This is a genomic window from Kitasatospora sp. NPDC059327 (assembly GCF_042752535.1).
In the GTDB taxonomy this organism is placed as follows: domain Bacteria; phylum Actinomycetota; class Actinomycetes; order Streptomycetales; family Streptomycetaceae; genus Kitasatospora.
On the sequence record NZ_JBHYYB010000074.1, the window covers coordinates 1 to 45,073 of the forward strand.

Consider the following 45,073-nt stretch of genomic DNA (forward strand, 5'->3'; position numbering starts at 1 on the left):
GGGGCCGCCGCGCGGGCCGGGCGGCCCCGCGCGCCCCCCCCCCCGCCCGGGGGGGGGGGGGCGGCCCCCCGCCGCCGGGGCGCCCCCCCCCCGCCGCCGCGTCCGCTCAGCCGGCGGCCGGGTGGCCGCAACGGAACAGCGGGTCGCGGGTGTCGAAGGCGACGTCCTCGCGGGCCGCGTCGACGGCGGCGTCCGAGCGGGGCAGGTCGAACGGCAGCACCCCGGTCATCGGGGCGCGGCCGAGCACGGCGTCCAGGACGAGGTCGTCCTGGACGCCGAACTCGCCGACCAGCAGGGCGGCGTGGGGCGCGAGCGGGGTGAGGACGGCGGGCCGGTCGAGGTGCACCACGAAGGCGGTGGGCACGACGGCGGCCACGGCCCGCAGCCGTGCCACCTCCTGGGGCGGGTACTCCAACGAGCCGCTGTGGAAGAACCGCTCCAGGAACCCGTCACGCTCCTCGTGGGGCGCGGCGATGCGCAGCACGGCGAGATCGGCGTCCTCGGGCCGGTCGACGACGGTGCCGCGGCGGGCGGCGACGGCCGGGTCGACGCCCTCGACGTAGAGCCGGGTACCGGTCCGCGGCGTTCCGGCGATGGGCACCAGGGAGCGGGCCTGGACCCGGCGGCCGAGCTCGCGTCCGGCCGGGGCGCCGACCAGTTCGGCGGCGGCCTCCGGGTCGACGTAGGGGTCGTCGAACAAGCCGAGGCGGAACTTGTCGCGCAGGATCCGGCGGGCGGACTCGTCGATCCGGGCTTCGCTCACCGCGCCGGAGCGGACGGCGGTCAGGACCAGTTCGGGATCGGTCTCGCCGCCGAGCTGGTCGGCGCCGGCGTCCAGGGTGAGCGCCACCTGCTCGGCGACGGACAATTCCTCGACGCCCCAGTGCCGTGGCGGGAGGCAGGCCAGGCCGGGGACGTCCATACCGGTGATGGCGTTGAAGTCGGTGCAGACGACGCCGTCGAAGCCGTACCTCCCGCGCAGCAGACCGGTGATGACGTCACGGTTGAAGTTGGCGCCGACCTCGGCCAGTCCGGTGCCGGAGGGGATCGCGTAGGCGGGCATGATCTGGGCGGTGCCGGCCTCGAACGCGGCCTCGAAGGGGCGCAGGTGCTGCTCGAAGGCGCCGCCGGGGTAGACCAGCCGGCGTCCGGCCGCGAAGTGCGAGTCCTCGCCCTTGGACTGCGGTCCGCCGCCGGGGAAGTGCTTGGTCATGCAGGCGACGCTGTCCGGGCCGATCCGCTCGCCCTGGAGGCCGGCGATGTAGGCGGCGATCATGCGGGAGGCGCGGTCGGCGTCCTCGCCGAAGGTGCCGTTGATCCGGGCCCAGCGCGGTTCGGTGGCGAGGTCGGCCATCGGGTGGATGGCGAGCCGGATGCCGACGGCGCGCAGTTCGCGGCCGATCAGCGCGGCGTACTCCCGGACCAGGGCCGGGTCGTCGGTGGCGGCGAGGCCGATCGGCTCGGGGCCGAGGCTGAAGCCGCCGCCGGCGGCGGCGGTGAGCGGGTTGGCGGAGGTGCCGTGCCGGGGGTCCGAGGCGAGGGTGACCGGGATGCCGAGGCGTTCGGCGGCGGCGAGGTCCTGGACGTGGTTGTTCCAGAGCGCCATCGAGCGGGCGTCCGGTACGGCCATCACGGCGAAGGCGGTGAGGCCGTGTTCGGTGATGAGGTGGGCGCCGGTCGGGAAGGGGCCGGTCTGGCCGTCCGGGCCGCCGGGGAGCATCCGGCCGTGCAGCATCAGCGCGGCCTTCTCGGTGAGGGTCATCCGGCCGAGCAGGTCCTCGACCCGCTCCTCGACGGGCAGCCGCCGGTCCTCGTAGGGCTCCATGGTGCCGTTGTGGTTGAGGTCGCGGAACGGCGTGCCGTCGGTGTGGCGCAGCAGCGTCAGCATGCGACGGCCTCCGGGGCGGCCTTGGCGCGGAAGGCGTCCAGCGTGGCGTCGGTGACGCCGCAGGCGGCGAGGAAGGCGGCCGAGCCGCCGTGCCGGGTGCGGACCAGGTCGAGGAAGACGGCCATCGCCTCGGCCGGGGCGGCCAGCAGCGGGGCCGGGACGGCGTCGCGGGCGGCGGTGTCGTTGAGTGTGACCCGGTGGCGCACGGCGAGGCCGGCCCAGATCTGCGGGAGCGCCTCGGTGGTGCGGTGGTAGTCGGCGACGATCTCCTCGGTGGGCACGCCGAGGACGTCCAGCAGCAGGGCGGTGAGCAGGCCGGTGCGGTCCTTGCCGGCGGCGCAGTGCAGCAGGACGCCGCCGGGGCGGGCGACGGCCGCCACGGCGGTGGCGACGGCCTCGGGCGCGGCCTCGGCCATCCGCAGGTAGAAGGCGCCGAGGTCGGCGGAGGTCGTCATGGCCCGCATGGCCGCGGTGAGCGCGTCGGTGGTGGGGTCGATCCGGGCGGCGACGACGGTCACCCCGTCGGCCTCGACGGCCGCCCAGTCGGCCGGGTCGCACTCGGCGGCGCCGCGCAGGTCCACGATGGTGCGGATCTCGGCGGCGCGCAGCTGCTCGACGGTGGCCCCGTCGGCGGCGGGGAAGGGCTGGGCGGAGCGGAAGAGCAGACCGGAGCGGATCAGCCGGCCGTCCGGGTCGGTGAGCCGGGCGGGGTCGCGGAAGTTGACGAGGGACATGCGGGGGCCTTTCGGAGGTACGGAACAGCGACGTGTGAAGGGGGATCGGGGTACGGCGGGGCGGGGCCGGTCACCGTTCGGGCAGGGGGGACCGGCCGCGCACCCGGTGGGGCGCGGTGGGGAGGTCGGCGGGCGGGCCCGGTTCGGCGGCCGGTCAGCGGGTGGGGCGCAGGACGTCCTGGTAGGCGGCGGCCCAGGCGGCCATCCCACCGGTGTCGGAGCCGCTGAGGAGGTGGCGGCGGATCATGCCGGCGAGCACCGCGCCGAACGCGGCCGGCCGCAGGTCGGTGTCCGGATCGACGCCGAGGCGCTCGGCGGCGGACCCGGCGGCCCGCTCACCGAGGGTGTCGACCAGGACGAGGGCGAAGTCGCGGACCGACTTGATCTCCAGGGCCCGGCGGCGCAGCGCCCGGCGCCGGGTGGTGTGCTCGGCGGGCTCCTCCATCCGCCCGTCGGTCGCGGTGACGGCGTGTTCGAACGCCTCCCAGAGGCCGAGGTCGCCGGGGGCGGCCGCGAACGCGTCGAGGACGGTCTGGCCGAAGTCCCAGCCGAAGAGCAGGGCTTCCTTGGTGGCGTAGTAGCGGAAGAACGTGCGGTGGGCGACGTCGGCGCGGCGGCAGATCTGGTCCACCGTGGTGCGCTCGAAGCCCTGTTCCTCGAAGAGGTCCAGTGCGGCGGTGCGGATGCTCTCGCGGGTGCGGGCCTTCTTGCGGTCCCGCATGCCCAGCTCTGCCCCGGTGTCCGTCTCCTGCGCCCGCATCGGTGTCCCGCTCCTCGTCGTCCGCCCGTCGCCGGGTGTCGCTGTGACGGTGCTTCGCGCACTGCCGCCACCCGTACCGAATCACGACCGACGCGGCCCGCTCAAGGCGCGTGCCAACTCTTCGGTAGCTGGCCACACGAAGTTAACACAACTGCCTTTTGGCAGTACTGCCAGATCAGAAATGGTGTCGGCGGCGGCAGTCCCCGGTGCTGGCGCCACATCCCCCCGTGAACCGAGAAATCCGAGGAACCATGAAGCGGCACAAGCACGTTGTGGCATCGGCGGCCTGCGCACTGGCCATCACCCTCACCGCCGGCGCCTGCACGGCGTCCGACGACGCGGTGTCCGGCGAGGGCTCCGCGAAGGCCGCGGCGAACGACGGCGCGGCGGTCGACGGCGGCACCCTGAGGATCGGCCTGGACCGTCCGTTCGCCAAGCTCGACCCGGCCGACGGCGTCCTCACCTCGATGCCGATGATGATCCTGGCCAACGCGCTGTTCGACCCGCTGATGGTCAACGGCGACCACGGCGCCCTCCAGCCCTACCTGGCGAAGTCCTTCACCCCGAACGCCGACGCCACCGCCTGGACCCTCGACCTGCGCGAGGGCGTGGCCTTCGGCGACGGCAAGCCGCTCGACGGCCAGGCCGTGGTCGACCACGTCACCCGGCTCGCCAAGCCGGAGAGCAAGTGCTCCTGCGCCGCCGACGCCGCCGCGATCGGTGCCATGGCGGTCAACTCGCCGACCTCCGTCACCTTCACCCTCAAGGCGCCCGACGCCGCCTTCCCCGGCCTCTTCACCCGCGCGCTCGGCTACGTCTCCGAGCCGCCCGCCGGCGACGCCCCGGCCGTCGGCTCCGGCCCGTACACCGTGGAGAGCGTGCAGCCCGGAGTCTCCGTCACCCTCACCCGCAACCCCGCCTACTGGGGCACCAAGGGCCACGCCGACAAGCTGGTCTACCGGGTGCTGCCGGACTCCGACAGCCGCTACCAGTCGCTGCGCTCCGGCGACGCCGACCTGATCTGGACGGAGACCCCCGCCCAGTACAAGCAGGCCGGCGGCGACGGACTGCGCGCCGCCACCGGGCCCGGCTCCACCTCCACCGTCGTGATCAATACCCGGGTCGCGCCCTTCGACGACCCGCGGGTCCGCCGCGCCCTCCAGTACGCGATCGACCGCGAGGCCGTCGAGAAGGTGGTGCACCTCGGCCAGGGCCGGGTCTCGGACGGCCCGATCGGCTCCGCCTCCCCCTACCGGGGCACCGCGGCCCCGGCGTACCCCGCCCGCGACCCGGCCAAGGCGCGGGAACTGCTCGCCGAGGCCGGCCACCCGGACCTCTCCTTCGAGTACCTGGTCGACAACCGGCCCGAGGGCCAGCAGCGCGCCACCGTCCTCCAGCAGATGCTGGCCGAGGCGGGGGTGAGGCTGACCGTCAAGCCGATGGACGCGGCGAGCCTGGGCACCGCGATGTTCCAGCGCAAGTTCCAGGTGATGGACTTCGTCACCAGCATGTTCGGCGACACCGACACCGCGCTGTCCAGCCTCTACCTGCCCGACTCCCCGTTCAACTTCAGCGGCTGGAACAGCCCCGAGGCGGCCCGCGCGATCAGCGCCGGGCGGGCCTCGCTCGATCCCGCCCAGCGGGCCCGCTCCTACCAGGAGGCCGCGCGGGCCGTGGTCGCGGACGCCCCGATGCTCTTCCTCACCGAGAACCCGGTCGGCTTCCTCGCCGGCCCCCGGGTCGCCGGTCTGCCCGACGTGTCCGGGCGGACCGTCGTCAACGTCTCGCCCGCCCCGCTGTGGGTGAGGAAGTGACGGCCTCCGCCGCGCGGCCCGCGCGGACCGGCGCCGCGCGCCGTTCGGTCACCCGGCTGGCCGCCGTCGCCGGACCACTGGGCCGGGCGGGCGCCGTCCTCCTCCTGGTCACCCTCGGCGCGCTCCGGCTGCCCCGGCTGATGCCCGGCTCCCCGGCCGTCGCCGCGCTCGGCCCCACCGCCACCCCCGAGCAGGTCGCCGCCTTCGAGGCCGGCCTCGGACTGCACGACGACGTGCTCACCGCCGCCCGGCACTGGCTCGGCGCCGCCCTGCACGGCGACCTCGGCCACTCGCTCACCAGCGGAGCCGCCGTCACCGCCGAACTCGCCGACCGGATCCCCGTCACCCTCGAACTCTTCCTCGCCGGGCAGCTGGTGGCGCTGTGCGTCGCCCTGCCGGTCGCGCTGCTCTCCGCCTGGAAGCCGGGCGGCCCGCTGGACCGGGTCGCCACCGCCGGCGCGTTCGTCTGGCTCGCCGTGCCCGGCTTCGTGCTCGGCCTGCTGCTCATCTGGATCGCCGCCGTCCAGCTGAGGATCCTGCCCGCCACCGGGTGGACCCCGTTCACCGAGGACCCGGTCGAGAACCTGCGCCACCTCGTCCTGCCCGCGCTCACCCTCGGCCTCACCGAGGCCGCCGTCTTCACCCGGACCCTGCGCGGCCAACTGCTCGACACCCTCGACCAGACCTACATCGCCGCCGCCCGCAGCCGGGGCATGGGCACCGGCCGGCTCCTGCTGCGCCGCGCGCTGCGCCCCTCCTCGCTGCCGCTGGTCACCCTGATCGGCATCGGCATCGGCACCTCCCTCGGCGGCTCGGTGCTCGTCGAGACGCTCTTCGCCGTCCCGGGCGTCGGCAGCTTCGCCGCCGCCGCCATCAACACCCGCGACTTCCCGGTCATCCAGGCCGTCGTCGTCATCAGCGCCACCGCCGTCGTCGCGGCCACCTTCGCGGTCGACCTGCTCTACCGCACGCTCGACCCGAGGATCGCCCATGACCACCGCTGAGACCGTCCGGCCGACCGAGGCCGCGGCGGAGCCCGCCGCCCCCGCCCCCGGCCGGGCCCGGCGGCGGCCGTCCGCCGGGGTGCTCGCCGCCACCGCCTGGCTGGCCGTCGTCGCGCTCTGCGCCCTGCTGCTGCCGCTGCTGCCCGGCTTCGACCCGCTGCACGGCGACTTCGCCCACCCCTCCGCCCCACCCGGCCCCGGGCACTGGCTCGGCACCGACGCCTCCGGCCGTGACCTGCTCCAACGCACCGTCGCCGGCGCCCGCGCCTCCTTCGCCGTGGCCGCGCTGACCGTCGGCGTCGGCCTGCTCGGCGGCGGCGCGCTCGGCCTGGCCGCCGGCTGGTTCCGCGGCCCGGTCGACAAGGCCATCGGCTTCGCCACCGACCTGCTGATGTCCGTCCCCACCCTGATCCTGGTGATGATCGTCGTCTCCCTGCGCGGCCCGGGGCTGCCCGTGATCGGCGCGCTGATCGGCCTGTTCACCGTCCCCTCGTTCACCCGCGTGGTCCGGTCGGTCGTGCTGTCGCTCAGCGAGCGCGGCTTCGTCCAGGCCGCCCGGATGATCGGCACCGCCCCGCTGCGGATCCTGCGCCGCGAGATCGTCCCGCACGTCGCGCCGATCGCGCTGACCTTCGCCTTCACCGCGACCACGGTGGCCATCGTCGCCGAGGGCTCGCTCAGCTTCCTCGGCTTCGGGCTGCGGCCGCCGGAGCCGTCCTGGGGCGGCATCATCGCCGAGGGCCGCACCACGCTCGGCAGCGCGCCGTGGATCTCGCTCGCCCCGGCGGCGGTGCTCTGCCTGACCGTCCTCGCCCTCAACTACCTGGGCGAGCGGCTCCGTTCGAAGGGAAGCACCGCATGACCACCCCCGTCCTGGACGTCCGCTCGCTCGACACCACGATCCACACCCCCGACGGCCGGGCGCTGCGCGTCCTGCACGACGTCAGCCTCACCGTCGACGTGGGTGAATGCCTCGGCGTGGTCGGCGAATCCGGCTCCGGCAAGTCCGTCCTCGCCCGGACCGTCCTCGGCGTGCACCCCCGCACCGCCCGGGTCGAGTCCACCGGCACGGTGCTGCTGAACGGCGAGGAGCTGCTCACCGCCACCGCCGCCCGCCGCGGCGAACTGCTCGGCACCGGCGTCGCCATGGTCCACCAGGACCCGATGACCTCGCTCAACCCGGTGGTCCGGATCGCCGACCAGGTCACCGAGTCGCTCACCAACCGGCGCCGGCTCGGCCGCCGGGCCCGCCGAGAGCTGGCCGCCGAGCTGCTCGCCGCCGTCGACGTCCCCGACCCGGCGCGGCGCGCCCGCGCCTACCCGCACGAACTCTCCGGCGGCCTGCGCCAGCGCGTCGGCATCGCCGCCGCCCTCGCCGGACAGCCCGCCCTGCTGCTCGCCGACGAACCCACCACCGCCCTCGACGTCACCGTCCAGCGCACCGTCCTCGACCTGCTCGACCGCCACCGCGAGACCCGCGGCCTCGCCACCCTCCTGATCACCCACGACATCGGCCTGCTCTCCGGGCGGGCCCGGCGCACCGCCGTCATGTACGGGGGCCGGATCGTCGAGTCCGGCCCCACCGAGGAGGTCACCGCACGGCCCGCCCACCCGTACACCGCCGCGCTGCTGCGCTCGGTGCCGCGCGTCACCGGACCGCTGCGCCGCACCCTGCCGGCCGTCCCTGGCTCACCGCCGGACCTCTCCCGGCCGGCCGGGGGCTGCCCGTTCGCCCCGCGCTGCGAGCTCGTCCGGCCGCTCTGCCACACGGCCGCGCCGCCCGTCCGGCAGGTCGGTCCCGGGCAGACGGCCGCCTGCCACTTCCCCCTCACCACGACGGAGAACACCGTATGAGCGCCCTCGCGACCACCCACGTGCTGCGCGCCGAGGGCCTCTCGGTGGTCCACCGCACCCGGTCCGGGCCGCTGCACGCCGTCAGCGGTGTCACCCTGGAGCTGCGGGAACGCCGCACCCTCGCGCTGGTCGGCGAGTCCGGCTCCGGCAAGAGCAGCGTCGCCAAGGCGCTGCTGCGGCTGCCCCCGCCCACCGCCGGCACCGTCACCCTGGACGGCACCGACCTCGCTGCGCTCTCCCCGCGCGCGCTGCGGGCCCTGCGGCCCCGGATGCAGATGGTCTTCCAGGACCCGCTCTCCTCGCTCAACCCCCGCCGCACCGTCCGCGACCTCGTCGCCGAACCGCTCGACGCCCACCCCGATCCGGCGCGCGACCGGGCGGCCGTGGTCGAGCGGCAACTGGCCGCGGTGGGCCTGCCGCCCGCGCTGTTCGCCGACCGCCGCCCGGCCCAGCTCTCCGGCGGACAGGCCCAACGCGTCGCCATCGCCCGCGCGCTGGCGGCCGAACCGCGGGTGCTCATCGCCGACGAGGCGGTCTCCGCCCTCGACGTCTCCGCCCAGGCCACCGTCCTCAACCTGCTGCGCCGGCTGACCGAGGAGCGCGGTCTGGCGAGTCTGTTCATCTCGCACGACCTGGGCGTGGTGCGCGCGGTCAGTGACGACGTGGCCGTGCTCCAGCTGGGCCGGCTCTGTGAACAGGGCCCCACCGAGGAGGTGCTGGCCGCCCCCGCGCACCCGTACACCGCCGCCCTGCTCGCCGCCGTGCCCGAACCCGGCCGCCCGCTCGGCGACACCGGTCTGCTGCCGGCCGACCCGCCCTCCCCGCTCGCCCCGCCCTCCGGCTGCCGCTTCCGCACCCGGTGCCCGCTGGCCGACGCGCGCTGCGCGGACGAGACGCCCGCCCTGCGCGAGGTCGCCCCCGGCCGGACGGTGGCCTGCCACCGGCCGCTGTTCTCCTGAGGGGGCCCGCGGATCCGTGCGCACCGGCCTGCGGATCCGGCTCCGTCCGGGGGCGTACACCCGGGGGCTGACCCGGGGCCCGTGGATCACCCGGTGGTCGGATGCCGCCGGGCGCGCCGCGTGACAGCGTTGCGCCCAGTGACCGCACGGACAGCGGCCGGACGGGCCGTCAGAGATCCCTCCGGGCAGGGCCGCCGGCCCGACCGGGCCCGGGGCCGGTGCTGTCCGGACCATCGGGGGAGGACCCATGACCACCACACCGTTCGCGAGCCGCGCGGACCTGACCCGCCGTCGACTGCTGGGGGCCGCGCTGGCGGCCGGGGCGGCCGTGCCGCTCGCCGCCGCGGGCCCCGCGTGGGCGGCTCCGGTCGCCCCGGGCCCGGCTGAGCTGACCCTACCCGTGCCCACCGGGCCCTACCCGGTGGGCACCGTGCCGCTGCACCTCGTCGACGCCGCGCGCCCGGATCCGGCGGCCGGTCCGGGGCGTCGTCGCGAGCTGATGGTGGCCGTCTGGTACCCGGCCCGGGACGTCGAGCGCCATCCGCGGGCGCCGTGGATGGCCGCCGAGGTCCTGCCGACGTTCCTGGCCGCCGCCGGGTTCCCGGCCGGCGCGGCCACCGCCCCGGCCACGGCCGGCCACCAGGGCGCCCCGGTGCGGCGGACGGGCGCCCGGCTGCCCGTCGTGATCTTCTCGCACGGCGCGCACAGCCACCGCGGCGACCACACCGTGGTGGTGCAGGAACTCGCCAGCCACGGGTACGTGGTGGTCACGGTGGACCACACCTACGACGCGTTCACCGTGTTTCCGGACGGCCGGGTGCTCGCCCCCGACTTCGGGATCCCGATGGGGCCGGCGGACTTCGCCGCGGACCTCCGCTTCGTCGTCGACCGCGTCGAGGAGCTCGCCGCCGGGCGCAACCCCGACGCGGGGGGCAGGGAGCTGCCGGCCGGTCTGCTCGGCGCCCTCGATCCGCGGCGCATCGGCGCGTTCGGCTGGTCGAAGGGCGGCTCCGCGACCGCCCGGCTGATGATCGACGACCGGCGGGTGCGGGCCGGGCTGAGCCTGGACGGCCCGATGCTGCCGGTGATCACCGCCGACCTGGACCGGCCGTTCATGCTGATGACCGCCGCCTTCACCCGGGCCGAGGAGCCCGCCGTCGCCGCGTTCTGGTCGCGGCTGCGGGGGTGGCGGCTCGACCTCCGGGCCGCCGGCGCGGTGCACAGCTCGTACGGCGACAACCAGGTGCTGGTCCCGCAGTTGGCGAAGGTGATCGGCATGAGTGACGAGGACCTCCGGGGCTGGATCGGCACCCTGGACCCGGACCGCGCGGTGCGGATCCAGCAGGCCTACCCGCGGGCCTTCTTCGACCTGCACCTGCGCGGGCGCGGCGGGCACCTGCTCGACGGTCCGAGCCGGGCGTTCCCGGAGGTGGCGTTCCTGCCGTGAGGTGACGTGCCGTGCCGGGCGGCGGCGGGGAGCCCGCCCGGGACGCCCGGGGCGGGCTCCCCGCCCCGGGCCTGCGCCGGTCTCACGCCGGGTCGCCGCCCACGTTCCGGATCATGCGCCGCAGTACCCGCAGGGCGGTCGCGTAGTCCGCGTCGTCGACGCCCTCGTGGATCAGGTCGCGCCAGGCGGGCGCGTGCGTCTTGAGACCGGCGCGCGCCGTGTCACCGCGCTCGGTGATCCACAGCCGCCCGGCGTCGTCCCGGGTGACCCAGCCGCGTTCCAGCAGGGTCCCGGCCTCGTCGGCCACCCGGTCCTCCGGGCGCAGGTAGCTCCGCATGGCGTCGACCAGTTCGGGCACGGTCATCCCGTGCCCGTCCGGCGAGATGTCGTGCTTCGACAGGTGGCGCAGGATCCAGTACTGGGGCTGGGTGAAGCCGAGTTCGGCCTGCCGGCGCCGGATGAACCCGATGATCTCCTCGTAGGCGACGCCGGTCCAGTAGGCGACGGGCTGGGCCGCCAGTTCCTCCTGGGTGTACTCCGCGGTCTCCATGGTGGTGTGCTCCTTCGCGGTGGTCGAGGGTGTCCGGCCGGTGGGCCGGGGCGGTTGCGGTGCGGTGGTGCGCCACCGCCGGATCAGCGTCGAGACGCTCTTCGGTCCGACGGAGGGCGGAGTCCGACGATGCGTCAGGGCAGCGGTGCTCACGCGGTGACCCGGCGGGCGCGCCAGACCGTCAGCGCGGTCAGCAGGCCGATCGCGGCGCCCGTCCAGAGCGCGGCGCCGAGGGTGGCGGTGTTGACGACGAGGCCGCCGAACAGGGCGCCGAGCGCGATCGCCAGGTTGAACACGGAGGTGTTGAGGGCGGTCGCGGCCTCGGCCTCGCCGGGGGCGGAGCGCAGGATCCAGGTCTGGACGCTGACCGGCACACCGCCGAAGGCCAGCCCCCAGCCGATCAGCAGCACCGCCCCGCCGACGGGGCTGGTACCCAGCAGCGGGAAGAGCGCCAGGACCGTCATGAGCAGCAGGGCGATCGCGATGACGACGCTGCGGATGTCACGCCCGGCGGTCGCCCCGGCGAGGAAGTTCCCGACGATGCCGGCGACGCCGAAGGCGAGCAGCAGTGGTCCGACCAGGCCCGCGCCGATGCCGGAGACCTCCTGCAGGACGGGGCTGACGAAGGTGAAGGCGGCGAAGTGGCCGCCCACGAGCAGGAAGGTGGTCAGGACGCCGGTCCGCACGGCCCGGTTGCGCAGCTGCGCGGCGAGCGTGCCCAGGCGGACCGGTGCGGCGGCCGGCAGGGTCGGCAGCAGTGCGGCCAGGGCGACCACGACGAGCAGGCCGAGCCCGCCGACGGTGGCGAAGGCCGTCCGCCAGCCGCTGAACCCGCCGATCAGGGTCCCGGCCGGGACCCCCAGCACGTTGGCGGCGGTGGCGCCGCCGAAGGTGAGGGCGGTGGCCCGGCCGATGTGGGCCTCGGGCACCAGGCGCACCGCGATACCGGCGGCGAGGGCCCAGAACCCGCCGATGCCGATCCCGACCAGGAAGCGCGCGGCGAGCAGCACGGCGAAGTTCGGGGCCAGCACGGCCAGCAGGTTGGCCGCCGCCATCAGGGCCAGCAGGGCGACCAGGACGGTGCGGCGGTCCCGCCGCCCGATCGCCACGGGCAGCAGCGGGGCGGCGGCGGAGGCGACCAGGCCCGGCACGGTCACCATCAGGCCGGCCGTCCCCTCGGAGACGTCGAAGGCGCCGCCGAGGGGGGTCAGCAGCCCCATCGGCAGCTGCTCGGCGGTCACCATGGCGAACGTGCCGACGGCGACGGCCACCAGGGCCAGCCGGCTGCGCAGCGGTACGGCGGTGGGCCCGGGGTCGGGTGGCTGGGCGGGGGTGAAGGTGCTCGGCCGGACGGGTTCGACGGTGGTCATGAGTGACGCTCAGTCCTCGGGTGGTGGTGGGCGGGTGAAAGCGGCCGGTCGTCGGCCGCGAGAGGGGGCGTGTGGGAGTGGGCGTGCGGGAGCCCGGGGGCGGGGTCAGCGCAGTACCGGGGTGGTCTGCGCGCTGCTGATCAGCCAGGTCCCGCCGGACGTGGCTCCGCCGTCCCGGTGGCCGGCGCCCGGGGTGCCGTCCCCGGCTTCGGAGCGCTTGACCACGACGTAGGTCAGCCGCCCGGTCCGCGCGGGCAGCCGGCTGTCGGTGCCGTCGCGCAGGCCCGGGTCCCGGTCGTCGAACACGTGCTTCACACAGGCCACGATCGCGACGTCGGCACCGAGGAACCGGATGCCGTGGATCTCGGTCCTGGTGGCCACGCTCGCGAGCGGCGAGGCGAGGGCCTCCGCCATCGCCCGGGCCAGCGTCTCCCGGTCGCCGACGTACCGGCCGCCGAAGTTGACGACGGTCGCGTCGGGCGTGTGCAGCGGGATGAAGCGGTCCGGGTCGCTCTGGTGCTCCTCGGCCTGTTCGACGAGTCGCCGGATGGCCGCGAGGTCCTGCTCACGGCCGAGCTGAAGGTCGTTCATCGGTCCGGCTCCTGTTCTGTCGTCACTGTCGTCACTGTCGTCGGTGCTGTCGGTGCTGTCGGTGCTGTCGGTGTCGTCGGTGTCGTCGGTGCGGCACGTGTCGGCCCCGGGACCGGACCTGCGGGCCCCACCGGTCCAGGGCCGAGGCCGTGGCCGGTCTCCGCTGCCCGGTACGCCCGTCGGACCGGCCCGGGCAGCGGCGCCAGGACCGCCGTGACGGTCGCCTCGTCGGCGCCCTCCAGGAGCCAGGGCAGGAGCCGGTGCGTGTCCGCGCCGCCCGCGATCCGCCGGGCGTGCAGCTGCCGGAACCGCGCCCACTGCGGCGCCGTCAGCACGGCCTGGATCAGCGGGAACACGCGCTCCTCGGCATGGCGGAGGTGCCCGTTCACGCCGGTGACCAGCGCGTGGACGAGGTCGCCGAGCAGGTCCGGGTCGGTGTCGGGGGTGGCGAGCGCCTCGTCGACCGCCCCGATCAGCGAGGCGATCGCGGCGTGCTCGGCCGCCATCGCCTCCAGCAGCGCCAGGTCGTACGGCCGTCCGACGAGGGCGCGGCGCAGGACGGGCCGCAGCGCCTCGTTCTCGGCGCCGTGGTGGGTGCGCAGGGCCTGCCGCAGGAGCTCCCAGCGGGCGCCTCGGCGCAGGACGCGCCGGAGGGTGCCGTCACCACGGGGGGTGAGCGCGAGGTGCCGCAGCTCCCGGCGCAGCACCTCGTGCACCAGGTACAGCGTGTCCATCGGGAGGCGGTCGCTCACGGCCGTCGGACTCCTCGCCGCCGCTCGCGCCGCGCGCCGGTCGGGCGTCGGGCGGGGCAACCGCGGGGCGGTGGAGTGGTGGCCGGGGCGGGGTGTTCCAGGGGTGGGGGCACGATCGGTTCCTTCGATGGGTCGGCGGGGCCGACGAGTTCGGCCCCCGGCTCCGGCCGGCGCACTGTCCGGCGGATCCCGTACGCGGCTGCGGCGGGAGCAACTGGGGCTCACCACAAGAGATTCGGGTGAAATGCCGAGGCCCGGCCGGCCGTCGCCCGGAGGCCTTCCGGGTGCTTCCAGCTTCCACCGGCGCCGCTTCGCGATCAACGTAGAATTCGCGGGCTGATCGATAACCACGGGGTTATTGCGCGGGAGGGGCGGCCATGGAACTACGGGACATAGAGATCTTCCTGGCGCTCGCCGAGGAACTGCACTTCGGCCGGACCGCCGAACGGCTGCGCATCTCGCAGGCCCGGGTCAGCCAGGCGATCAAGAAGCAGGAACGACGGATCGGCGCCGCCCTGTTCGACCGCACCAGTCGCAGTGTGACCCTGACCCCGGTCGGCGAGGTCCTGCGGGTGGAACTCCAACAGGCGTACGACCTGATCCACGGCGGACTGGCCCGCGCGAGCGAGGCCGCGCTGGGGGTGCGCGGCACCCTCCGGCTGGGTGTCATGGGCGCGTTGGGCCATGAGATGCGGCCCCTGATCGACACCTTCCGGACCCGCTACCCGGACTGCGACATCGACATCGTGGAGGTCCACTTCAGCGACCCCTTCACCCTGCTGCGCACCGGCGGGACGGACCTGCAACTGCTCTGGCGGCCGGTGCACGAACCGGGCCTCACCGTCGGCCCCACCGTGCTGACCGAAGGGCGCGTCCTCGCCGTCGCGACGGGCTCCGACCTGGCCGGCCGGGCCTCCGTCTCGATGGAGGACCTGGCCGGCCGGACCGTCCTCGACCCGGGACCCCTGGTTCCCGACTACTGGTTCGAGGCCATGGTGCCCAAGGCCACCGGGAGCGGACACCCCGTCACGCGCGGCCGGCCGGCGCGGACCTTCCACGAACTCCTCGCGCTGCTGGCCGCCGGAGCGCTCGTCTGCCCGCTCAACGCCCATGTCCGCCGCTACTACACGCCGCCCGGTATCACCTTCGTGCCGATCCACGACGCGCCGGCCACCGAGTGGGCCCTGATCTGGCCCACCGCGGCCGACAACGCCCGGCTGCGCGCCTTCGTCCGGACCGCCACCGAGGTCGGCTCCCGTCCGATCGGCGACCGCACCGGCTGACCCGGGCGGCGGGCCGCCCGACGGCTCGCCGGCCAGCCGCCCAGGGCCGGGTCAGCCGCCGTCGCGGCGGCCGACGAGATCGGCGAAGTACGCGCGGTCCCGCAGGACCGGGGGCAGCGGGTGGCCGAGCAGGACGTGCAGATTGCACGCGGTCAGGGTGTACGCGTGGAAGAGCAGGTCCGTGGTGGTGTCGGCGCCCAGTTTGCGCAGGACCGTCCGGGTGCCGCTGCTGCGCAGCGCCCGCTCCTGCCAGGCGGCGCGGTGCGCCGGGTCGTCACCGAGCGCGTCGAGCACCTCCTTGGCGCGGGTGGCCCGCTCCGGCCACCGGTCCCCGGCGGCGGCGTACGCGTCGGCCACCCGGTACGGGGACTGCGCGATGTGGACCAGCGCGCTCACCGGCTCGCCGTCCGCGGTCCGGCGTTCGGACCACCGCACCAGGGTGTTGCGCCGGTGGCTGGTCGTGACGTCGTACATCACGCCCTTGATGCGCACCAGCGCGGCCAGTTCGCCGACCAGCGGGAGCCGGGAGGGGGGCAGCGGCCGCCAGGTCATCCCGGCCGAGGCGTTGACCACGACGATCTCGTCCACCTCGTAGTGCGCGGGCGGCCGGTCGGCGCGCCGGGCCCGGTCCGCCAGCGCGGTGAGCCACTGGTCGGCCATGTTGTCGTAGACCCCGCCGTCCGTCAGCACCAGCTGGGCGGCGGCCGGTGCCGGGTCGGCCACGGCCGTTCCGGGGGCCGTCCGGTGCGGGTCGGTGGGCAGGCGCCGGACGGCGAAGGCACCCGGCAGGCAGGCCGAGACCTGCACCGCGGTGGACAGCGGGAGCTCTCCCGGGGCTCCGGTGCCGAACCGGTACCCGTAGGTGAAGCCGGGCGAGAGGTAGAAGTGGTCACCGCTCTGCAGTTCGGTGGCGCAGAAGACGTGGTCGACGGAGCGCCGTACGTCACGCAGAGGGGTGGCGACCCCGTTCCGGTGGAAGAGCACGCGTGCCAGGGCCCGGTCCACGACGATGCTGCGCCGTTCGAAGAACGCCAGCGCGCCGGCGGCCAGCAGCAGGCCCGCCACCAGCAGGGCACCGGACAGGACGCGGACCCCGCCGACCGCGGTGGCGGCCACCCCGGCGAGCGTGACCGCGCAGGCCAGGGCGGCGAGCGCGAACAGCGAGCGGACGTAGCGGTTGGTGGCCGGCCCCCAGAAGAACAGGCCGGTGTGGGCGCAGTGCCGGATCAGCGGGCGGACACGCCCGGCGAACTCCGGCCCGGGGATGTCGCGGTAGTCGGTCTCCTGGGCGACCACGCCGTTCGCGACCGAGCCGCCGGACACCGAGGAGATCGCCACCACCTCCCGGTTCCGGCCGACGTCGGCCAGGTAGATCAGGGCTCCGATGCCCCACATGGTGGCGCGGTAACCGCCGCCGGACAGGGCTACACCGATCTTCGCCATGGTCAGACCTCCACGGTCGTGCCCGTACCTGCCGCGCCGGTCGCGTTCGTGCCCGCGCCTGCCGTGTCCGTCGGGGTCGTGCCCGTGGCGGGGGTGTCCGGGTAGACCGCGGTGTAGTCGAGCGTCCGTTGCTGCTCGGGGTCGGCCCACGGGGCGGTGGTGTCGCTGCGGTAGTTGAACACCAGCTCGGGCGGACCGGCGGTGCGGTCCGCCGCGCCGATCATGCGCAGGACGGCCGCCCGGTCGGGGTGCTTGAACTTGTCGCCGTTCGTCGACATCAGGAAGCGGCGGGTGGCGAGCAGGGCCAGCAGCTCGTCCGTGGTGTTGGCGGCGCTGCCGTGGTGGGGCACCTTGAGGGCGTCCAGCGTCAGCCGCGGCGCCGGTCGCTCCCGCAGGAGCCGGGTCAGGCCGCGCGCGAGGACGTCCCCGTGGCCGTCGCCGGTGAGCAGGAGGCGGTGGCCGCCGTGCTCCAGCAGGAACGCGATGCTCGATCCGTTCGGCACCGATCCGTCCACCCGTTCGCCGCCGAGCAGGTCGTCGGCGAGACCGCGCAGATCCCTGCGCCGGGCCAGCCGGTCGAGGGCCGCCTCGGGGTGCCCGGGTGTCACCCCGAGGCCCTTGAGGACCTTGGCCCACTCCCCGCGCAGGGCGTCCAGCTCCTTGCGGCCGGGGGAGAGAACGGTGGCGCGGGCGCCGCCCGGCAGTTCGGCCGAGCGCAGCGCGCCGCGGTCCGGGACCAGGACGGCGGGCGCGGCCTGCCGACCCGTGCGGAAGGCGGTGTTCCAGCCGAGGCGCTGGCTGCCGATCAGGGCTTCGAGCATCTCGCCCTGGTCCGCGCCGAGCAGGTCGGTGTCCTGGGCGAGCTGCGTCCAGCCGTTGAACCAGACGTCGCCGATGGACAGTTCGAGCGCGGCCCGGTCCTGGAGGAGCCGGACGACGCCTTCGATGTGGTCGGCGTCGACATGCGTCACCACCAGCACGTCCAGGTGCCGGTCCCGTTCCGGCAGCGACCGCACCCGGTCGAAGACGGCCTGGTAGGTGGTGCTCGGTCCGCCGTCGACGAGCATCCGGTGGACCTCGCCGCCCGGACCGGGCCACTCGATCCACAGCGCGTCGCCGTGTGCGGCGGGCAGCATCTCGACGGTGATCACGGCGCACCTCCGGCAGGGCCGACTCCGGTGGGGCTCGCGGTGGCGGGTCCGGTTCCGGTGGGGCTGTTCCCGGCGGGGCTGTCCCCGGCGGGGCTGTTTCCGGCGGGGCTGTCCCCGGTGGGTCCGGTTCCGGCGGGGTCCGGCGCCGCGGGGCCAGCGACGAGCCAGCGGGCGTCGCCGAAGGCCACGATCGACATGGCGAGCGTGAACCCCAGGGCGAGCAGCCGGCGGCGGATGTCACGCACCAGCTCGCCGACGCTCTTCCCGTCGTTCGCCCGGTCGGCCAGCATCGCCGCGGCGATCCCCGCCATCACGGCGGCCTGCCGGCCCAGGGTCGGCACGAGCGTCCCCACCACCACGGGCGCGTTCTCCTGGAGGAACTTCGCAGCGACGTTCTGCCAGCTGACATCGGCCTCCGCCATGGTGCAGCCGAGGAGCATCACGATCGGGCCGGTGCCGCCCTCGTGCAGGTCGGACAGGATGTCCTGGCGGCCGATCAGGACGGACGGCAGCCGGCTCGGCTTGAGCCTGTTGCCGATCTCCAGCACGACGGTGTTGCCATCGTCGCGGGCGTTGTGGGGCAGGGCCAGCAGCAGCGGCGGGCCCTGGGCCCGGACCACCTTCCGCCAGCCACGCCAACTGGTGGCCGTGTACAGTCCGTCCACCCCGAACGAGGTCCGCAGCGCCCGGGTCGCGGCCGTGCGGTCCGCCGCCCGGACGTTGTGGCTCACCGCGAACAGCACGCTGTCCACCGGACGCAGCGCCCGGCCCTGGTCGGCCGCGTCCGGTTCGACGACCGTCTCCGCGAGCCGGTCCCGCTGGACGCGTCGTTCGATCTCCAGGCGGATGCCCCAGAAGCCGAGCGGGCAGACGGTCCGGCGGCCGACGCCGGCCGTGCCGTCGGCGCGGGTGCAGGTACAGATGCCGGTGTCGAGGGCCTGCCGCCAGTTGACACAGAGCCTGGCGCCGTCGCGCGGGTAGCCGTAGTCGTAGACGAACTCCGCCGGCCACAGCTCCGCCGCCTCCGCCGAGACCACCTGGAGGTACGTGACGTCCTTCAGCGCGCCCAGACCCAGGGTCACCAACTGGTCGAACAGGGTGCTGCCCTGCTGGGCGAGGCCGCGCAGCAGCTCGTCCGGCGCGCGGTCACCGGGTTGCCGCGCATCGGCGTCCTGGGCGAGCACGCCGGTGAGGTGCTCCCGGATCATGGCCCGGAAGTCGTCCAGGCCGTCGAGGCGGACGGGGACGGTCCTCCCGCCCAGGTGGATGTCGGCCCGCTCGCCGTCCTCGACGCGGATCACCGCCCGGCGGTCGGCCCCGGGCCCGGGGGCGGCGCCGGGGGTCACGGTGAGGGAGCTGAACAGCTCGCCGCGGACGCTGATCTCCTGCCCGGCCACGGGCCCGTCCGCCTCGGCGACCGGGCCGACCAGCTCCAGCCGCTGCACCAGCCGGTCCGCGTGGTACACCCGGGCGCCGCACCGGATCTCCAGCTCGTCCGGCCCCACCGAAACCGGGAACACCGCCTCGCTGGAGGCACCGCGGTCCGGTAGGACGATCGTCTTGGACGGGTGGCGGCTCGCGCTGCTCCGGTCCTCGTAGAACTCGACCACGAGGCGCGCCCCGCTCTTTCGGAAGGTGAGGTCCTCGGTCCGGAACTCCTCCTCCACCGCGTGCCATTCGGGACTCCCCGCGCCGACCCGGACGTGGACGTCGTGGTCGGCCCCGGGGCGGAACGCCCGGCGCCGCTGCTCCCCGGTCGCCTGCAGGGTGACCATGGCCTGGAGGAAGCGGGCGTCGGGCCGGCCGGTCGCGGCGCCGGGCCGGGGGATCTCCCGCTGGGGAGCGGTGGCCTTGCGCCGGAGTCCTGTTCTGCTGTGCATGAAACGACCAGCACCCTTGGGACGCCTGCCCGCCCCGCCTGGAGCCGGTGCCGGTGCCGGTGCCTCCACCGGCATGGTCGGCGGTCCGGGGGGCCGGAGGTCGCCCATGCTTCCCCCCGCGTACCGGACCTCGTCGGACAGCGTCCGCCGTTCGACGAGTTCCGGGTGGGCCACCGTCAGCCGCGAGCCCGCTTCTGTCGCCGCCTCGTCCAGCGGGAGGCCGACGGACAGCTCACGCACCAGGCGGTGGAGCCGGCCGGCGGCGGCGTCCGCGTCGTCGTCGGCATCCGTCGCACCGTCCGCGGCGAGGTCGGCGACGATCCAGCCGGAGGCGCCCAGCGTGCGCGCCACCGCGTCGAGCCGGGCCGGTCCGTCCCTCCCGAGCGGCCGGCGGGCACACCAGAGCACACAGGTGGCGCCGGCGCCGTCGGCGAGCCCCTGCTCCAGCAGGGCGAACTCCTCCGGCCCGGACACCACCAGGAGGTCGCAGTCCCGGGCCCGCGTACCGAGGGTGTAGGCGTGGACGAGGGGGGCGATCCTCCGGTCGGACCGCAGACGGTCGAAGAGCTTCGCGGTCGTGTCGGCCGTCACGGCGCCGACCCGCAGGGGCCAGTCCCAGCAGGGCTCCGGGTCCAGGGTCCGGTCAGCGACGAACACCGCCCCGACGGCGGGCCGCAGGGTCCGTAACCGCGCCACCAGCGCGAGCCGCTGGGTGGGCGGCACGTCGTACAGGGCGAGCCGGACCGGGGCGGTGTGTGCGACGGCGTCGTCCCAGGCGAGGGTCAGTTCCTCCTGGAGCCGGGGGTCCGCGAGGACCCGGGCGCCGGTCTCCCGGGGCAGCCGCCAGGCCCAGGGCTGCCGCTGGTCCGGCGCGCGCAGGGGGCTGATCGGGCCGGTCTCCTCCCACCCCACCACACCTGCGGCGGCCAGGGCCGCCGGGGCGATGGAGAGGATCTGACGCGACTCGACCATGGGAGACCTCGTCCCCGGCTCCGACGGGAGATCGCCCGCGACTCAGGTCGGTCTCCCGACCCTTCCACTCTGCCACAGGTCGGGAGGCCGGTGGGCGGTGCGGCCGCGGGCAAGGACTGAGGCCTCAAACGTTGAACGGTCGAGCAGGTGGGGGCGCCGGCCGCTCCTCGCGGGCCGTGCCGTTCCTCGGGGCCCCGCCCGGCGCCCGGAGGGTGGAGCGGACGGCCGGTCAGGCCGAGCCGGCCCGGCTCAGCCTGGCCAGCCGTACCAGGGAGAGCGGGTACTGGGCGGCCTTGCGGGGGGAGGGGGAGATCCACACCGTGGCACCGGCCCGCGCCGGGCCGTACAGCGGGGCGGCGGGCTGGTTCGGCGCGTGGTGACGTGCACTCATGTCGTCGGATGCCTTCCTGGCTGGGGGAGCGGCGGCCATCTCGCCGGTACCACCAGGGAACCGGCCTTTGCCGGTCGGATCAATGCGGAGGACTACCTATCGACCGGGGTGAAGAGTGCGTGAACCGTCCACGAACGGCGCGAGCCGGGGCGGCGGAGTCACACCCGACTCCGCCACCTCCTCCGACCGCCCGTCCGTCTCCACCAGCGGACGGCAGCGCCGCCGGTCAGACCGGTGTCCCGTCCGCCGCGCCGTCTCCGGCCTCCTCCGCGTCGGCCCTGGCGAGCGCCCGCCCGGTCTCGGCCCGGCTGGTGGCCAGCTTGTGGAGCACGTTCGCGACGTGGTGCTCGACGGTCCGCGGGGAGAGGAACAGGGCCTGGGCGATGTCCTGGTTGCCGGCGCCCCGCGCGAGCAGCTCGGCCACCTGCCGCTCGCGCGGCGACAGGCGCTTGCCGTAGCCGCGGCGCCCCGGGGAGCCGGTGTTGCCGAGGTCCAGGTCGCGGCGGAGCTTCTGGCAGCGCGCGATGTCGGTGGTCGCCGCCACCGTGAGGTAGACGCGTTCCGCGGCGGCGATCCGCTCGGTGGCCCGGGCCCGGTCGTGCGGGGCCAGCGCGGCGGCGATCCGCTCGTCGGCGCGGGCCGCCTCGTACGGGCGGCCGATGTCCTGCCACTGCTCCCGGGCCCGGGTGAACGCCCGGTCGGCGCCGGGCTCCCCGGCCGCGGTCAGCAGCAGGCCCCGGGCGAGTTCGAGGGCCGCCGACACGGCGGGCGCGTCCCGGCCGGTGAGGGCGGCCTCGGCCTCCTCGGTGAGGGCGCCCGCCGAGGCCTGGTCGCCGGTGGCGATGAATGCCTCGACGGCGACCGGCAGCAGTTCGGCGGTACGGGCCCAGGCGTCGGCCTGGCGCGTGGTGGTGAGGGCGGGGCCGACCGTGGCGGCGGCCGCGGCGGCGTCGCCCTCCAGCAGTTGCAGACCCGCGAGCCCGGCCGCCGCGCGCAGCGCGGCGGTGACCTGGGACTCCCGTTGGCCGTACCGGCCGGCGATCTCGAACTCCTCGCGCGCCAGGGCAAGTTGGCCGTGAGCGGCGTACAGGCGTCCGAGCAGGAGGGAGCGTTCGGCCCCGGCCATCGCCAGGTTGTCGAACTCCGCGCCGAGGGTGTCGAAGCGCTCCTCCAGCCCCTGCCAGCGGCCGGCCAGCATGTCCAGCCGGATCAGCGCGAGGCGGCTGTAGCACTCCAGGTACGGGATCGCCGCCTGCCTGGCCAGCCGCCGGCTCTCCGCCAGCAGGTGGGAGGCCCGGCGGTCGTAGCCGAGTTCGATGGCGATCTCGCCCGTGTTGTACAGCGCCCGGGTGGTCTGCCGCATGACCTCGGGACGCTCGGGGGCCCGGGGCAGCCGGTCCAGCCGGTCCCAGACGGCCGGGTCGCCGTCCCGGGCCAGGAAGGTGAGGGAGGTGGCCTGGACCGCGGCGGCCACGTCCTCGTCCGGATGGGTCGCCAGAAGGTCGTCCGCCCGTGCCAGCCAGTCCGCCGCCTGCCGGCCGGCGCCGTCGCGTTCGTCCATGGCGATGGCCACCATGGCCCGGGCCGCCCGGGTCGGGCGCTCCTCCAGCTCGTCCAGCGCGTCGCGGATCCGGTCGAACCCGGCCCGGTTGCCGCTGTGGACGGCGGTGAGGAAACCGAGCGCGAGGCGGATCTCGCCGCGGTCGGCGACCGGCAGCCGCGGGTCCGCGATCATGCCGCTCAGGACCTGGATGCTGGCCGCCGGGTCGATGTCGTCGGCCGCGATCCGGGCCAGGGCCAGTGCGGCCCGGCCGCGCCGCCGCGGGTCGAGGCCCGGCTCGTCGAGGAGGCTGCGCAGCATCGTGCGGGCGCTGCCCGGGTCGCCGAGGGCCACCGCCTGGTCGGCGGCGGCCTGGGCGAGGTCCTGCCAGGCCCGGCGGTCGCCGGTGGCCAGCGTGTGGTGGGCGATCTGGACCAGCGGCCGGGGGACGCGCGTGTCCAGGGCCTCGACCGCCCTGCGGTGCAGGATCCGGCGGTGCGGCCCGGGAACGCGCTGGTAGGCGACCTGCTGGGCCAGGACGTGGCGGAAGGCGTAGCGGTCGGGGGCGTTCTCGTGCAGGACGGCCGCGTGCAGGGCTTCGGTGAGGCCGTGCGCACCGGCGGCCGCGTCCAGCCCGGCGACGGCGGCCAGCAGGTCCTCGTCCGCGGGGACGGCGAGGACGGCGGCGGCCGCCACGACGGCGTCGCCGTCGCCGCTGAGGCGGGCGAGCCGCTCGGTGACGGCGTCCCGCAGGCCCTGCGGCACCTCGCGCCGGGCCAGCTCGGCGGCCAGGTCCCCGCTCTGGTCGGGGTGGTGGCCGGTATTCTCGCCGGTGCTCAGGCCGGTACGGCCGGTGGTCCGGCCCTCCGCGCGGGGCCGTTCGGCGATGGCGAGCAGGTCCTCCTCGGCGGTCAGGGGCAGTCCCTGGCTGCGTTCGAAGAGCACCTGGGCGAGGTCGGCCGTGGCGCGCGGACCGAGCGCCGCCCGGGCCAGCTCGTGCACGTCCGGTCCGGTCAGCGGGCCCAGCCGGATCAGCGCACCGGCCACCCCGGGCGGGCGTCGGTAGGCCGCGCCGAACGCCGGGGCGTCGGGCGGCAGGTCCTCGGCGCGGTAGGTGACGGCCAGGGCGAGCCGCGGCGGCATGTCGCGGGCCAGCTGGAGCAGCAGGTCGCGCGTCGCGTCGTCGGCCCAGTGCAGGTCCTCGATCACCAGGATCGCGTCGTCGAGCGCGCCGAGCAGCGCGCGCAGACCCTGGACCAGCAGGTGACGTCCGGACAGCAGGCCCTCACCGGCGGACGGCGCCGGGGGCAGCGCGGGCGCGAGGTCGGGCAGCACCCAGCGGACCGCCCCGGCGCTGGGCGGGAGCCGCTCGGGCGGGGGCAGCAGGCCGGCGGCGTCCCGCAGCGCGTCGACCACCGGGCCGAAGGGCAGGGGTTCGCGCAGCGGGTGGCAGAGGCCGCCGAGTACCGGCCGCTCTGGGCCGCCCAGGGCCGCGACGGCCTCGGCGACCAGGCGTGACTTGCCGATGCCGGCCTCGCCCTCGACCACGAGCACGGCCGGCGGGTGGGACAGCGCGTCGCGGGCGCGGGCGAACTCGCGGTCGCGGCCGACGAGCGCGAAACCGGCGCCGTGGGCGGTCGGCGGCTGCGGCCGGCTCATCGCCGCGGTGCCGCGGGGCGGTCGGGGCGGACGGCGTATCCGGTCTGGGCGGGCATGCCCCTATGATGCCTCGGCCCCGTGCGGGCGGCCGGGGCCGGGTCGCCGGTGACCGGTGGCCGGTCCGGCGGGGTCGCGCCTCATCCGGACAGCGCGGCCGGTACGCCGCCCAGCGGCCGGTCCACGGGCCGCACGACGCGGCCCGGTGTCTCGACGACCTCGCAGCCCGCCCGTGCCAGCCGGGCGACGGTCGCCGCGGCGACGAGGTCGTCGAGCGAGAACACGAACGGTCCGGGCACCAGGACGACGTCCGTCCACCCCTGCTCGGCCGCCCTCACCAGGTTCTCCAGGGCAGGCAGCGGATCCCGGGCGGACCGGCCGTGGTCGGCGTACACCTCCGGGAAGGGCAGTCCCATCCGGACGGCCAGCATCTCCATGGCGGTGCGCACGTACTCCGCCTCTCGGGTGTCGTACGGGTTGCACCGCAGGTACATCGCGGGTCGTCGGACCGGTCTCGCCGGCGGGTGGGCGTCGTCCATGCCGTTCACCTGGCCTTGCCTGTGGTGGAGCCTTGTGCGGGGAGCCCGGCGGTCGCGACGGGCGGACTCGGCCGGGTGCCGGTCCGGGCGGGTTCGGCCGGACGTCCTGCCGTCGGTGCCCGGAGGCCGCCGCGGTGGCTCGCCCGGTGCTCCGGGCCGCCCATCAAGCGGACCTCCGGAACGGTTCGGGGAACAATGCGGGGGACTACCCATTTCTCGCTCCGTGCCTGTTCGCGGGCCCACCGGACCCCCGAGCACCGTCCTGCCCCTCCGGTGCCGGGGGCGGCCTCCGGAGCGGCCCGGTGCGCCGCGAATCGGCCGCCGAAGGCCTTGAACGCGGCGGCGTCGGGCCCGGGGAACCGGCCCGTTCGGGCCCGCCGGGCGGTGCGCGCGGGGTCGACGGGAGTACGGACCGGAACGGGCGGGTAGCCGGGAGCGTTGAGACGGCAGGAGGTTCGGATGGACGGTACGAGCGTGTTCTGGTGGGTGGCCGGCGGGAGCCTGGTGGCGGCCACCCTGGCGGTGGCGGTCGTCCTGGTGGTCAAGCTGGTCCGGGCCCGGCGGCTGCTGGGCGCGTCCGGCATCCCGATGTCGAAGAAGGTCCTGTTCTGGGCGTCGATCGTCTATCTGGTCAGCCCGGTGGACCTGCTGCCCGACCCGATCCTGCTGGACGACATCGCCTTCCTGCTGGTGGCGCTGCGCTCGCTGAGCAAGGCCGGGGCCGGGCTGCGGGTGGGCGGCTCCGGGGAGGTCCCGCAGCTCAAGCGGTGAGGCGGCGGCCGGGCGTGAGCGGCGACCGGGGCGGCCGCCGGTCCCCGCCGACCCCCGGGGCCGGGGGAGGCGGCGGCCGCCGGGGCCTGCCGCCTCCCCCGGGAGAGCGCCGGTCAGCCGGGGGTCGGCCACCGGCCCCTCCGGCCGGCGCGGCCGCCGGTCAGCGCCGCACGCCCCACGACAGGGCGTCCGTCAGGGAGGCGCGCAGTTCGGGGTCGATGACGGCGGTCGTCGGGTCGGTGGCGACGGCGGTGAGCCGGTGCCGCAGACCCTTCGGACCGACGAGGCGCAGGTCGGCGACGGCGACCGAGGTCCGGTCCCGCCAGCTCCACACCTCGTGGCCGTCGAGGTACCAGCGCAGCCGGGTGCCGGGGGCGGGCAGTTCGACGGTGAGCCGGTCGGCGGCGGTGAGCGGCGTGGTGCTCGGGGTCGCGCTGCTGAGGGTGGTGGCGTAGCGGTAGAAGCCGGCGATCATGGCCTCGCGGCCGGGCAGGTTGAACGCGCGGCCGAGCGATCGCATGATCGAGTTGTCGGTGGGCCGGTAGAGGCCGGTCGGGTAGTAGCCGCCGCCCTCGTACGCGCCGACCGTCCCGCCGTCGGGGGAGGTCCGGCCGAGCCAGCGGTACCACTTGGCGCGGGTGCGGCGGAGCTGGTCGGCGGTCAGGGCGGTGATGTTGGCCTCGGTGGGTTCGTCGCCCTGGTAGGTGCCCTGGCCGTCGTAGAAGTACTCGTCGGCGAGGAGGCCGAGGGAGTGGCCGGTCTCGTGCACGGCCACCTGCCCGGAGCGGTCGTTGCCGCCCGACACCGTGGCGATCCCCGAGTACCCGAGCGGGGAGACGACGTCGTTGTAGCCGGCGCCGCCGTACTTGGCGCTGTTGGCGACCACGAGGACGAGGTCTGCCTGGGGGGCCTTGGCCGCGTAGCGGTCGACGGCGGCGGTGTCGACGCAGAGCAGCCGTTCGACGTCCTCGCACCAGAAGTAGGAGCCGAGAGCGGTCTGTCGCACGGTGGCGCGGTCCGGGTCGCCCGAGACGCCGGACTGGGCGGAGACGGCCTGGACGGCCCAGACGTTGAAGAGCGCGCGGTAGGTCGTGTAGGGCTCGACGGCGGTGATCTCCTGCCACTTCGCGGCGGCGTCGGTGAGGAACTTCTCCTGCTCGGCCGCCGTGTAGCCGTCGCCGATCACCACCACGTCGAGCTTGCTGTCGGTGCCGCCGTTGCGGACGACCGGGGTGACGGTGCCGTCGCCGGCCGCGGGCCCGGCCAGCGGGCGCGGGGAGGTGAACGGGGAGGCCGCGGGCACCCGGGCCCGGCTGATGCCGCCGTCCTCGGCGAACACCTCCACCTGGTGGTCGGCGCCCGGCCGTGCGGCGCCGGCGGGAGCGGGGGCCGACACGGCCGCGGCCGGGCCGGGCGGTTCGCCCGCGGCGGCTGCCGCGACGGCGGGGACGGGCCAGGAGCAGAGGACGGCCAGGGCCGTGACGCCGGCCAGGGCGGTGGTGACGAGTCTGCCGTGACGCACGAGGGAACCTCCGGGACGGTGATGAGCCGACTGGGGCGGTCATGGGGCGGTGCTGTGCCCAACGGGGTGGTCATGGGGCGGGTGTGGCCAGGGCGGTTAAGTCTCTGGACAATCAGACTCAAGTGACGAGTTAATGTAGAACACTGTCGCGTCCACGACAATGGGTGCGACGAGAACGGCGGATACCCGACGGAAGGGGCGGTCATGACCTCGGAGCAGGATCCGGCCGGCATCGGGCAGCGCGTCCGACGGCTGCGCAGGGAACGCCACTTGACCCAGCGCATGCTCGCCGAACCGGCCTACACGCCGGCCTACGTCTCCACGGTCGAGGCGGGCCGGGTGCACCCCTCCGAGGCGGCGCTGCGCCACCTCGCCGAACGCCTCGGCGTCACCGTCGACGAACTCGCCACCGGCCGCCCGGCCCACCTGGCCACCGAACTGGGGCTCGCGCTGACCGAGGCCCAGGGCGCGCTCGCCGACGGCGACACCGCCGACGCGGCCCGTCGCTTCGCTGCCGTCCGGGAGCGCGCCGACCACTACGGCGTCGAATCCGTCCGCCCCGCCGCCCTGCTCGGCCTCGGCGACTGCGCGCTGGAGGCCGGCCGTCTGGACGAGGCCAGGGAGCACTTCGAGGAGGCGGAGCGCCTGCTGGCCGACGAGCCGTTGCCACGCCGCGCCGCCGCGATCCGGGGCCGGGCCGTGGCCCATCTGCTGGCGGGCGAACTGCGGTACGCCTGCTACCTGTTGGAGACCGCCATCGACCGGCTCAACGCCGGCGGACTGCACGACCCCGACGCGCTGCTGCTGCTCTACTCGGCCGCCATCGGCCCCTACACGGACATGGGCGCGCACGCCCGGGCCGCCCAGGCCGCCGAACTCGCCCTCGCCCTGGCCCCCGACGCCACCGATCCCGCGCTGGTCGCCGGCCTGCACCGCAGTGTCGCCCGCACCCTGATCGCCGACGGCCGGGCCGCCGAGGCCGACGCCTCCCTGGCCAAGGCCCAGGCGCTCTACCAGCGCCTACGCCTCACCACCGACCTCGCCAAATGCCACTGGATGCGCGGCTACGTCCTCGCCCAGGCCGGCGACCTCGCCCGGGCGGAGGACGAACTGCGCACCGCCCGCGCCATGCTGGCCTCCCGGCAGGCGGAGCTGTTCACCCACCAGGTGGACGTCGAGCTCGCCGACGTGCTGCGCCGCCGCGGCGACCACGCGCAGGCCGACGGCCTGCTCCGAAGCCTCCTCGACCGGATCGGCCCCGACCGCGGCGCCGTCCACGCCGCCGGGGCGCACCGGCTGCTCGGGCTCATCGCCGAGGACCGCGGCGAACCGGACACCGCCGAGGAGCATTACACCGCGGCCCTCGCCCTGCTCGAACGGGCCGGCGCGGCGGGCGACCTCGCGGACCTCTGCCGGCTGCTGGGCGACCTGCTGCGCCGCACCGGCCGGGTCGAGCGCGCCCTGGACGTCTACCGGACCGGCCTGGGCCACCGCGCCGCGCCCGGCACGACGACCCTGGGACCGGCCCCCGCCGCCCCGCCGATCCCGACGGCCGGCCGACTCGCGGCCGGGGCGTAGCCGTCGGCCGGCCACTGCGACCGGCCGGCCGCTCAGGCGCTCAGGCGCTCAGGCGCTCAGGCGTGGAAGCCGCTCAGGCGTGGAAGTCGCTCAGGCGTGGAAGCCGCTCAGGCGTGGAAGTCGCTCGGTCGGTCAGCCGTGGAAGTCGCTCGGCCGGACGCGGTAGACTTGTAGGTTGAGCCCGTAGTACTTGGCCGTCTCGCCCACCCACTCCATCCCGAGCCGCTTCGCCATCGCGATGGCACGGGTGTTGTTCGGCCGGGCGACCGCGAACAGCTCCTCGGTCTCGTGGGTGAACGCCCACGCGATCAGGGCCCGCCCGGCCTCGGTGGCGTATCCCTTCCCCCAGGCGTCGGGGGCCAGCTGCCAGCTCATCTCCAGGTCGTCCTCGAACGGCGGCAACAGCCGGATGCCCAGGCCGCCGACCACCGCCCCGTCCTCCTTGCGCTGCACGGCCCACCGGCCACGCGGGGGCGGCAGGTTCGGCTGGGCCTCCTGCCAGGCCTGCAGTACCGAACGCATCGCCGCCACGTCGACGACGCGATCCATCACCGGGGTCAGCCAGTGGGCGACATCCGGCGAACCGTAGATCGCCAGGGCGGCTTCGGCATCGTCGGGGGACCAGTCCCGGATGATCAGCCGATCGGTGGCCAGCGAGATGTCCATGGGCCGGAACCTCCTCGCGCTTCCTGAAGCACATCATCCCCCGGCCCGCCGGTCCGTGCGCGAGGAGCGCCCACCCGCCGGGGCGGAGCACCGGCGCGGGCGGCCTCAAGACGCCCTTCGCCACCTACGCCATGGCCACGACCACCGCCGGCGGGCCGCTGACCGCGGGCGCCGACGGCGTGCTGCGCCGCTGGCGCTCACCAGTGCGGCAGATCGAGGGGGCCGGGCAGCTCGGCGTCCTGGTCCTTCAGCCCGGACGGACGCCTGATGGCCGCGCCCCAGCAGGTCAGGGCAGCGCCGCCGACCCCGCGATCGCAGTCCGTCGGGCTCTGGGACCTCTTCGCCTCCCCGGGCCCCGCCCTCGTCACGACGCTCCCGGTCTCGGTGCGGAGCACCGCGTTCATCCGTCCCGGCGCGCTGCTCACCATCGGATGGGAGGGCGAGGTCCAGCTCTGGAACGTGAGCGATCCGCGCAACCCGGTCAAGCCGCCGGCCTGGGCACCGCGGACTTCCCCGCGACCCCGACCGGCGTGGGTGATGTGATCGTCACCTTCGGGGTGACCTGGGACGACGGTGGCCACCTCATGGCGGTGATCCGCGGCGGAGCGCTCCACCTGTGGCGGGTGACCGACACGCTCGACGCGAAGGAGATGGGGGCGATCCCCGCCCCCAAACGCCGGCGGCCACGACGCCGGTGTGCTGAACCACGGTCGCGCGGCCCACCTGGCGACCAGGAGCGGCTTCGACAGGTGGGACGTCGGCGACCCGGCGAAGCCGCGGCGCGCGGGCTCCTCGGAGATCAAGCCCCCGGACGGCTCCACCGGCTCCGGAGACGAGCTGAACATGGGCTCGGCGATCTCCCGGGGTACCCCGGACAGCGCCGTCCTGGCCGTCACCAGCACACCGGACACCACCTGCAAGTGCGCGGCCCTGGAACGGTTCCACTTCGCCGGCGGCGGCGAGCCGACGTCGCGGGTCACCGTGCCGGGATCCTTCGGCGACGCGCTGGGCCTGAGCAGCGACACCCGACTGCTCGCCGCCGGTGGGAACAGTGGGAACACGGTGGCCCTGTGGGACATCGGCGATCCGCGGCACCCCCGGCCCCGGTCGACCATCCGGACGGTGCAGGACGTCCAGGGCGTCGAATTCGCCCCGGACGGCACGCGCATGACCGTCTGGAACAAGTCCACCCCGGAACTCTGGGACCTCCGGAACTCTGGGACCTCCGCTACCCCACGGCCCCCGCCCGGGTGGCCGCCGTCGCCAATCCGAACAGCAACCAGATCCGGGCGGTCGCGCTCGGGGCCACCGGACCGACGCTCCTCGTCGCGTCCAGCCAGACCGTCGCACTGCTCGACGCCGACCCCGGCAACCTCGCCACCCGCCTGTGCACCTACAGCGCCGGAGCCGTCACCCCCGCGCAGTGGCAGCGGTACGCGCCCGACATCCCCTACCGGGAGCCGTGCCCGAAGCGCCAGCCCGGCCCGGTGACCGAGCGGAGTCACCCGGCCGGCATGGCCTCGACCAGTGGGAACACCGCGGGTCGAGGCCGCACCGCGCCCGGAGCTGACGGCCGGTCCGGGCGTGGGGTAAACCCCCCGAACCGGCCGGGTGACAGCGGGATGGGCGACCGGTGCGCCGGCCCGGCAGGCTGGGTACGAACCAGCACGGCACCGGAAGTCAGGGGAGATCGATGAGGACACGTACGGGGATCGCGGCACTGTGGGTGGGACTGTGCGCGGTGGCGGTGACGGGGTTCCTCCCGGCCTCGGCCTCGGCCTCGGCGTCGGCCGTCGCGGAGCGGGTGCCCGCGGCGCCGCCCGTCGGTCTCACGGAGGGCATCGACCAGGTGGTCGCGGACGGATTCCCGGGAGTCGTGGCGTACGCCAGGAACGGGGCGCGGGAGTCCCGGGTGGCCGCCGGGGTCGCGGACACCGCGACCGGCGAGCGCGCCCGGCCGGACCAGCGGTTCCGGATCGCCAGCAACACCAAGTCGTTCGTGTCCACGGTGCTCCTCCAGCTGGAGGGCGAAGGACGGCTCTCGCTGGACGACAGCGTGGAGAAGTGGCTGCCCGGTGTGGTCCAGGGCAACGGCAACGACGGCCGGACCATCACCGTCCGGCAGCTGCTCGACCACACCTCGGGCATCTACGACCCCACCACCGAACCGGAGTTCTTCGCCCCCTACCTGGAGCGCCACGACCGGGGCTACGTCTACACCCCGCGCGAGGTGGTGGCCCGCGCCGTGCGGCACGCGCCGGCGTTCACCGCACCCGACCACGGCTGGGAGTACTCCAACACCAACTACCTGCTCGCCGGTCTGGTGATCGAGGCGGTCACCGACCACAGCGCGTCCACCGAGATCCGCCGGCGGATCCTCGAACCGCTCGGCCTCAAGGACACCTCCTTCCCGCTGACCGACCCGGCCGTCCACGGCCCCCATCTGCACGGGTACGACCTCAAGGGACAGGACGTCACGCGCTTCAGCCCGTCGTACGACTGGACGGCCGGTGCCATGATCTCCACCGTCGACGACCTGGCCCGCTTCCACCGCGCCCTGTTCGGCGGCAAGCTGCTGCGGCCCGCCCAGCAGCGCGAACTCCTGACCACGGTGCGGCCCGCCGACACACCGGTGGCGTACGGACTCGGGGTGCAGCGGATGGACCTGCCGTGCGGCTCGGGGCCGGACGCCAAGCCGCCGGTCGCCGTCTGGCTGACCGACGGCGGCGGCCCCGGCTACACCAGCTACTCGCTCACCACCGTCGACGGGGAGCGACAGCTGGTCATCGCCGCCAACGTCTACGACCTCGGGGCCGACCTCAAGCACCAGGCGCCCTTCCCGCTGGGCAAGGGGATGGTGAAGGCGCAGACGGCAGCCCTGTGCGGCTGACGCGCTGAACCGGCCGTGCCGTGCCGCCTGACCAGGAGGCGCCCCGGCCGTAGCGCCACCGGGGACGGCGGCGGTCGGACGTCCTCAACCGCCGTCCGCCGCAGCACCGGTCGGCGCCTCGTCACACCTCGGCGGCCGACCGGTGTCGCGCCGGTGCCCGCCCCGATCCGTGCCGCCCCGCACGACAGCCGCCGCACCGGAAGTCGGCCCGCCCGACTTCCGGCGCGACGTCCGTGCCGCCACGCCCGCCGTCCAGCCGCCCCGCGCCGTCCCTCACTACCTTGAGTCGCATCGGCGGGGCCGCAGTGGGGCGGCTCCCGCGCCGGTCGAAGGGACGCAGACGCATGAAGCGACGCACCGCCACCGTTCTGGGGGCCTGGCTGGCGGCGGCCGCCCTGGCCGTCGCGGTACCGAACACCGCGTACGCGGCCCATGGCGTGCTGATCATCGACGGCGGCGCGCACCAGGACCCGAGCGGCTGCTACCCGTTGGGTGACTTCGTCCGCCCGGTGGTGACCAACCTGACGGACTCCGCGGTCCAGGTGCGGAGCGGGACGGACTGCTCCGGCCGGATCGAGGCCCTGGTCGTCCCCGGACAGACCTACGCGCCGATCGCCGGCCGGAGCGTCCTCGTCCCCTGACACCCGCGAGGGACCCTGCCGGTCGGACGCCGCATCGGGCTCCGGAGGTCGTCGCGGCCCTCGGCCGCCTCCCTGCCGGTGCCGCGCCGCTCCCGTCTCACTGGTCGCGTCCTGCTGTCGGCACCTCGTTGTCAGTGCCTCCGGCTAGCCTGCCGGCGACCGTCGACAAGCCGGGAAAGGGTCGTCCGCCATGCCGTCACTCCTGCGCCCACGCGCGCTCTCGCCGGGCGATGTCGTCGCGGTCGCCGCGCCCTCCGGTCCCCTCGACGGAGCGGACGCCCCGCTGCTGGCCCGCGGCGTCGGGACACTGCGGCGGCTGGGTTTCGAGGTGCGCGACTCGGCGGTGCTCGCCGCAGCCCGCCCCCGTTGGTGGGCGGCGGGCTCCCCGGCCGCCCAGGCCGAGGAGTTGAACGGCCTGCTGCGCGACCCGGGGGTGCGGGGCGTCATCGCCCACACCGGCGGGCAGGCCACCCTCGGCTACCTGGACCTGCTCGACCTCGACGCGATCCGCGCGGACCCCAAGCCGCTGCTGGGCTGCAGTGACATCTCCCTGCTGCTGCTCGCCCTGTACGGCCGGACCGGTCTGGCGGGCATTCACGCCGACATGGCGACCTACGGGCTCGGTCACTCCTGGCACACCCTCCCGGGCCGGTCCGAGGAGTTGGCCGCCCTCCACCGTCGGCTGCTCACCGTGCCCGAGCCGCTCGGTGCCCTGCCCGCGCTGTCGGGCTGGGAGTGCTGGCGGGCCGGGCAGGCGCAGGGACCGCTGGTCGGTGGGCTCCTCAACCGGCTGGTCTCCCTGCAGGCCACCCCGTACGCCCTGCCGGCCGAACTCTTCGACGGCGCGGTGCTGTTCTGGGAGGAGGTCGAGCGCCCGCTCGCCGCGGTCTGGAGCGATCTGCACGTCCTGCGGCTGTCCGGGGTGCTGGACCGGATCGCTGCGATGGTGGTCGGTGTCCCGCACCGGCTCACCGCCTCCGGGGGCGCGCAGGGGGCGCCGGCGCTGCGCGAGGTGGTCCTCGACGTTCTGGGCAGCCGCGACCTCCCCGTGCTCGGCCAGGTCGACATCGGCCACGCCGGTCCCAACCTCCCCCTGCCGCTGGGCATCCGCGCGGCGGTGGACGCCACCGCGCGGACCTTGACGCTCCTGGAGGCCGCCGTCACGGTCTGACCTCCGGGAACGCTCCGCACCCGGAACGGCCGTCTACGTGAACGCCGGTGCGGTCAAGGAGGGTGACGGCACCTACGTCAGAGGCCGTGGGCCGAGCCACGACGCTGGGGTCGCCCACTGGCCGTCAGCCGAGGCCGCGAGATGGCCGGTGAGCCAGTCGACATCCGTCGCGGCGTCCGAGCGATTGCCGTGCTGTGAACAGTTCGTCGCCGGGTGAGCCCGGGGCCGAACCGGGACTATTCGAGCGCCGCAGCAGCCAGGGTGAGTGCGTCCTCCAGTCGGTCTCGAACGGGGTCGGGCAGGGTGGCGGAGCCGAGTGCACAGGTGGCGAGAGCCCGATTGAGCTCCTCTGTTCGGCCGGGTCCGAGATGGCGGTGGGCGGCGGGGTGGGCGAGGAGGTCTCGCAATGCGTAGCCGTCGCCGGATTCGGTCGTTCGGTCGGCCAGGTGTCGAAGGAGGTCTCGGGCGGCGGGGGTGTCCGGGCCGGCTGCGTCGAGAGCGGTCAGGGCGAGGCGGGTGGTGAAGACGGCCAGGCCCCCGTCCGATTCGAGTGCGAGGCAGTGGTCGATCGCCGCCTCGGCAAAGTGCCGGTCGCCGGGGCGGCACAGCGCGGTGAGTGCCGCGGTGACGGCGTCCTCCCAGGGGCCGCCCGGCTGGGTTTCCTCCAGCAGTGCGAGGGCGCCGGCCAGGTCACGGGTGGTGGCGGCGGCGAGGACGGCGGTCTGGCGGCCGTCGAGGATGCGCAGGCCGATGCCGCGGTGCTCCTCGACATGACGAAGGGCGTCGCTCCAGCGGCCGGCGGCGGTGAGGGCGCGGGTGCCGTCGGCGATGACGACCCGCCAGAGCCACTGGAGGACCTCGCCGCGTTGCTGGTCGGTCTCGGTGAGGCGGGTGGGAACGGTGATGCCGTCGAGCGTCGCCTCGGTCGCGGTGGTGACGGCGCGGTAGAGGTCGAGGAGGAGCTGGTGGCCGTGTTGGTGGCGGCCGGCGCGGATGTGGAGGCGGGCGAGATTGACGATCGGCTCCAGGCCGCGGATGGCGCTCATCGCCGGGAGCGGGCCGCGGGTGAGGTAGCGGGTGGCGTGGCGCCGGCACAGCTCGCGGGCGTAGTCGGGCAGGGCGAGGTCGGAGGCCAGGAGGGCCGCCTGGTTGTAGACGGTGGAGGCCACGCTCGGGTCGGCCTGCCCGGCGGCCGTGTCAGCCAGCTCGGTGAGCCGGCCGACACGCACGTCGAGGGGCAGGCACGCGGGCCGGTGGCGGGCGACCAGCGGAAAGCGCTGGGCGACGGGACCGGTCGGGTGCACGTGGGTCACTCCCAGATGACGGTGATCGGGTGGTTGGGGCGGTCCAGGACGAACCGGCCGGTGGCCGGGGCCGCCGTGGTGGGGGTGTCGGGGAGTTCGAAGCGCAGGGCCCGGCCGCGGAAACCGGTGTTCCAGGTGCGGATCTGCTCGGTGACGAGGGCGGCGAGGGCGGCACCCGCGGGGTCGTGGCCGATCACGCCGGTCTCGTAGGTCTTGCGGCCGTCGGCATCGGGCTCGCCGGGGCGCAGGGTGAGGTAGGCGAGCGATCCCGCGTCGACGGTGGCCATGGCGCCCCATCCGAACATGGGGTTCACGCCGCGCTCGTGGGCGTTGCCGGTCACGCTCATCCGCATGATCGAGTGCGGGAGTGTGAGGGCCAGCCACAGGTCCTGGTACTCGTAGGTGGTGCCTGCCGGGATCGTCACGCCGGTCCAGGTCTCGTGGCGCCCGCTGTCGAGGACCCCGGCCAGCAGCTCGGCGTCGACGGCGTCGTGCTGGTCCTTGTGGACCTGGAGCGTGATGTCGCCCTCGCCGGTGAGGGCGACAGTGCGGCGGGCGTCGTCCATGCTCCCGCGCAGCGGCATGAATACGGCGAGCTGGTCGTCGACCGACACCCAGCCGTTCTCGCGGCGTTCGAAGGCGATCGTGCGCGAGGCGGTGCCGCGCAGCCGCAGCGGGAGCACGATCCGCCCACTGGGCTTGACCTGGCGGAGCCACGGGGTGGGCATCTCGCTGGTGCTCACCGTGGCGATCACCCGGTCGTACGGGGCGCCGTCCGGGTGGCCGAGCGCGCCGTCGCCGAGGACCGTCTCGACGTTGGTGATGCCGGCGTCGGCGAGGTGCTCGCGGGCACCGTCGACGATGTCCTTGTCCACGTCCATCGTCACCACGTGTCCGTCGGCGCCGACGATGTGACCCAGGTAGGCGGCGTTGACACCGGTTCCCGCTCCGGCTTCGAAGATCTTCTCGGCGGGCTGAGGGTCGAGTTGTTCGAGCATCAGAGCGACGATCGCGGGCTGGGAGGCGGCGCTGATCCGGGTGCCGGATCCGTCCGCCTTGGTGTAGGTGGGATTGTCGGCGTAGGCGGTGGCCAGCGGGAAGCCGGGGAGGAAGCGCTCGCGGGGCACGGTGCGGAAGGTGCCCTCCACCGTAGTGCGGTGGATGGCGCCCTGGACGAGAAGGCGGTCGGTGAGTGCGTCTCGCAGCTGTGCGGCGGACGGAGTGGCGGTTTCGTTGCTGAGTGTAGTCATGCTGGTGACCCTAGTGGTTGTGTGGATGATGGATTTCGAGGGCTCGGGGCTCTCGGCGGAGTGGAAGACGGCAGCCAACGCCCGTGCGGCCATGGCGGCTTGGTGGTTCACTGGTAAGCCGGAGCGGTTGGCGTGAAAGAGGAGATGGTGCGCGAGGACGGCCCGAAGCCCGCGGGTGAGGATGCCCTCGCGGGCGAGCCGGGCGAGGTCCTGCCCGGCTTGCTGGAAGGCGTCGACCCAGCCGCCGTTGTGGGCGAGCGGGGTGGTGTCGCGGGTGAGTGCCCGGGTGTCGAGGCGCATGAGGTGATGCATGGCGGCGGTCAGGGTGGCCGTTCGCTCGGGGGCCACGGGGGCGGGGGCATCGCGGTGCATCGCGAACTGGGCCCAGACGGCGCCCTGCTCGTACCAGTCGAGTCCAGCCGCGCGGAGCATGGCCGAGACGAGGACGACGACGGTCTCGGCCCGGCCGAGTGCGGGCGGTCCGGGCTCGGCGGTCCGGGCCAGCAGGTGTCGGCTGTCGGTGTGGAAGAGGCGGTGGGCGACATCCATGGCCTCCGGGCCGCCGAACGCCTCGGTCTCAGGCTCGTAGATCACGGTGGTCCAGCCTTCGACGGTGCCTTCCTTGGCGAGCGCGTCCAGGAGGGCGGTGACGGCGGGTGTGGCTTCGGCAGCGCGGTAGCGCAGCCGCAACCCGTCCTTGCGCATGTACCACCAGCCGTCCAGTGCGCCGGAGTGCTGGGCGGCGTTGAGGACGGGGGCGAGGCGGTCGGCGGCGAGGCGCTCGGTGGCGTCCCGGTCGGCGGGGCTGATGGTGTGTTGGATCCAGCCGGTGGTCATCGGATCGGTCCTCGGTCAGGGGTCAGAAGGTGAGCAGGCAGGCGTCCCAGCGGGTCGCGGGAGCGGTCCCGGTGGCGGGCGCGAGCAGGGCGAGGGCGGTACCGGCGGCGCCCTCCAGGAACGCCGGCCCCGCTGTCGCCAGGAGGTTCTGTGCCAGCCCGTCGGGGTCGGTGCGCGGCGGTTGGGTGGCGCCCAGGAGCAGGGCGGCGGCCGAGCGCAGCCGGGCGGCGTTGCGCGGGGAGGCGTCGGCGGCGGCGCGGTGGGCGATGTGGGCGAGCCCGGCGTAGCCGTGGCAGGCGGACAGGTCGGTGGTCGCGGCGAGGACCGTGGGGTCCACCAGCACGGTGGCCAGCGTGTTCTCGGCATCATGGCGAAGGTGCTGGTCCCCCAGAGCGAGAGCGGCGAGCTGTCGGGCGCGCGCGACCCCTGCGGTGCCGTAGCACCAGCTCGGCCGTTGTGGCACGAGCGGCCTGCGGTCCGGGCCGGCCAGGTCCGCCGCCGTGATCCAGTACGGCCAGGCGTGGCCGTCGCGCCAGCGCTTCAGCCAGGTGAGGACGGTACGGATCGCCGCACGCTGGCCGTCGACCTCGACACCACGCCGCAGCGCGAGAGCGAGCAGAGCGAGCGGTCCGGCGATCCCGTGTGCGAGCCCGGTGTTGGCGTGCCCGCCCGGGAATCGCTCGTCCCTTTCGCCGGACGGGCCGTCAAGGCTCCACCAACCGGGCAGGACCTCGCCGTCGTGCTTGACGTCGTAGGTCAGGTGGACCAGGCACGTGAGGACGCGCCGGATGGTCCTGCCGTCTGGAGCCCGGACTAGCAGGACGGCGCCGACGCCGGCCAGCCCGCGGATCGTGTCGAACTCGGCGAGCACCGGCAGGTCGCCGCGCTCGATCCGTGCCTCGGCCTGTTCGCAGCGGCGCACCGCGTCGGCTGCCACGACCTGGTCGAGGTGGTCGAGGGCGCGCCGGTACGAGCCGGGCCGGGCCTGGGCGGCGCAGGCGAGGGTGTGCGCGAGCGCCGGGGCACCGTAGTAAAGGTAGCTGTCCGCTCCACGGGTGACCGGGAGGCCGGCGGCGACCGCCAGCCAGGCGCGGGCGTTGGCCCACGGGCCGCGGCCGGTGGCGGCGCGCTCGATGTGGAGCAGCGCGATTCCGGGAGCGCCGTGGGCGAGGGACTGGCGCCACTGCGGGCGCGACGACCAGGCAGCGGGCACGGCCGCCGGGTCGGCGAGCAGCTCGGCGATCCGGTCGGACAGCCGGAGGGCGGGGTGTGGCTGCGGGGTCACAGGTCACGGTTCCTGGAGAGGCGGGCGAGGGCGGCGGTGCGGGCCAGGTGGAGGACCTGAGCCTCGTCGTCGAAGTCGATGCGGTGCGCGCGGACGTAGCCGCAGTGCAGGAGGGATCCGAGCACGTCATCCGGGGCCACCCCCTGCGTGCTGGGGCCGGGGAAGAGCCGGCGGTAGGCGTCGAGGGCCCGGTGGCGGTCGGCCCAGGCGTCGACGATCGCGGCGCCACCCGGTTCGGCGCGTAACGCGGCCCATCCGTCGGCGGGATCGGCCAGGCGGACGGCCGCGCGGAACACCGGCCGCGCGACGGCGGCCGGGGGTTTCGCAGGGACGTTGGCGACCAGCCAGCGCAGCCCGGCGGTGGCCGAGCCGGTGAAGCCGGCCGTGATGGCGACCGCGTGGGCGGCGAGGAGCGCCTGCCGGTCGGGTGGTGAGGGCTGGGACAGCTGGGTGAGCACGGTAGCGGAGTCGGTGCGGAACACCTCTTCGGCGGCGGCCCAGGCCTCTCCCTCGCCCCACCGGCCCGTCTCCGTGTAAGAGGTCGGGTAGACGACCTCCGCGAGCAGTCCGGCCCGGTGGAGCTCGGCGGTCCAGCTGCTGATCACGCTGGTGGCGGAGCCGAAGTCGTTCGGGTCGGGCAGGGCGATACGCAGGCGCAGGTGCTGGCGCGGATCGCGGAAGCGGACGAACCACCAGGCCGGCCGGCCCAGGCGTTCCAGGAGGTCGGGCAGGTGCTGGGCGAGAACGGTGTCCTGGCGCTCCGGGTCGCCGTAGAGGGAGGCGAGGAGAACCCGGGAGGTGCCGGGCGCGTCGCCGTGGCCACGAGCCAGGACGCGAGCGGTGGTCGGCTTGGGCAGACGCGGCCAGGCCGGGGGCCGGGTGGCGGTGACTGGGACGACGACCTCGTGCGCGCGGCCACAGGCCCAGCCGAGGTCGGCCGGGTCGGGGGCTTCGACGAGGACGGCGTGCGGGCCCGAGTCGAGGTGGTCACGCACAAGGGCGCGGTGACCGGGGTGGTGGAGGTCGAGCGGTAGGCCCTGGCTGTCGGCCGTCAGCACCACGTGCCGCGGTGCCCGGCGTCGCTCCACCCATACGGTGAGGGCGTCGTCCCACTGCTCCCACGGGGCGTTCCGGGGAGGGAGTTCGGCGGAGGTGAGCCGCCAGGCGGCGGGGGAGAGGACGACGCGGCCGTGCCGGAGCCGGGGCCGGAAGGGCAGCGAGCAGAGGGAACTCCAGGAGAAGCGGGTAACCTGCGCGGCCTGGGCGCGGGACAGTTCGGTGATGAGGCGGGCCAGGGGCGGGGTGTGGGTACGGAGGTTCAGGGCATGGGTGGCGGCGGCCTCGATCCGCACCCCGAGGGCCGGTGAGGCCAAGTACATCCGACGCCCGTCGCAGCCGACGGTCAGGTCCTCCGGGCGCAGGACTCCGTCCGAGCTCGGGCGGTGCTCGGCGAGGGCGATCACCAGCTGGCCGGACCGCACGCCGCGGGCCACGTGCCCGGTGACCGGGTCCAGCGGCGGGAAGGACAGCTGCGCGGTGACGGTTCGCTCGTCCATGGTCGGCAGGCTGGTCAGCACGTCGCTGAAGGCCGCTCGGTGCTCCGGGGCGAGGAGGTGGAGGAAGCGGCCGATCAACACACCGGCCGCGTGGGACGCGGACACCACCTCCAGCCGGAACTCGCCCCGGTCGAGGGAACGCTGGGTCCGGGCGTGGATGCGGACCACGACCTCCAGGTGCGGGGGGAGGCGCGGTTCGTCCGGGCCGAGGTCGAGGGCGGCCAGCAGCTTGTCGTCGAGGACGACCTCACGGGCGCCGTCGAGAGCCGCCTGCTGCGCGACAGCGGCCAGGACCTTGTCGCGTTCGTCAAAGCGCGGGACCTCGGCCGGCCGGGCGCTGGGGTAGCCGTCCGGCCAGCCGATTCCGCTGTCCTCCACCATGTCGAGCAGCGGGACCAGCGCGCCGCGGCCGTACCGCTCGTAGAACCGCTGGTGGTAGGCCCGCCATGCCGCGGTGCCGTTGGGCAGCGCGCTGAGCCGGGTGAGTAGGCCGGCCGCGCGCGCGGCTTCGTCGGCCACCGCCTGAGGGAGTACGAGGTCGGCGTCCAGGCGCAGGTCGACGGTCGGCGCCGGGCGTTCCGGAGCACCGGCGTCGCTGACGGTGACCGCGTTCCGAGCCCGGTCGCGGACGGTGCGGTCGGGCGCCCCGTTGTGGGCGGCGAGCAGGCTTTCGGTGGCGCGCAAGTCCGCGACCAAGGCGGCGGTGCCGGGGACCTGGTCGGCACCGACGTCATCCAGCGCCGCCAGGAGGTGGCCCAACGGGTCCGGTTCGGTGGCCGGGGCGTGGAGGTTGGTGATCAGAGCACGGGAGGCGACGAGCGCGGACAGGACCCCGATGATTCGTTCAGTGGGCACCGTGGGGAAATCGGTGCCGAGCTTGGTGACCAAGTCCCCGAGGCGGATCGGGTGTCGGGCGTCGGCGAGGGCGGACGCGACGGGGCGGGTGTGACGGAGAGTGGTCTCTGCCGCCGTCGTTCCGTCGGGCCCGGGGAGGGGCTGGTGGGGGATCACGAGGCGGTCGCCACGCACGTGAACGGTGTTGTTGGTCATCACGTCCAGTCGGAGCAGCAGTTCTTGTTCCAGCCGCTCGATCGACCGGCTGAGGAAACCGGCCGAAGCCCGGGTTACCACGCGGTGGTCGGTGCCCCAGCGGACCTCGCAGGACGGTCCGAAGACAGCCGCCTGCACACCGGCGAAGTGCCCGAACGGGGTCGGCCGGGCCTGGGCGCGCAGCAGGTAGCGCGCGGTCGACAGGGCGGCGCGCCGTACCTCCCGCCGGGCCGGCTGCTGGGCGGTGACCAGCTTCTCGACGTGACGGGCGAGCACCGGGCTGGCCAGGGTGAGCGCCTCGGCGATGTGCTCGTCGCCCCACAGCGTGCGCAGCCACTCCACCTGCTGGTGCGTCAGGTCGGGGCTACCGGCGCCGAGGTCAGGCCAAGGGGGCACCGCCGGGTCGGGGCGGGCGACGGCGCGCACGAGCGCCACGCCGGCGGCGCGGTAGGAAGCGGACGTGCGCATGACGGACCTCGGAGGCTGGTAGGGGAGGGGAGGGAGTGCCGTCCAGGAGCGCCGGGAGGTGGGTCCCGGCGCACCCGGCCGGGGTCGATCAGTGAACGCCGGTGGTGCAGGCTCCGCAGGTTGCGCCGCAGCCGTCGTCGGTGAGCACCTGCAGGCTGGCCGCGTCGGCCGTCTCGACGGTGCGGACGTCGAGGTCGAACTCGTCGGCGACGCCGGAGGCCGGGGCGGCCGGGCTTTCGACGGTGATCTTCTGAGCCATGTGGTTCCTCCTGTGGGAATTCCCTCGTGGGACCTGGCGCCAGGGCGCGGGATGCGCCCCGCATCACCAGGAGACGGTGGGGCGGGCGTATCGCTTGTCGACGGCCGGCAGTCGACCGTCCGGGGGTGCCCGCCGGATGGGTTTCGGGGTCGGGCGCGGGTGTGCCGGTCTTCTTCGCGGTCCGGTGGTGGATCCGGGCAGCGATGCACTCAGCAGGTGGGACGACGTCCGGCCGTGGGCGTGCACGCCGGCTACCGGGCCGTTGCTCCCGGGGCGCCGGAGCCAGCGGGCGTGGGCCAAGGCGCGGGAAAGCCGGCGTCCAAGCCGACCACGGGGTGCGGATCACCGAGCGCTCGCAGCAGTAGCCGTTCGCCCCGAAACGCCGTTCGGCCGTGCAGAAAGCGGTGGTTGTCCACGACGAACCCCTGCCCGGCGGCCAGTCGCAGTCGGGTCGTGTGTCGGTCGATGGCCCGGCGCAGGGCCGGAAGGTGAGCTTCGGCCTCCGGTGAGAACCGGGCCAGGGAGTCCTGCCTCAGCCGCAGGTGCCACCGCCCGCCGCCCAGCTGCTCCAGGATCGGTGTGAACCGGCCGTCCGCTCCGCCGAAGAATGCGGCTCGCGGCGCCGAAAGCGCCTCCAACGCAGCGGGATGTAGCCCGGCCAGTGCGCCGAGGATGGCCCGCCCGTCCAGCAGCAGACTCTCCCCGCCCGCATCGCCCGCCCGTGCGCACGCCAGCAGGAGCAGGCGTGGCGGTTGCGGCTGCTGCGCGCACTCGGTGTGCAGGTCGAGGTCGCCGCGCCCGAGGCCGGCGAACCCCGCCCGGCCGTCGTGGCGGCCGATGTCCCGGATGACGGTCAGGCCGTCCGGACCGGCATCACGGTGGCGCCACAGCCCGGACATCAACCGCCGTGCCGCGTACAGCACGTCGTCTCGTCCGCCCAGCCTGCCGAGCCGCACCAGGCCGCGCTCGCGCAATACCGCGCCTACGCGTTCACGCACCCTGCCGCTCAAGGACGCGGCGGTGAACTCTTCATTCGCGGAAACGACCGCGACGTCGGAAGACAGCATGGTGGATCCCCCTTGTGAGACCGAGCGGACGGGAGACGACACACTCTCCCCGCCATGTCCTCCCCCAGTGAAGTGACAGATTGTCAAAGCCCGATCACTCGGGGCCTGGGGCTCGCGGCGCCGGAACGCTGCTACGTTCGAGGTGACCGTGCCAGCCCGCGCTCCGTGGAAGAAGAGATGACCGAAATGCCCTACGTGCCGCCGACGTTCCCGATCTCGATCAAGGGTGTGGTCCTCGACCCGCAGAGCCGGGTCCTGCTGCTGAAGAACGAGCGCCAGGAGTGGGAGCTGCCCGGCGGGAAGCTCGAAGGCAAGGAGAGGCCCGAGACGCGCGTGGAGACCGAGATCCGCGAAGAGAGCGGCTGGGAGGCCACCGCCGGCCCGCTGCTGGACACGTGGATGTACGAGCCGCTTCCCGGCCGTCTGGTCTTCATCGTCACCTACGGCTGTACCGCCACCAACGCCGACCGGCCCCCAGTCGTCAGCCACGAGCACAAGGAGGCGGGCCTCTTCCGCCGCGACGAGGTACCCGGTCTGGTCATGCCGCAGGGTTACAAGGACTCCGTCGCCCGCTGGTACGAACTGCTCGGCCGGAGCTGACCCATGGCCCGGCCGGACCCGCACGGTGGCATCCGCTGGCACTGGACCACCCCGAGGGCGCAGGCCATCCTGAGTCGTCGCAGGCTGTCCGAGATTCTCGCCTTCTACCGTGAGTTGTACCAGTTGCCGCAGGAAGAACTCGGCACACTGCTCGGCTACTCCACCTCGTACATCTCCCGAGTGGAGACCGGCAGCAGGACCATCACCGACATCGGTGCCCTGCGACAGATCGCCGAACGGCTTCAGCTGCCACCTCACGTCCTCGGCATCACTGACGACGCCGACGGTGACCACCACGCCGTGATGCAGTTCGCCGACAGCGTCCTGCGGTTGGCAGAGATCGCCCGTCAAGCCGGCCAAGCAGCTGCCGCCGTCGACGAACTGTGGCCCCTCGTCGCCCGTCTCGAAGCCAGAGCTGCCGACGGCCACACCGAGACCGAAGTGCTGCGTCTGCTTGCCCGTGCCCGTGTCGGTCTTGGGGTCGCCCTCGGCCATGTCCTGCCCGAGGAGCGCCTCGCTACGGCCGCACGTTGGACCGGCAAGGGCACGGCGATCGCTCGTCGGCTGGACGATCACAGCCTGCACGCCTACGCCTTGCGCCACCACGGCAACGAGCTGCGCAAGGCCCGCATGCTGGGCGCTGCTCTGGACCGACTGGCGCTGGCCCAAGACCTCGCCGGTACTGCGGAGGAGCGGGCTGAAGCCGTCATCCTGCTGGCCCGGGCCGCAGGTACCGCCGGGCACGCCGGCGCGTTCGACTCGGCGGTGACCGAGGGGCGACGGCTGCTCGACAGCGCTTCGGCAACTTCGCTGTTCTCCGAATTCACCCACCACGAGGTCCACGTGCGAGGTCTGGCCGGTACCGGGCGCATCCGGGAGGCTGCCGCCCTGCTGGACCACGCACCGGATCCCGGCCCGCAGACCACTCCGCACTGGCGCGTCATCTCCGCGATCACCGCCGGCCAGGTGCTGGCCCGTCATGGCGACCGCAGTGCTGCCCGTGAGCAGATGACGGCGGCCATCAAGGCAGCAGCGATGCACCGCCTGCCGCAGCAACTGCAGCGCGTCGTGCGGGCGAGCCGGGGCCTGCCCGAGGTCCGGGAAGAGGCCGAGGAGGCGCTCGCCCGACTGCGCGCGGAAATAGCCGCGTGACGGTGGGGGCAAGGAGTTCAACGGTGTACCTCCTCGGACGGTCTGCATGGCTGTGGCATACGAACAGCGCGGCTCAGTAGGGGAATGACGAGGCGGCCTCGCCGTCGAGGACGGCCAACGGGGCTCTCCTTCCCGGCGGAACCGGATGGACCGCCCGCCCGGTGACCCGGAGTCCCTGCGGCGAGGTGTGGCGGGACCGGTCATTCGGCGGGGATGCCGCGGAGGAGGAAGGGGAGGTGGGCGCCGCGGGCGAGGGCGGTGAGGGCCTGGGTGGTGCGGCGGTGCTGGTCGGTGGCCATGGTGTCGGCGAGTTCGTCGGGTTGGACCCAGTGGAGGGCGATGATGCGGTGCGGGGGGCGGTGGCGGGTGACGGTGGTTTCCTGGGCGCGGGTGAGGCGGCCGCCCCAGTAGACGAAGTTGACGCCTTC

At 74.7% G+C, this 45,073-nt stretch carries 37 protein-coding genes; 14 read left to right on the plus strand and 23 right to left on the minus strand.

Going from position 1 to position 45,073, the window contains the following annotated elements; translation table 11 throughout:
• Window positions 1–106: 106 nt before the first annotated feature.
• The 3 genes from ACFXHB_RS32615 to ACFXHB_RS32625 form a co-directional block, all read right to left on the minus strand.
• Window positions 107–1,888, minus strand: a complete 1,782-nt coding sequence (locus ACFXHB_RS32615; RefSeq protein ID WP_380578412.1) for a glycoside hydrolase family 3 protein — start codon at window positions 1,886–1,888, stop codon at window positions 107–109.
• Window positions 1,882–2,622 carry a tyrosine-protein phosphatase gene (locus tag ACFXHB_RS32620; protein WP_380578414.1) on the minus strand — a complete coding sequence of 247 codons (741 nt, stop codon included), beginning with the start codon at window positions 2,620–2,622 and terminating at the stop codon, window positions 1,882–1,884. The genes ACFXHB_RS32615 and ACFXHB_RS32620 overlap by 7 nt, the downstream gene beginning before the upstream one ends.
• 154 nt (window positions 2,623–2,776) lie before the next feature.
• Complete coding sequence (locus tag ACFXHB_RS32625; protein ID WP_380578416.1) at window positions 2,777–3,382, minus strand: TetR family transcriptional regulator; 606 nt, start codon at window positions 3,380–3,382, stop codon at window positions 2,777–2,779.
• A gap of 251 nt (window positions 3,383–3,633) precedes the next feature.
• On the opposite strand from ACFXHB_RS32625, the gene ACFXHB_RS32630 reads away from it, so the two are divergent.
• The 6 genes from ACFXHB_RS32630 (at window position 3,634) to ACFXHB_RS32655 (ending at window position 10,460) form a co-directional block, all read left to right on the plus strand.
• Window positions 3,634–5,196, plus strand: coding sequence for an ABC transporter substrate-binding protein (locus tag ACFXHB_RS32630; RefSeq protein WP_380578418.1), 1,563 nt, complete (start codon window positions 3,634–3,636; stop codon window positions 5,194–5,196).
• The gene (locus tag ACFXHB_RS32635) at window positions 5,193–6,200 is read left to right on the plus strand and encodes an ABC transporter permease (protein WP_380578420.1); all 1,008 of its coding nucleotides are present in this window, start codon (window positions 5,193–5,195) and stop codon (window positions 6,198–6,200) included. Before ACFXHB_RS32630 ends, ACFXHB_RS32635 begins: the two co-directional genes overlap by 4 nt.
• On the plus strand, window positions 6,187–7,062 hold the full coding sequence (locus ACFXHB_RS32640; RefSeq protein ID WP_380578422.1) for an ABC transporter permease: 876 nt from the start codon (window positions 6,187–6,189) through the stop codon (window positions 7,060–7,062). The genes ACFXHB_RS32635 and ACFXHB_RS32640 overlap by 14 nt, the downstream gene beginning before the upstream one ends.
• Window positions 7,059–8,054 (plus strand): ABC transporter ATP-binding protein, encoded by a 996-nt coding sequence (locus ACFXHB_RS32645; protein WP_380578424.1) that lies wholly within the window; start codon window positions 7,059–7,061, stop codon window positions 8,052–8,054. The genes ACFXHB_RS32640 and ACFXHB_RS32645 overlap by 4 nt, the downstream gene beginning before the upstream one ends.
• Complete coding sequence (locus ACFXHB_RS32650) at window positions 8,051–9,013, plus strand: ABC transporter ATP-binding protein (RefSeq protein ID WP_380578426.1); 963 nt, start codon at window positions 8,051–8,053, stop codon at window positions 9,011–9,013. Before ACFXHB_RS32645 ends, ACFXHB_RS32650 begins: the two co-directional genes overlap by 4 nt.
• A 247-nt stretch (window positions 9,014–9,260) precedes the next feature.
• A complete protein-coding gene (locus tag ACFXHB_RS32655; RefSeq protein WP_380578428.1) occupies window positions 9,261–10,460 on the plus strand; it encodes an alpha/beta hydrolase family protein in 1,200 nt (399 codons plus the stop codon).
• Between the two features lie 82 nt (window positions 10,461–10,542).
• Here ACFXHB_RS32655 and ACFXHB_RS32660 read toward each other — a convergent pair whose 3' ends face one another.
• From ACFXHB_RS32660 to ACFXHB_RS32675, 4 genes are all read right to left on the minus strand, one after another.
• On the minus strand, window positions 10,543–11,010 hold the full coding sequence (locus tag ACFXHB_RS32660; RefSeq protein WP_380578430.1) for a MarR family winged helix-turn-helix transcriptional regulator: 468 nt from the start codon (window positions 11,008–11,010) through the stop codon (window positions 10,543–10,545).
• Window positions 11,011–11,159: 149 nt separating this feature from the next.
• Window positions 11,160–12,380, minus strand: coding sequence for an MFS transporter (locus ACFXHB_RS32665; RefSeq protein ID WP_380578432.1), 1,221 nt, complete (start codon window positions 12,378–12,380; stop codon window positions 11,160–11,162).
• A 105-nt stretch (window positions 12,381–12,485) separates the two neighbouring features.
• Window positions 12,486–12,971: a YybH family protein gene (locus ACFXHB_RS32670; RefSeq protein WP_380578434.1), complete on the minus strand. Its 486-nt coding sequence runs from the start codon at window positions 12,969–12,971 to the stop codon at window positions 12,486–12,488.
• Window positions 12,968–13,723, minus strand: a complete 756-nt coding sequence (locus ACFXHB_RS32675; protein ID WP_380578436.1) for a hemerythrin domain-containing protein — start codon at window positions 13,721–13,723, stop codon at window positions 12,968–12,970. Before ACFXHB_RS32675 ends, ACFXHB_RS32670 begins: the two co-directional genes overlap by 4 nt.
• 377 nt (window positions 13,724–14,100) lie before the next feature.
• Between ACFXHB_RS32675 and ACFXHB_RS32680 the strand changes: the two genes are divergently transcribed.
• On the plus strand, window positions 14,101–15,006 hold the full coding sequence (locus ACFXHB_RS32680; protein WP_380578438.1) for a LysR family transcriptional regulator: 906 nt from the start codon (window positions 14,101–14,103) through the stop codon (window positions 15,004–15,006).
• A gap of 51 nt (window positions 15,007–15,057) precedes the next feature.
• Here the strand turns inward: ACFXHB_RS32680 and ACFXHB_RS32685 are convergent, their stop codons facing one another.
• From ACFXHB_RS32685 to ACFXHB_RS32710, 6 genes are all read right to left on the minus strand, one after another.
• Window positions 15,058–16,449: a hypothetical protein gene (locus tag ACFXHB_RS32685; RefSeq protein WP_380578440.1), complete on the minus strand. Its 1,392-nt coding sequence runs from the start codon at window positions 16,447–16,449 to the stop codon at window positions 15,058–15,060.
• Between the two features lie 2 nt (window positions 16,450–16,451).
• Window positions 16,452–17,600 carry a ComEC/Rec2 family competence protein gene (locus tag ACFXHB_RS32690; RefSeq protein ID WP_380578442.1) on the minus strand — a complete coding sequence of 383 codons (1,149 nt, stop codon included), beginning with the start codon at window positions 17,598–17,600 and terminating at the stop codon, window positions 16,452–16,454.
• Window positions 17,597–20,452, minus strand: a complete 2,856-nt coding sequence (locus ACFXHB_RS32695) for a hypothetical protein (RefSeq protein ID WP_380578444.1) — start codon at window positions 20,450–20,452, stop codon at window positions 17,597–17,599. Before ACFXHB_RS32695 ends, ACFXHB_RS32690 begins: the two co-directional genes overlap by 4 nt.
• Before the next feature lie 229 nt (window positions 20,453–20,681).
• Complete coding sequence (locus tag ACFXHB_RS32700; protein WP_380578446.1) at window positions 20,682–20,843, minus strand: hypothetical protein; 162 nt, start codon at window positions 20,841–20,843, stop codon at window positions 20,682–20,684.
• 226 nt (window positions 20,844–21,069) lie between these two features.
• The gene (locus ACFXHB_RS32705) at window positions 21,070–24,042 is read right to left on the minus strand and encodes an ATP-binding protein (protein WP_380578448.1); all 2,973 of its coding nucleotides are present in this window, start codon (window positions 24,040–24,042) and stop codon (window positions 21,070–21,072) included.
• Window positions 24,043–24,179: 137 nt separating this feature from the next.
• Window positions 24,180–24,578, minus strand: a complete 399-nt coding sequence (locus tag ACFXHB_RS32710; RefSeq protein ID WP_380578450.1) for a hypothetical protein — start codon at window positions 24,576–24,578, stop codon at window positions 24,180–24,182.
• Between the two features lie 459 nt (window positions 24,579–25,037).
• Here ACFXHB_RS32710 and ACFXHB_RS32715 point away from each other — a divergent pair, with 459 nt between their 5' ends.
• On the plus strand, window positions 25,038–25,349 hold the full coding sequence (locus tag ACFXHB_RS32715) for a YkvA family protein (protein ID WP_380578452.1): 312 nt from the start codon (window positions 25,038–25,040) through the stop codon (window positions 25,347–25,349).
• 160 nt (window positions 25,350–25,509) lie between these two features.
• Here ACFXHB_RS32715 and ACFXHB_RS32720 read toward each other — a convergent pair whose 3' ends face one another.
• Window positions 25,510–26,871 carry a M64 family metallopeptidase gene (locus tag ACFXHB_RS32720; protein WP_380578454.1) on the minus strand — a complete coding sequence of 454 codons (1,362 nt, stop codon included), beginning with the start codon at window positions 26,869–26,871 and terminating at the stop codon, window positions 25,510–25,512.
• 204 nt (window positions 26,872–27,075) lie between these two features.
• Here ACFXHB_RS32720 and ACFXHB_RS32725 point away from each other — a divergent pair, with 204 nt between their 5' ends.
• Window positions 27,076–28,449: a tetratricopeptide repeat protein gene (locus tag ACFXHB_RS32725; RefSeq protein WP_380578456.1), complete on the plus strand. Its 1,374-nt coding sequence runs from the start codon at window positions 27,076–27,078 to the stop codon at window positions 28,447–28,449.
• A gap of 132 nt (window positions 28,450–28,581) precedes the next feature.
• Here the strand turns inward: ACFXHB_RS32725 and ACFXHB_RS32730 are convergent, their stop codons facing one another.
• Together ACFXHB_RS32730 and ACFXHB_RS32735 are read right to left on the minus strand one after the other, a co-directional pair.
• The gene (locus tag ACFXHB_RS32730) at window positions 28,582–29,115 is read right to left on the minus strand and encodes a GNAT family N-acetyltransferase (protein WP_380578458.1); all 534 of its coding nucleotides are present in this window, start codon (window positions 29,113–29,115) and stop codon (window positions 28,582–28,584) included.
• A 197-nt stretch (window positions 29,116–29,312) separates the two neighbouring features.
• Complete coding sequence (locus ACFXHB_RS32735) at window positions 29,313–30,095, minus strand: hypothetical protein (protein WP_380578461.1); 783 nt, start codon at window positions 30,093–30,095, stop codon at window positions 29,313–29,315.
• Between the two features lie 713 nt (window positions 30,096–30,808).
• On the opposite strand from ACFXHB_RS32735, the gene ACFXHB_RS32740 reads away from it, so the two are divergent.
• The 3 genes from ACFXHB_RS32740 (at window position 30,809) to ACFXHB_RS32750 (ending at window position 33,817) form a co-directional block, all read left to right on the plus strand.
• Window positions 30,809–32,005, plus strand: a complete 1,197-nt coding sequence (locus ACFXHB_RS32740) for a serine hydrolase domain-containing protein (protein ID WP_380578463.1) — start codon at window positions 30,809–30,811, stop codon at window positions 32,003–32,005.
• Window positions 32,006–32,349: 344 nt separating this feature from the next.
• Window positions 32,350–32,646: a hypothetical protein gene (locus ACFXHB_RS32745; RefSeq protein ID WP_380578465.1), complete on the plus strand. Its 297-nt coding sequence runs from the start codon at window positions 32,350–32,352 to the stop codon at window positions 32,644–32,646.
• Between the two features lie 190 nt (window positions 32,647–32,836).
• Complete coding sequence (locus ACFXHB_RS32750; protein ID WP_380578467.1) at window positions 32,837–33,817, plus strand: LD-carboxypeptidase; 981 nt, start codon at window positions 32,837–32,839, stop codon at window positions 33,815–33,817.
• Window positions 33,818–34,053: 236 nt separating this feature from the next.
• Here the strand turns inward: ACFXHB_RS32750 and ACFXHB_RS32755 are convergent, their stop codons facing one another.
• From ACFXHB_RS32755 to ACFXHB_RS32780, 6 genes are all read right to left on the minus strand, one after another.
• Window positions 34,054–35,130 (minus strand): hypothetical protein, encoded by a 1,077-nt coding sequence (locus ACFXHB_RS32755; protein WP_380578469.1) that lies wholly within the window; start codon window positions 35,128–35,130, stop codon window positions 34,054–34,056.
• Window positions 35,127–37,208: a methyltransferase, FxLD system gene (fxlM, locus tag ACFXHB_RS32760; protein ID WP_380578471.1), complete on the minus strand. Its 2,082-nt coding sequence runs from the start codon at window positions 37,206–37,208 to the stop codon at window positions 35,127–35,129. The genes ACFXHB_RS32755 and fxlM overlap by 4 nt, the downstream gene beginning before the upstream one ends.
• A 22-nt stretch (window positions 37,209–37,230) precedes the next feature.
• A complete protein-coding gene (locus ACFXHB_RS32765; RefSeq protein WP_380578473.1) occupies window positions 37,231–38,493 on the minus strand; it encodes a lanthionine synthetase C family protein in 1,263 nt (420 codons plus the stop codon).
• Complete coding sequence (locus ACFXHB_RS32770; protein WP_380578475.1) at window positions 38,490–41,567, minus strand: lantibiotic dehydratase; 3,078 nt, start codon at window positions 41,565–41,567, stop codon at window positions 38,490–38,492. The genes ACFXHB_RS32765 and ACFXHB_RS32770 overlap by 4 nt, the downstream gene beginning before the upstream one ends.
• Window positions 41,568–41,655: 88 nt before the next feature.
• Entirely contained in the window at window positions 41,656–41,826 is a 171-nt protein-coding gene (locus ACFXHB_RS32775; RefSeq protein WP_380578477.1) for an FxLD family lanthipeptide, read from the minus strand.
• A gap of 251 nt (window positions 41,827–42,077) precedes the next feature.
• Window positions 42,078–42,893 (minus strand): TauD/TfdA family dioxygenase, encoded by an 816-nt coding sequence (locus tag ACFXHB_RS32780; protein ID WP_380578479.1) that lies wholly within the window; start codon window positions 42,891–42,893, stop codon window positions 42,078–42,080.
• 177 nt (window positions 42,894–43,070) lie between these two features.
• On the opposite strand from ACFXHB_RS32780, the gene ACFXHB_RS32785 reads away from it, so the two are divergent.
• Window positions 43,071–43,493 carry an NUDIX domain-containing protein gene (locus ACFXHB_RS32785; RefSeq protein WP_380578481.1) on the plus strand — a complete coding sequence of 141 codons (423 nt, stop codon included), beginning with the start codon at window positions 43,071–43,073 and terminating at the stop codon, window positions 43,491–43,493.
• 3 nt (window positions 43,494–43,496) lie between these two features.
• Entirely contained in the window at window positions 43,497–44,645 is a 1,149-nt protein-coding gene (locus ACFXHB_RS32790) for a helix-turn-helix domain-containing protein (protein ID WP_380578483.1), read from the plus strand.
• Window positions 44,646–44,845: 200 nt separating this feature from the next.
• Here ACFXHB_RS32790 and ACFXHB_RS32795 read toward each other — a convergent pair.
• On the minus strand, window positions 44,846–45,073 hold a 228-nt coding region (locus tag ACFXHB_RS32795), incomplete at its 5' end, for a hypothetical protein (protein WP_380578484.1).

Bases quoted from the DNA above. Each gene is read 5' to 3' on its own strand.
- ACFXHB_RS32645 (WP_380578424.1), top strand. From the start codon at position 7,059: ATGACCACCCCCGTCCTGGACGTCCGCTCGCTCGACACCACGATCCAC.
- ACFXHB_RS32710 (WP_380578450.1), bottom strand. From the start codon at position 24,578: ATGGACGACGCCCACCCGCCGGCGAGACCGGTCCGACGACCCGCGATG.
- ACFXHB_RS32745 (WP_380578465.1), top strand. From the start codon at position 32,350: ATGAAGCGACGCACCGCCACCGTTCTGGGGGCCTGGCTGGCGGCGGCC.
- ACFXHB_RS32775 (WP_380578477.1), bottom strand. From the start codon at position 41,826: ATGGCTCAGAAGATCACCGTCGAAAGCCCGGCCGCCCCGGCCTCCGGC.
- ACFXHB_RS32650 (WP_380578426.1), top strand. From the start codon at position 8,051: ATGAGCGCCCTCGCGACCACCCACGTGCTGCGCGCCGAGGGCCTCTCG.
- ACFXHB_RS32655 (WP_380578428.1), top strand. From the start codon at position 9,261: ATGACCACCACACCGTTCGCGAGCCGCGCGGACCTGACCCGCCGTCGA.
- ACFXHB_RS32700 (WP_380578446.1), bottom strand. From the start codon at position 20,843: ATGAGTGCACGTCACCACGCGCCGAACCAGCCCGCCGCCCCGCTGTAC.
- ACFXHB_RS32695 (WP_380578444.1), bottom strand. From the start codon at position 20,452: ATGGTCGAGTCGCGTCAGATCCTCTCCATCGCCCCGGCGGCCCTGGCC.
- ACFXHB_RS32640 (WP_380578422.1), top strand. From the start codon at position 6,187: ATGACCACCGCTGAGACCGTCCGGCCGACCGAGGCCGCGGCGGAGCCC.
- ACFXHB_RS32665 (WP_380578432.1), bottom strand. From the start codon at position 12,380: ATGACCACCGTCGAACCCGTCCGGCCGAGCACCTTCACCCCCGCCCAG.
- ACFXHB_RS32705 (WP_380578448.1), bottom strand. From the start codon at position 24,042: ATGAGCCGGCCGCAGCCGCCGACCGCCCACGGCGCCGGTTTCGCGCTC.
- ACFXHB_RS32685 (WP_380578440.1), bottom strand. From the start codon at position 16,449: ATGGCGAAGATCGGTGTAGCCCTGTCCGGCGGCGGTTACCGCGCCACC.
- ACFXHB_RS32780 (WP_380578479.1), bottom strand. From the start codon at position 42,893: ATGCTGTCTTCCGACGTCGCGGTCGTTTCCGCGAATGAAGAGTTCACC.
- fxlM (WP_380578471.1), bottom strand. From the start codon at position 37,208: ATGACCACCGGCTGGATCCAACACACCATCAGCCCCGCCGACCGGGAC.
- ACFXHB_RS32785 (WP_380578481.1), top strand. From the start codon at position 43,071: ATGACCGAAATGCCCTACGTGCCGCCGACGTTCCCGATCTCGATCAAG.
- ACFXHB_RS32790 (WP_380578483.1), top strand. From the start codon at position 43,497: ATGGCCCGGCCGGACCCGCACGGTGGCATCCGCTGGCACTGGACCACC.
- ACFXHB_RS32715 (WP_380578452.1), top strand. From the start codon at position 25,038: ATGGACGGTACGAGCGTGTTCTGGTGGGTGGCCGGCGGGAGCCTGGTG.
- ACFXHB_RS32670 (WP_380578434.1), bottom strand. From the start codon at position 12,971: ATGAACGACCTTCAGCTCGGCCGTGAGCAGGACCTCGCGGCCATCCGG.
- ACFXHB_RS32625 (WP_380578416.1), bottom strand. From the start codon at position 3,382: ATGCGGGCGCAGGAGACGGACACCGGGGCAGAGCTGGGCATGCGGGAC.
- ACFXHB_RS32680 (WP_380578438.1), top strand. From the start codon at position 14,101: ATGGAACTACGGGACATAGAGATCTTCCTGGCGCTCGCCGAGGAACTG.
- ACFXHB_RS32620 (WP_380578414.1), bottom strand. From the start codon at position 2,622: ATGTCCCTCGTCAACTTCCGCGACCCCGCCCGGCTCACCGACCCGGAC.
- ACFXHB_RS32615 (WP_380578412.1), bottom strand. From the start codon at position 1,888: ATGCTGACGCTGCTGCGCCACACCGACGGCACGCCGTTCCGCGACCTC.
- ACFXHB_RS32750 (WP_380578467.1), top strand. From the start codon at position 32,837: ATGCCGTCACTCCTGCGCCCACGCGCGCTCTCGCCGGGCGATGTCGTC.
- ACFXHB_RS32770 (WP_380578475.1), bottom strand. From the start codon at position 41,567: ATGCGCACGTCCGCTTCCTACCGCGCCGCCGGCGTGGCGCTCGTGCGC.
- ACFXHB_RS32630 (WP_380578418.1), top strand. From the start codon at position 3,634: ATGAAGCGGCACAAGCACGTTGTGGCATCGGCGGCCTGCGCACTGGCC.
- ACFXHB_RS32740 (WP_380578463.1), top strand. From the start codon at position 30,809: ATGAGGACACGTACGGGGATCGCGGCACTGTGGGTGGGACTGTGCGCG.
- ACFXHB_RS32725 (WP_380578456.1), top strand. From the start codon at position 27,076: ATGACCTCGGAGCAGGATCCGGCCGGCATCGGGCAGCGCGTCCGACGG.
- ACFXHB_RS32660 (WP_380578430.1), bottom strand. From the start codon at position 11,010: ATGGAGACCGCGGAGTACACCCAGGAGGAACTGGCGGCCCAGCCCGTC.
- ACFXHB_RS32730 (WP_380578458.1), bottom strand. From the start codon at position 29,115: ATGGACATCTCGCTGGCCACCGATCGGCTGATCATCCGGGACTGGTCC.